The sequence below is a fragment of the Cobetia sp. QF-1 genome, assembly GCF_002213105.1.
In the GTDB taxonomy this organism is placed as follows: Bacteria; Pseudomonadota; Gammaproteobacteria; order Pseudomonadales; family Halomonadaceae; genus Cobetia; species Cobetia crustatorum.
This window is the reverse complement of record NZ_NBVS01000004.1, coordinates 1-57,671: the sequence shown is the minus strand read 5'-3', so window position 1 is coordinate 57,671 and position 57,671 is coordinate 1. Positions and strand designations below refer to the sequence as shown.

Genomic DNA, 57,671 nt, shown 5'->3' with positions numbered 1-57,671 from the left:
TTTGCAGTGCCTCCAAGGCTTGCTGGTGGTGGCCTTGAGCGCGATAGAGATCCGCCAGATTCTGATAGCTCACCACCAGTGCCACTACCGCTCCTTCAGGGTCTTTCCAGGGCTCAAGCAGAGTGTCAGCGCGTAGGCACGCGCTCAGATAGTGGTGCTCAGCGATGTGGTACTGGCCTTTATCAAATAGGGCATTTCCCGCTGTCGTCTCGAACTTCCACTGATCCATGGGTCACTCCTTGTAAGCGCTGTACAGATGCAGATCTACATGATTTTGATAATCATTATCATTTGATAATGGTCTATCCCATGAAATATTTCAAGGGGAAAGTGGGGTAAGACGGAAGAGGTTTACCAGGGGCTCTTTTGACACCGCCAGGTTTTGTACATGACGAGCGGGGCGACCTATCACATTGACATTTTGCCCCTTGTGCTGGTGACAGGCATCACACCACTGATGGCGTGGGTAATGGGCTGGGCACCGGTGTCGTGCTCACTCTTTTCTGGGATGTCTTCATGATGGACTCCATGCTGGCGTACACCATATAAAGCTCGCCCATGTTCTCTTCTGTCTGCAAGGTCGACTCATGAATGGGGAGTAATCCGAAGCGCTTGAAGATCTTCATGTTGGAGCGCTTGCACAAGGCGAGGATGCCATCCCCCTTGTTGGCTTTGACATGTCTGGCTGCTGCCGCCATCAGCAGGTTGCCGTGGGAAAATCGTTTCGCACTAGGGTCTGTTACAAGGCGACTGAACTCGTAGATAGCTCCTTCGGGGATGCTGACCTTGTCGTTCTGATCAAACAGGGTTCTTGATTCAAGACCCCCAGGCGTCACTCTGATACATCCCATCAATGCATCACGCTGTGTATCCACCAGGCAGATATGCTGACTATTGCTATCGATGACATCGTCATGACTCTTGTGCTTCATCACGTATGCCTTGGCGGCCCCATGATGCTCATCACGCATCTTCAGAACGTCTTTGTAGAGAGGGTGGCTTCGACCGAAAAATGACACGGTCTTTCTATCTGACTGATTCGGAAATGATGACGAGAATTGCGTGATTACCGCTATGTCTGAATCACTATCTTTCATTGCCTGCCTTCCTCTGTGCCTGCGCTTTCCGATGGTTATGATTTTCATTCTCGCTTGATGAGAATGCTAATACTTTATTAGTAAAGGTGCATGTTTGTTACAGGTATCTGACGATAGTTGATGTAAGAAATTGGCCAGAGATATGTAAGTGATTGACTATAATGATATTTATGCCAAGTCATTCGATGGGGTATGGCACGTCAATCTCAAAATATGACAGTACGTGCAAGTCTGGTGGGGGATATGAGGCTTTGAAAGTGGAGGATGCTGAGGAGCAATGTTAGAACGGGGCACGAGCCCATAGGCCATGCTGAACGCAAAAGGGGCTGCCATTGGCAGCCCCTTTTGCGTTTCCGGTGAGTTTCAAGCCAAGTCAGGCCATGAGGTGTTTTGCTGTCTGCTTACTCGAAGTAGCCACGCACCTTGTCCATGTCATCTGTCTCGGTCAGCACCAGTGAGAGCAGGATGCTGGCCTTCTGGGGATTCAGGGCGCCGCTGCCGATACCTTCTTCCTTGGCGCTGACGATGCCATTGCCGGTACGGGTGCTACGTACGACAGGGATACCATCTTGCATGGCCTGCTTGACCAGCGGCTCGAGCGTGTCCGGGATGGAGCCATTGCCACTGCCGGCAATCACGATACCCTTGGCACCGTTGTCGAGGGCGGCGGTAAATAACGCTGGGCCCTTGGATTAATAGTTTTGTACATTAGAGCATTTGATTTTTGTGACGATTACGATTAGTTATGGGACATTGCCAGAATACCGCCAAAGATAATCAGTAAGCAGCCAAATGTTCGATCCAACCAATGGTGAACTCGTAAAATTTGATCACGTACTAAGCTTGCTGAAAAACATACAGCGACTAATATAAACCAAGATATATGCGCTAGTGAGATAAATAGCCCGTAGCCAATTTGTATCACCAAATGTGTATCGGATTGCACTATTTGCAAGAAAAGACTGACTATGAATAAAGTGGTCTTTGGGTTGAGTGCGTTTGTTAAAAAGCCTGCGCGTAGCGCTGCCCAATTTGAGATAGGAGTAGATTTTTCGTTAGGTAATACATTTTTGTTTTTGCTCAATAGCATCTTGAGTCCTAAGTAGATTAGGTATAATGCACCTACTAGCTTGATAGCATTGTAAAGCCAGTTTGACTGCTGTATTAAGATGCTTACTCCTAAAAGTGTATAAGTTACGTGGATCATAACTCCCAAGCCGATACCTATAGCCGTCCATATGCCGCTACGGCGCGACAGCACGAGACTATTACGTGTGACCATGGCAAAGTCAGGGCCAGGACTGATTACGGCAAGCATGGTGATGGTGATGACAGCTATCAATTCCGTCATGAGTTATCCTTGAGTGGTTGATATAGTCTCTTGATTTTACCCATGACTTTTTCGGATGAATAACGATGATTCCTGTCAGGAATGGTGAGTTAGAATCACCATCAAACAGCAAACGACTACCTTCATTACTCGCTCTGCGCTGTTTTGAGGCAGCAGCGCGACATGAGAACTTTACTCGTGCAGCACATGAATTGAGCCTGACGCATGGCGCTGTCAGTCGTGCAGTACGATTACTCGAGGATGATCTGTGTATTGCACTGTTCGTTCGTCGGAGTCGCCGCGTTTTTCTCACTGAATCTGGCCATGTTCTGGCGCGTGCGGTAGCGGAGGGATTCGATTTGATGCAGCAAGCTGTAGGTCAACTGCGTGCCAATGCCCGGCACAGACAATGGGTGCTTTCATGCGAGCCGACTTTGCTGATGCGCTGGTTGATCCCGCGGTGGCCGCAATTCAAGGCAGATCATCCACATATCGACGTGTTATTGGTCGCAGGAGGTGGGGCATTTTCTTTTTCCAATGGCATTGACTTTGCCATTCGTCGCGATGACTTTCCTTGGCCACAGGACGCCCACTCCTCACTATTGTTCAATGAACGTATCGGGCCAGTTTGTCGCCCAGATAAAGAAACTGAGTGGTTTTCGAAATCTAGTGGTAATGCCCTGCTTGAGAATTCACCGCTAACGCATACACGTACCCGGATGGATGCTTGGCAAAAATGGGCGAGTATTGCAAATCCTATACAAAGCACAAGTATGTTGGTTGATAGTCAATATGAGCAGGTTTTCGAGCATTTCTACTTCAGTTTGCAAGCCGCTGTTGCAGGGCTTGGTGTCGCGATGGGTCCTTGGAACTTGGTGCGCGATGATCTTGATAATGGTCTACTAACAGCCCCGTTGGGTTTTGTAGAAGATGGTACTGGCTACTATCTTTTATCAGCTGAACCCTTCGAGTCTCAGGGGCCGCAGGCCAAGTTGTGCGCGTGGCTGAGTTCATTGAAATAAAGACTGGAAGTAAAAGGGGCTGCCTGGGCAGTCCCTTTTAGCATTGATAGTCAGTCACGTTTCGTCACGTCACGTCATTGACTGCCGGATCACTCGAAGTAGCCACGCACCTTGTCCATGTCATCTGTCTCGGTCAGCACCAGTGAGAGCAGGATGCGGGCCTTCTGGGGATTCAGGGCGCCGCTGCCGATACCTTCTTCCTTGGCGCTGACGATGCCATTGCCGGTACGGGTGCTACGTACGACGGGGATACCATCCTCCACTGCCTGCTTGACCAGCGGCTTGAGGGTATCGGGGATGGAGCCATTGCCACTGCCGGCAATCACGATGCCTTTGGCACCATTGTCGAGCGCTGCGGTAAACAGTGCCGGGTCCATGTCCTGATGGGCGTAGACGATATCGACCTTCGGCAGGCCATCCAGAGAGGTCACATCAAAGTGCGGCTTGTCGGTCGGTGTTGCCGGTGTGTAGTAGAAGTGCGGCTTGCCGCTGACGAAGGCACCCAGATAGCCCTGCTCGGTGGCCTTGAAGGTATCCATCATGATGGCGTTGGTCTTGGTGGTGTAATACGCCGAACCGATTCGGTCGTTGAGCACGATCATGGCACCACGACCTTCCGCCCCATCATCGGCCGCCAGAGTGACCGCTTCCAGCAGGTTGAACGGGCCATCGGCACTGATGGCGGTGGCCGGGCGCATGGCACCGACCATCACGACAGGCTTGTCACTATTGACAGTGAGGTCGAGGAAAAAGCCTGTCTCTTCCAGGGTATCGGTGCCGTGAGTGATGACCACGCCATGCGTCGCATCCGTGGCCAATGCTTCATTGATGGCCTTGGACAGCTTGAGCAGGATTTCCTGATTGATGTTGCTGCTGCCGGTATTGGCGATCTGCTCGCCTGTCACGTCAGCGACATCGGCCAGTTCTGGGACGGCATCCAGCAGCGTTTGCACGCCCAGACTGCCGGAGGTGTAGTTGGTGGTATCCGTGGAGGAGGCTGAGCTACCGGCAATCGTGCCGCCCGTGGCATAGATTTTCACGCCCGGGAGTTCCACGGCGCTTGCCTGTACGCCATAGGCCAAGGAGCAGGCGGCAATCGAGATGGCAGCAACGAGACGTCGGGGAGTCATGAAGTGTTCTTTCATCATTGTGGTGTGTCGCTCTTTATCGTTGTCATGGGAAATGAGTGCCAAGCAAACCAAGTGCGTGCATCGGGATATGCCTGGAGGACAATACACGCCACTATCTCATCAGGTGAATGCCGCACCACCATCACTGCGCGGGTCGTGTGCGGCTTCGACAGTGCCATCCGGATGACGCATCACGGCACCGGCATGACCCAGAGTATCGCTGTAGGCGTCTTCCAGAACCTCTACTTCATGTCCGAGCTCCCTTAGGGCATCTGCCATGTCACCGTCGAGACGTGACTCAAGTTTCAGGCTGGTGCTGATATCGCCCCAGGTGCGGCCGAGCAGCCAGCGTGGGGCGCTGATGGCAGTCTGGAGTGACATGCCGTGACGAGCGATACGCGTGAAGATAGCGGCCTGTGTCTGTGGCTGACCTTCACCGCCCATGGTGCCGAAGGCCATCACGCGGCCATCATCGAAGCACGCCAGTGACGGGTTGAGGGTATGGAAGGGCTTGCGACCCGGCGCGAGACTGCGTAGCTGATTCGATGCGAGGTCAAACGCCAGCCCGCGGTTCTGCCACATCACGCCACTGCTTGGCAGTACCATGCCACTGCCGAACTCCCAGTACACACTCTGGATGAAGCTGACGGTAGTGCCGTCGCTATCCGTGGCGCCCATCCAGATGGTGTCGCCTTCGGCGGGTTCGTAGGGCCAGGTCAGCGCCGACTGCATGTCGATCTTTTCAGCCTCTTCAGCCAAGGCTGATGTTTCAAGATGCGCTTGCTGGGTCGCCACGTATCCTTCCAGACCGCCTTCCATGGCATCCGGTGAGGTGATCAGGCTGTCACGCACCAGGAACGCGCGTTTGGTGGCCTCTATCAGCGCATGCAGATGACGCGGTGTATTGCCCTCCGCTTCGCTGATGCCATGTGTTGCGCTCAGTGCATCGTAGAGACCGATGATCATCAACGTCGCCAGTCCCTGAGTCGGTGCGGGCAGGTTGTAGATGTCACCATCATGCAGGCGTACTTTGAGAGGAGTGACGCGCTGAGCCTGATAGTGATTGAGGTCTGACAGACGCAGCGGACTGCCAGCGTCCTCCAACTCCGTTGCCATGTGTGTGGCCAGTTCGCCACGATAAAAGTCATCGAGACCGGCATCGGCGAGATGCGCCAATGTGGCCGCCAGTTCTGGCTGACGCAGACGCGCGCCTTCCTGCAATGCAATGGCATCGCCTGTCTCGCTCTGGCCAAGATAGCGCTCGGCGAAAACAGGCTGCTGAGAGAGGGTGGCGAGGTGTTTTTCACTCAAGGCTTGCTGACTCGCGCTCACGGCGATCCCGTCATTGCCGAGACGGATGGCGGTGGCCAGCAGTTGTGTCAGCGGTAGGGGTGTGTGCTCTGGAGCAGAAGTCTCTGTCGAGTACGCGAGAGCTTCCTGCCAGCCGCCAATGGTGCCCGCGACCGTCAATGCCGCCAGTGGTCCGCGCGTCGGGATACTGTTGCCTTTTGCCAAGGGCGCGGCAGGTACCTCCCCAAGAGAAGTGGCATAGCCATAGCCGAGATCGGCATAGAACTCACGGCTGGCATGTTCTGCGGCAGCGCCACAGGCATCGATCGCGATCGGCGCCTGGCCGGGGCGTTTGATCAGCCAGAAGCCATCGCCGCCAATGCCATTCATGTGCGGATAGACGACGGCGATGGTTGCTGCCATGGCGACCATGGCTTCTATCGCATTGCCGCCGTCACGCAAGATATCGCGTCCTGCTTCTGCCGCCAGATGATGTGGCGCGGCGCAGGCGCCACCAAATCCACGTCGGGTATGAATCATGGCGTCGTGCTCCTGTTGTTATTGTTCATTGCTGTGCTGGCACACGTACCGAGATAAGGGCTCGGCACGTGTGGTGATGTCTCAAGTGATCAATACGGCCGCAGATCAGCTACCGGTGAAGAGGTCATAGAACATGCGCAGCGCAGTGAAGAGCAGGAAGATGGCGAAGATCTTCTTGAGTTTCGAGGCATCCATCGAGTGGGCAAGCCTTGCGCCCACTGGTGCACAGAGCATGGTCGCGGGAACGATGGCCGCAAATCCAAGCAGATTGACGTAACCGATGGAACCCGGCAGAAGATTGGGCTCACCCAGCCCGCTGAGCAGGAAGCTCACGGTGCCCGGCAGACTGATGACCAAGCCGAGCGCCGCACCGGTACCGACCGCAAGATGCATCGGCGTGCCCAGGGTGCTCAAGGTCGGCACGCTCAAGGTGCCACCGCCAATTCCCATCAGCGTCGAGACACCGCCGATGAAGGTCCCCAGCACGCCGCTGCCCAGCGGTCCCGGCAAGCCTTTGCCCAGTACCTTGGATTGACGACGGAACATGTTAAGGGCGACCAGCAAGGCGATGGTGGCAAACAGCCCCATCAGGACGGCACCGCTGAAAAGACTGGACAGCAGGCCACCGATGATGACACCGAGGATGACGCCGGGCAGTAGCCGCTTGAGAATCGAGGGATCAAGACTGCCCTTGGCGTAGTGCGCCCTGGCCGACATGATCGAGGTGGGAATGATGGTGGCCAGCGAGGTGCCGACGGCCTGATGCATGCGCACGGCTTCATCGACACCCAACAGGCTGAACAGATGGAAGAGGACGGGGACGATGACGATACCGCCGCCGACCCCCAACAACCCTGCCATCACGCCGGCAATCATGCCGGTGACGATGAGTGCGACGATCAATCCGATGATCCAATGCAGCGGATAGGCTGAGAACAGTTCCATGGCGTTTCCTTGTGAGACGCATCACCGTACCGAGTGCCGGCATGGAGGATGATGCGCTTTGGCGACTCCTCGCAAGTGAGGAGAGTAGATGTCATCCGGTTGTGCATGATATTAGACAACCACGATGAGTGTCCCCCCTCTTCAGGTATCGCGGGGGACAGGCGATGGCTTTCCTACCAGCCGATAGCCTCGGGCAGCCAGGTGGCAAGTCCGGGGAAGCAGAACAGCAGTACCACTGCCATGGCTTGCAGACCTACGAAGGGCAGTACGCCCAGATACAGATGACGCGTGGTGACTTCGGGTGGCGCGACGCCTTTGAGGAAGAACAGCGCCCAACCAAAGGGCGGCGTCAGGAATGACATCTGCAGGTTCATTGCCACCAGTACGCCTAGCCATACCATGTCAGTGCCATAGCCGATGAAGATCGGCAGGAACATCGGCAACGCAATGTAGCTGATCTCGATCCACTCGAGGAAGAAACCAAGCACGAACAGCACCACCATCAAGAAGATGAGCGCGCCCAGTTCGCCACCCGGCAGCAGGTTGAACAGATCGTGCACCATGTTTTCGCCGCCGAGCCCTCGGAAGGCCAACGAGAAGGGCTGGGCGCACAGCAGAATGAAATACACCATCGCAGTGATGGTCAGGGTCGAATGCAGGCACGCCTTGAGCATCGTGATATCCAGACGCCGTGCCAGCAACGCGATCAACAGGCTACCCAGTGCACCCATCGAGGCGGCTTCCGTGGGGGCGGCAACGCCACCCAGGATTGAGCCAAGTACGGCGAACACCAGCATCAGCGGCGGAATCACGCTGCGCGCGAGATCGCGCAGCAATTCCTTCATGCCGCCGGCCGCCTCGCGTTCCGCCTTCGGGATGGCAGGCACGAGTTCCGGCTTCCACCAGCCAAGCACCAGCAGATAGACGATATAGATGATGGCAATCGCAAGGCCAGGGATGAAGGCCGCAGCGAACAGGGTACCGACGGATTCGCCGAGAATTTCTGACAGCAGAATCAGTACCAGGCTCGGTGGAATGATCTGCCCGAGGGTGCCGGACGCACAGATGGTGGCCGAGGCCACCCCCGGGTGATACCCGCGACGCAGCAGTGTCGGCAGTGTCAGCATGCCCACGGTGACGACGGTCGCACCGACGATACCGGTGGATGCACCCATCAGCACACCAACCAGAATGATCGCGATACCCATGCCGCCATTCACGCCGCCCATTGCGCGGCCGATGGTCTCCAACATGTCTTCCGCGACGCGCGATTTCTCCAGCATCACACCCATGAAGACAAACAAGGGTATCGCCAACAGGGTGTAATTGGTGACCACGCCATAAAGACGTGATGGCATCAGGCTGAAGAGCAAGGGGCCGAAGCCTGCAAGCCCTGCCACGAAACCTGCCACGGCCAGAGAAATCGCGACCGGAATCCCGATCAGCATCAAAACAAGGAAGCCCCCGATCATGCCCAGTGCGATCCATTCATTGGGGCTCATGAGCGCACCTCGTGGCCTTCAGAGGGTTTGGTAGGCGCCATCAGCCCCATCAAGGCACGTAGACAGTCCGCGACGCCTTGTATGGCGAGTGCCGCGAAGCCCAACGGAATGAACGCCTTGAGAAGATAGCGATAGGGCAGTCCGCCGGGATCCGGTGAACCTTCCATCAGCTGCCAGGATTGTTCGGTGTATGCCAGGCCCAGCCAGGCAATGGCAGCGCCAATGGCGATGGTCATCACTGCTCCCAACAGATCCACGAGGCAGCGGCCCTTGGCGGAAAAACGATCATAGAAGACATCGACGCGTACGTCGGCGCGATGCTTGAGGGCATAGGAAATGCCCAGCAACGCGATGGGGGAAATCAGGTGCCACTCCAATTCCTGGAGAGGAACGGGGCTGATGCTGAAGAAGTAACGCAACAGCACGTTACTTGCGACCAGCAGCACGAGCGCCAGCAGCGAGTAGCGGGCGACGATGCCCAGCCGCTCGATGATGGCTTCGAGGAAATTGATGATACGCAGCATGGCAATCCTCACAGGCGCCACGGCGGGACAGGCCGTGGCGCAGACAGGGCGAAGTGATGAACCGCAGGAACAGCAGTCAATACGGCGTTTTTAGAGCGCCAGGAAGGTCTTCTCGCTGATGGCAGCCCATGCCTTGTGTTGCTCACGGAATGCCATGAAGGATTCATGTACGCGGGCGGTATCCGGGTCAGCCGCTGCCATGTCGGTCAGTGTCTTCTCGGTCACTTCCTTGAGGCGGGCAACGACGTCATCAGGCAATGGCTGCGCGATGACACCTTCATTCTCGACGAGATCCGTCAGTGCCTCGGCGTTCACCGATTCACACCAGGCCTGACTTTCGACATTGCACGCGGCCGCAGCAGCCTTGACGATGGCTTGCAGGTCTTCCGGCAGGCTTTCCCAGGCGGACTTGTTGATCATCAGCTCGGTGACATTGGTCGGCTCGTGCCAGCCAGTGGTGTAGTAGTACTTGGCGGCTTTCTGAAGCCCCAGACGACGGTCTTGATAAGGGCCGACGAATTCGGCAGCGTCGATGACGCCACGCTCCAGCGCCGGGAATATCTCGCCGCCCGGCAGCAGACGTACGGCAACGCCAAGCTCGGCGTAGACCTTGCCGGCCAGACCCGGGATACGCATTTTCAGGCCTTTAAAGTCTTCGACCGTATTGATGGGCTTGCGGAACCAGCCGGTCATCTGCACGCCGGTATTGCCCATTGGGAAGGCGATCAGTCCTTTGGGGGCGTAAAGCTCGTGCCATAGCTCAAGGCCGCCACCGTGATATAGCCAGGCGTTCATGCCCTGAGTATTCATGCCGAAGGGCACGGTGGTGAAGTACTGCGCTGCAGGAATCTTGCCCGCCCAGAAATAGGCGTTGCCGGCATTCATTTCCACCACCCCGCTGGCGACAGCATTGAAACCTTCAAGCGCGGGGATCAATTCACCGGCGGCAAAGTGCTGGATCTTCATGCGTCCGCCAGACATTTCCTCGACCTTGCGGCAGAAGTCGGTCGGACTTCCGGGGCCTTCCACATAGAAAGGGGAGCCTGGTCCGTAAGCGTTGGTCATCTTCCAGTGATAGGTCTTCTTGGTATCGGCGCGCACGATGGCGGGTGCGGCCATGACCAGGCCAGCGGTAGAGGTGGCCAGTGCGGCACCGAGAAACTTGCGACGATCGAATGTCATGGGGAGATCTCCTGCGGACGGATGACCGGTAGTGCCCTTGGCGTCCCTCCACCGGCGGGGTGCGAGGTCACAAGGGAGTGCCTGAACGGCGCGCTGACATCATGGCCAGCGATCTTGTTGTAGAGGTATTGCCGGCAGCAGAGAGGCGAGTGGATATCATTTGTCATCTTGAGGGCTTTCATTCGTCACGCTGCTACGTCCTAGACATTGCAAAGCGTGTGCCATCTCAAGTAATTATGGTAAAATTGTTTATATTCAATCGGTTATAATAGTTTTATGTGGCGGAAAACTAATTTATTACGACCTCAATGCGTCATTGATTGCACTGAACGGCGCGCAGTGTTGCGTAATTGTCGTCTTTCATGACTGACAAACGGCGCATTTTTCGCGCATAGCGTGCATTTGTGCGTGATAGATGTGCCATTGATAGTCATCTGTCTTTCGGATGTGGGGCGGTGATGTACAAATGTCATGTGTGGCACGAGATGGTGCAGGTGCTTCCTGATAGTGCAATGTAATGAGGTAAAGAGAGGAGAAATAAGGTTGGTGAGATCAGCGCTGACGAGAACAGACACTGGTGCGACAGCCTTGAACGGTAATGGCATCATGCGCCTTTGCACTGACGGAGCCTGTCCATGTCCTCGCACGATCCTGACGCGTCATCCTTTCGCCCGTCTGCTCCTGCCACCTCGGCTGTGGCGCACGCCCAAGACAGCCAGTCGCAGACGAGCTTCACCACTAGGTCAGCCCCGCGAGCGCGCACACCGATGATCGCTCGCGGGCTGTTGGTCGTGGTGTTATTCGTCATGGCAGGGCTTGCCTGGTGGGAGACACCGCAGCGCTGGGCGCTTGAGTTTCTTGATGAAACACTGGGGCAGGCTTTCAGTGCCTTTGCGATCGCCAAGGGGTTGAACGCCACCATCTCAGTGCTGCAGTCATCGACGATTGATCTTCAGGTCTTCCAGGTGTCGCCCGGAGAAGCACTGGACCCCGCCAATGACATGATCGAACGCTTTTCGTGGGTGATGTTCGCTGCGACAGGATCACTTGCGCTTCAGAAATTGCTGCTGGGTATTTCCGGCTCACTGATTATCAAGGCAGTAGCAAGCATCACCTGTGGACTGGCGGGGTTGATGGTGCTGATGGGGCTCATGCGTGGCGCTGATGACGGCCGTGGCATGGGTAATGATGAAGGCCTCAGTCCGATGACGTCACTGTTGACGGCAGGCCTGTTGCGGTTGGCATTGCTGGGGATTGTGCTGCGATTTGCGGTGCTCAGCGTGGCATTGGCCAGTGGTGCGGCAGGCCAGGCGTTTCTCGACGACAGCCGTGATACCCAGATGGCGCAGCTCAGCATCACGCAGCAACAGCTGGCAGAGGCGGCGGACCAACAGGTTGGCGGTGACCACGAAGAGCGCAGTTGGTGGCAACAGTTCAAGGGCAGCATGGAAGGTTGGGCTGGTGGCCCGATCTCCACTGTGACGCAAGGTTTTGATGCGATGACTGACAAGGTGATTGATCTCACCATGTTGTTCATCACCCAGACGGTGCTGTTTCCGCTCGGATTCCTGTGGCTTGGACTGCGCGTGGTGCACGGTCTTGGTCGTCTGCAGGGCGTGCCTAGAGGCGTGCGCCGCCTCGGCGATGTTTGACGCGCGTCATCAGTGACTTGCAGTCGACCGAGAGAATTTCGTCGCGGTTGAAGATGCGTTCGCGCACGAAGGTATCAAAGGCATCGTAGCTGTCGGTGAGGGTATGGATGTGCAGACTCTTGAGGTCGCTCATGATGTAGAGGCTGACGACCTCAACGCAGCCGGATAGCTCCTCGGCAATGTGCTCGATGGCACTGGGTGCGACGGTCAGGTCCACGAAGGTCGAGATGCCCTTGCCCAGCTTGTCGGGATTGATGACGGCAGTGAACTGTTCGATCACGCCGCTTTCGACCAACGCCTGAACGCGGGTACGGGCATGGGCGCGTGAGATGCCGAGCTTGCGGGCGATGTCGGCATACGACATGCGGCCGTCCTTGATCAGCAGATTGAGCAGCTCACTGTCGGTGCGATTGAGGTGCATGGTGATATCTCGGTAGGGCATCGGGCACTGATGCTTTTATCGACACTGATGCCCGATGACCCGGTGATTAGAGGCTTGGATATGAGTGTTTAAGCATGTTCCTGATCGGCCTTGATGGTATCAGGCACCTCGCCGGAATATGACGTGGCAGGCAGCGTCTCGCTGTCATCGATCTGCGGCAGCAGCAGTTCGGCGATGATGGCAGTCAGGCCCCCCATGGTGATCGGCGAACGCAGTGCATCAGAGTAAGCGTGCGGCAGGGCAGACAGCACTTCTGGCACCATGCCGACACCCAAGCCCAGCCCGAGTGACAGTGCAATGATCATCATCTCGCGACGGCCAATGGTCTGTGCCATCAGGATACGAATGCCGGAGACGGCAATCAGCGCGAACATCAAGGTGGTGGTCGCGCCGAGCACTGGGCGTGGCATCTGTGTCAGCAGGGTGGCGATAAAGGGTGACAGGCCAAGCAGCAGCAGGAAGCCCGCCACATAGCGGCCGACATGACGACTGGCGATGCCAGTGAGCTGAATCACGCCGGTGTTCTGGCTGAAGGTAGTATTTGGGAAGGTACCGGCCAGCGCTGCTAGCGCTGAGTTGAGGCCATCGGCGAGCACGCCACCGCGTAGACGCTTCTGGTGCACATCATCATTGACTGGTAGTCCCGAGGCGCGCGCGCTACCGGTGAGGTCACCCACCGTCTCAATGGCCGTGATCATGAAGATGAACGCGACCGGCAAGAAGGCGGGCAACGAGAAGTCAAAGCCAGAGCTCAGCGTGGCCGGCATCGGTAGGGCGATCAGTGCTGCATCGGCCAACTGCGGGGCATCGTAGAGTCCAGCGATGGCAGCGATGGTGCAGCCTACTGCCATGCCGAGGAAAATCGAGGCGATTCTGAGCCACGGATAGCGCGAGACCTGACAGCTCAGTACCGTGATCAGCACACAGCCTGCCAGTGCAAGATTGACCGGTGCACCGAAGTCTTCTGCACCGAAGCCACCACCGATATCGGTCATGCCGACTTCGATCAGGCTCAGGCCGATCAGCATGACTACGACTCCCGTCACGACTGGTGTGATGACTCGCTTGAGCCACGGCAAGATAGTGCCGAGCACCATCTCGATCAGACTCCCAGCTAGGCAGGTACCAAATAATATCGCGAGCACCTGCTCATCCGTGGCGCCTTGGGCGCGGGCAATCAGGCCGGCGGTAATGAGGGCGGCGACAAAGCTGAAGCTAGTGCCCTGAATGCTCAACAGGCCCGAACCGAACGGGCCGACGCGCTGGGATTGAATCCAGGTCGCGATACCGGACATCACCAGAGCCATCGACAACAGGCTGGCAGTATAGGCGCCAAGGGACAGGGCGCTGGTAATGATCAGCGTGGGCGCAATGATGCCGGCCAGGCTGGCGAGTAGGTGCTGAGCACCCGCGAGTGCCGACAGTGGAGCGGACGGTTGCTCTTCCAAACCAATGAGTGGCGTGTCGAGTTGGCTGGGAGTGGCCATGGAAACGTTCCTTGTCCGCAGGTGCGGTATGACGAAGAGGGCGGAAGGCACTGAGCAGCCATCGTAGGGTCAGCAATTATAAGCAAGAAGCACACCATGTTCAGGTGATTTCTCTGTTTGATGGGTGTTTGGAGTGAGGGCCGATGGCGACAACAAAAAACGCCAGACCCGTTGGAGCGGATCTGGCGTTTTCAGCGCAAGCTGATGATGCATCTCTGGCCGTAAAAGCCTCAGTCGCGAATGTCCTGGTGCTGAATGTTCAGTCGAGTTTGTTGAGTCGCTGAATCTTCAAGCCAATCTCGCCTTCTGCAAAGGCACCCAGGAAGGCCTGGAAATGTTCAGATGCGACATGCACGTCGAGTGCTTCTTCATCCCACCATTCTTCCAGTACGACGAAGTCGCCTTCCGGTACGGGCTCACCTTCCGCGACATTCTTGTCGACCGCAAAGCACTCGTACTGCAGACAGCCCTGATCGGCCTGGCTCTTCTCGATCAGTTCGACAAGTACTTCTTGGGCCTTGTCTTGCTGGTCGGCGGGGAAGGTCAGGGTAGCGATAAGTTTGAGGGACATGACGGAAATCCTGTCGTGAGCGAGTGTGAGGGAAAAGGTGTCACGTTCGCGAAGAGGGTGCAATGCGCTGCTGACTTATCGGGTATCAAAGCAAAGAACTTGATCAGCAACGCGACGCCAGGTACGTCTTACAGGCGAGTGAACAACTCGTCTGCGGGTAAACGTGATTTCGGCAGGCCGGCATTGAAGTCGTCGTCGGTGCGATAGCCGAGACTGATGGCGACCAAGGCATTGAAGCCTTTGTCACGCAGGCCGAATTCGGCGTCCAGCCCGACCGGATCGATACCTTCAAGCGGCACTGCATCGATGCCCATACTGGAGGCAGCGTACAAGAGGCTACCGGCATTCAGATAAACCTGCTTGTCCATCCAGTGCTGCATGTCCTTGTACTCGTGACGATGCAGATCAATGAACAGGCGACGCGCGCCATCCATCATGTCGCTGAACTGGTCACCCAGAGTGAAGCGACCATCGGTGGCTTCGCTTTCCAATACATGATCCAGGTACTGGTCGTCGAGAGTGCTGCGGGTGCAGAACAGAACGACGTGAGAGCCATTGAGGATCTTGGGCGTGTTGAAGTCGTACTTCTCACGAGTGCCAGCACGAGCGAAACGCTCCTTGGCCTCTTCAGATTCCAGTACCAGGAAATGCCACGGCTGGGAGTTGACGCTGGACGCGCTGAAGCGCAATACCTGCTCAAGCTCATTCCAGTCTTCGGCGCTGATCTTGCGGGCCGGATCGAAGTTCTTGGTGGAGTAACGCTGCTGCATGATAGCGGTGGGAGTCATGATGACGCTCCTTGAATTCTCAGGGGCAGGTGCCTTGCGTAGTAATGCTGGACTGCCTGCGACCTTGGTAGAGGATGGCGCCATCATAATGGGTATACTTTGCGTTGAATATCCTCGCCTCGCGCACCTTTATGGTGAATTTTCGGCATCAATGGCGAGGTTTATCATCTTTTGTCAGTGAGTTGTCATTATCGTGATGCGCTTATGGCATTAATGCTGTGACAGGAGATTCAGATGAAGGAGGTGTCGACGTAACTCCTGTTGTCTCGTGCTCTGCCATCAATATGCCGCTGTATTTCCGACAACGCCCCGCCACATGCACCTCGCGAATGGCTCGGTCATCGCCCAGCATCATCAGCGCAAACAGTATCTCTTCCAGTGCGACCTGATCCGCTTGTCCCCAGCGTGTACGGCGTGCCAACAGCGGCGTAGCCGTAGGTTCGAGCACAATGACATCCGCCTCCATGCCCGGACGCAGATTGCCGATACTATCCTCGAGACGCATGGCGCGCGCATTGCCCAGCGTCAGCTGATAGAAGCCCTGCCATGGAGTCAGTGGCTGATTGGCACGCGCCGCCAGTCCGTCGGCATCATGTGCGACGGCACCGTGCAGCTGGCCGACCTGATAGGCTGCCTTGAGGCTCTCCAGCTGGCATAGGCTTGAGCCGCCGCCCACATCGGTGGCAATGCTGATGTTCATACCGAGCCTGCGTGCACTGTCACGATCAAACAGACCGCTGCCCAAAAATAGATTGGACGTCGGGCAGAAGGCGATGCTGGCACCACGTTCGGCAATCCGCGCACGCATGGCGTCATCAAGATGAATGCCGTGGGCAAAGGTGGTGCGCTCATGACTGAGCCCGACCTCTTCATACACCGCCAGATAGTCACGGCTATCGGGAAACAGCTCCGCGACCCATTTGAGCTCATCGAGATTCTCGGCCAGGTGCGTCTGCAGGTGAAGGTCCGGCTGGCTCTTGAGCAGCTCACCGGCGGCCTTCAATTGCGCTGGTGTTGAGGTGGGGGCAAAGCGCGGTGTCAGCACATAGCCGAGACGATCACGGCCATGCCAATCGGCGATCAGGCGTTCATCATCCTTGAGGGCCGCCGGGCCTTTATCGAGCAGTGAGGCGGGTGCATTGCGGTCCATCATCACGCGTCCGGCGTGCAGGCGCATGCCGCGTGTACGCGCTGCCGAGAACAGGGCATCAGCACTGCCAGCGTGCGATGTGGCAAATACCTGTGCGCTGGTGGAGCCGTGACGCAGCAACTCATCGAGGAACACGTCAGCAACCTCTGCGGCATATGCGGAGTCCACGAAGCGTTGCTCAGCGGGGAAAGTGTAAGTGTTCAGCCAGTCGATCAGGCAGTGACCGTAGCTTGCGATGATATCCAACTGCGGAAAGTGGACATGGGTGTCGATGAATCCCGGCATCATCAGGCCGCTGACCTTGCGCGGCGGACTCAGACACACCAGCTCGGCACAGGGGGTCGGTGTGACTGTCCTGTCAGAGGCTAACGCCTGATAGTTGCCGACGGCCACGACGTGTCCGGCATGCATCACCAGCAGTGCGTCCGGATAGTACTCGATGGCGGCGCGCTCGTTGGCCGACATGTCACTTTCCATGCACTCACCAGGGTCATTCACGAAGTGCAGCAAGGCACCCCGCAGTAGGCTGACATTCTCAGCACCTGTTGCGGCATCCCTTAGCGCCTGAGTCAGTCGGCCAGCGTCGAGATGATAGGCGGCTTGCTCGTGACGGGGGTGTTCATGGGAGGGGCGGTCATTCATGAGGCAGTCCTGTCGGTCGTCGAGTCTGATGTGACAGCGGATGAGGACTGCCGATAATCCGGTGCGGTAAAGTGCGTTCGCAGCTGGCGGGCCTCTTTACGTGATAGGCCGCACTGATCAAGTGTCGACGCTGCTGCGGGGTCAGCCCGTGAGCTTTCGCTGATGCTGGCGTGACGGAGGGCCTCCAGCTGCAATAGTTCGGCGACCACACCAATCGCAATTTCCTCGGGGCGCTTGCCAGGAATGCCGGGCACACCGATCGGGCAGCGAATGCGTGCCAGCTCATTGGCGGCAAGGTGTGCGCGCAGGCGCTGATGAAAGCGTGCCCACTTGCTGCTGGAACCGATCAGCCCCAGCGAAGCGAGGTCGCTACGTACCGCTAGCGCGGCCACCAGCGCTTGATCTTCAACGTGATCGTGCGTCAGCACCAGCACATGGCTGTCAGCTGCTACCGGTAGCGGATGCACGGCATCGTCACGCATTAGAATATTGAAGGTGGAACAGTGCAAATGAGGCTCGCAGCCACGGGGTCTGTGCGCTGAGGCTAGCTGCTGTTCACGCGAATCCAGCCAGTCAATTTGCCAGCCCAGCGGCGCGAGCAGGGCGACGATGGCTTGCCCCACATGGCCCGCACCAAAAAGTGCCAGCCGTGGTGCCACGGCTGGGAAGACTTCGATCAGCACCTGTACATGGCCGCCACAGCACTGTTGAGCATGTGCACCGAGCGCGACCTCTTCAAGGTGACAGCCGCTATGACCTGCGCTGAGCAGCGCGCGCGCACGTATCGCCACCAGCTGTTCGAGACGCCCGCCGCCGAGGCTATCGTGTAGTGCCGCTGGTGTAATCAACATTTTGGTGCCGGCGCCGCGCGGTGCTGAGCCTGCCACGGTGACGACCGTGGCCAATGCATGCGGTGCCAATGCGGCCTGCGCTTGCTCCAACGCCTGATACCAACGCAGAGCGGTTGATGGAGGGCTGTGCGTCATGGTGTCACCTGATGCGGTTGCACGTGTGGTGGCTGACTCTGTGAGGTCTGATCATGCAAGGATTGCTCACTCAGCCATTCATTCAGCCATTCACGCTGCACGCTGGCGGCCAGCATTACGCGTTCTGGTGTGGCAGGCGTATCGAGGCGTACTGCGTGGCGGTAATCGCTGATCGAAGCGAGTGCATCACGTAGTGCTGCCCAGACACTCATTGCTAGCATGAGAGGAGGCTCACCGACGGCCTTGGAGCGGTAGATGCTGGCCGATGAGTTGGGATGGCCTTCCAGTAACTGTACTCTGAGCGCCCCTGCTGGTACGTCACTGATCGCGGGGATCTTGTAAGTGGCAGGGCCATCAGTGAGCAGGCGGCCATCTTCGTTCCACTTGAGTTCCTCGCTGGTCAGCCAGCCCATGCCTTGCACGAAGCCACCTTCGATCTGACCGATATCGATGGCCGGGTTCAGCGAGTCACCGACATCATGCAGGATGTCAGCGCCTTCGAGACGGTATTCACCGCTCAGAGTGTCCACGACGACTTCGCAGAGTGCTGCACCGAAGGCGTAGTAGTAGAAAGGATGGCCAGTACCGCGCTCACGGTCGTAATGAATATCGGGCGTGGCGTAGAAGCCTTTCTCGGATAGCGAGATGCGCTCGATATAGGCTGCCTGTACCAGCTCACCCCATGTCATCAGTACGCTGCCGGCGCTCAGGAGTTCCCCCGCCTCTAGTGTCAGGCTTGTACGAGGTTGCGCAAGGTGCTCGGCGGCGAAGTCCAACAGTCGTGCCTTGAGACGCAGGCAGGCATCGCGCGTCGCCATGCCGTTGAGGTCCGCGCCGGAACTTGCTGCGGTGGGTGAGGTATTGGGGACCTTGTCGGTACGGGTCGCCGTGATGCGGACCTTGTCCACCGAGAGGCCCAGTTCGCGCGCCGCGACCTGGATCATCTTGGTGTGTAGTCCTTGGCCCATCTCGGTACCGCCGTGGTTCACCTGTACGCTGCCGTCAGTATAGATATGCACCAGCGCGCCGGCCTGGTTGAGATGCTTGGCGGTAAACGAGATGCCGAACTTGACCGGTGTCAGTGCGAGTCCTTTCTTGACCACTGGGCTTTTTGCATTGAAAGCGCGAATCTCGGCGCGTCGCTGCCAGTAATGCCCCTCTTCCTCGAGCTGCTCGATCAACGTTGCCAGCAGTGGATGCTGATTGACGTGCTGGCCATAGTGTGTGGTGTCACGGCCTTCGCAGTAGAGGTTTCGTTTGCGAATCTCGAGCGGGTCACGTCCTAGCTGGCGTGCGATATTCTCCATCGCTGCCTCTACTGCCAGCATCCCTTGTGGGCCACCAAAGCCACGAAAGGCAGTATTCGATGCCACGTTGGTACGGGCGCGAATACCACGCACATAGGCGTTGCCCAGGAAATAGGCATTGTCGGCATGGAACATGGCGCGATCGACAATGGCATCTGACAGGTCCGGCGAGTGCCCACAGTCACCAGTGAGCGTGATGATGGCCGTTTCGACGCGCCCACTGTCATCAACGCCGAATTGGTAGCGATGGTGGAAGGGGTGGCGCTTGCCGGTCAGATGCATGTCATCGCCACGCGGCAAGCGCAGCCGAGCGGCGCGGCCGGTATGGCGAGCAATCATCGCGGCCAGACACGCGACCGGCGCGGCCTGGGTTTCCTTGCCACCGAAGCCGCCGCCCATGCGACGTGTCTCGACCGTCACCGCATGGAAAGGGACGCCCAGCACTTCGGCAATCAGTTTTTGAACTTCACTAGGGTGCTGGCTTGAGCTGTGCACCAGTATTTCATCGTCTTCGCCAGGCAGTGCAAGTGCAGCCTGACTTTCCAGATAGAAATGCTCCTGCCCGCCACTCTCAAGCTCGCCTTCCACCTGCCAGGCGGATTTTCCGAGTGCTTTCGTTACGCTCTCCAGATCAGCCGGACGGCCATTGCTCAAGCGCGCCTGGGTATGGGTGGGACGTACCAGATCCCCTTGCTGGGCGGCAACGCGTGGATCCAGTGTGATGGGTAATGGCGTGACACTCATCTTGGCCAGACGGGCAGCCTGTCGCGCGGCGCGCTCACTGTCAGCGGCGACCACGAAGAGCGCCTGTCCGTAGTGACTGATGACATTGCTGACCAATAGCGGGTCGCCGGGGAAGACGGGGCCGACATCTTGATGGCCTGGAATATCGGTAGCGCTGAGCACACAGACCACGCCGGGCGCGGCCCGCACGGCATTCAGATCGAGCGTGTCGAGCGTGCCGTGAGCCACCTCACTCATGCCGATCGCCAGATGCAGCGCGCCTTTGGGCAGCGGCAGGTCATCGACGTAACGCGCTGTACCGCTGACATGACGCTCGGCACTTTCGTGTTTCTGAGCATGTCGCTGGCCCGTGGGGCTGTCCTTCGCCGTGCGCTCGAGAGCGTGGGCGTGATCGGAATCAAGACTGTGCAAGGTACGCATCGAGGCTCTCCGGCGGCTGAGATGAAGAGGTGTTGGCAGTATGATGGGTGGCCGAGTGTGCTGCTTGCTCATTGAGAATCCGCTGAGCCACGCGGGGAATCAAATGACTGGCGGCCTTGAGGCGATATTCACGTGAGCCGCGTACATCTGACAATGGTGAGAAATCGGCACCAGTAGCCTGCTCTATCATGCCTAGTGTCTGGCGGTTGAGTGTGGCCGGCGTGAGAGATTCGAGAGGTATCTCATCGAGCAGCGCTTCCAGGTGGAAAGCGCGCGCGGGAATACTAGCCATGCCGCCGAAGGCGATTCGCCAATGTTGTGCCCCTCCATCAGCATCACGGCGCCAGGCGAAGACCCCCAGCAAGGTAGAGATATCATCGTCGCGACGTTTGGATAGCTTATAGGCAGCCAGTCGTTGACTCTTGACTGGACGCGGCAGGAAAACCGAGTGGATGATCTCGTCGGGCATCAGCTGAGTGCGCTTGTAGTCGAGGAAGAAGTCTTCGAGCTTGAGAATGCGTTCACCGCGCTGATTCATCAGCTGAACATAGGCTTCAAGGGCGATCAGTAGCGGTGGCATGTCACCAATGGGTGAGGCATTGCCGATGTTGCCGCCGAGTGTGCCGCGATTACGGATTTGCTCACTGCCCAAGCGATTGAGGAGGTCCGCTGCCTCCGGATAGTGTTCACGCAATAATGGCATCAGTTGGCGATAGGTGACCGCCGCACCCAGCCACCAGCCGGATTGGCCAGCATGCTCACCCTCATCGATACGGCACAGCTCTGTTACCTGAGTCACGTCGAGGAGTGCGGGAAAGTCGCGCAGGCGCTGGGTGTGCTCCAGCATCAGGTCCGTCCCTCCGGCAATCAGTGGCATATCAGGCTGTGCGGTGCGTAATGCCAGTAGTGCGGCCAATGTACGGGGACGATGATAGTGGCTGTCGATGGTTGGTGTAACGATGGTCTCTGGCACTGACGCCAGCAGTAACGATGAGTGGGCAGATAGGTTGACAGTGCCAAACTCACCTGCCAGTAGTCGGTGGGCAGCCTCGCGAATGGGACGATAGCCGGTACAGCGGCAGAGATTTCCGCCGAGTGCGTGGTCTATCAACGTATCACGCTGGCGGTCATCAAAGACGTTGCCCTGGCTCACATGCTGCTGGTGACTGGCATGCAGTACGGCCAGACTGATGGCGATACCTGGCGTGCAAAACCCGCACTGGCTGGCATGCGTGGCGACCAGCGCCTGCTGTACGGGAGACAGTGCAGGTGTCTTGCTATCAGGCGATGCTAATCCCTCTACGGTGATCAGCTCGCAGCCCTCCAGTTGGTGCGCTGGCATCAAGCAGGCATTGGCGGTAGTGAGAGATTGGCCCGGTGTCTGCAACGCTATCGTGCAAGCACCGCAATCGCCAGAAGCGCAGCCCTCCTTGGTGCCATCATGCCCCAGTGAATCGCGCAGTACCTCCAGCACGGTGGTGCCTGGGGGGGGCGAGGGCAGACGACACGCGCGGCCATTCAAGGTGAAGTCGATCATGCGGGCATCCTGTCAGGTCGTATTGTCATTGTGGTGCCTTGTACTCAAGGACGCGCGCATGCGGCGACGATGGCCAGCATTGAGCATTTACGGCGTCTAATCATCAGTTTACCCCTGCCATTCTGTATTTCCAGCTACAATCTGACCAACTGGTCAGCCCTTGATGTGTTATTTTTGTCTCCGACAAGGCGTATGGGGGAACCCAGCTCGCCGTCACGCGAGTATTTTTCCAAGAGTGTCTCTCAATTCTGATTGCCGAGAGTGCTGTTGCGAGTGTGTTCGTAAGATTATTTCCGACCTGATGAGTGATGCCGATGCCCGCGGATCCCCCTTCTTCTCTGTATGCTGAAGTCCGACGTTCTCGTAGTGCGGAATTTAGCGCGGCTCCTGCCAGCTCTCCCCGTGAGCAGGCGGAGAGTCGTATTCTTGAAGCTGCCGAGTGTGTGTTCGCCTGCCATGGCTATCGTGGCAGCACCTTGAAGCAGATTGCGGATGTCGCAGAGCTGCCCAAGGCGAATTTGCTGTATTACTTTGGTTCCAAGGAAAAACTCTATGTGCATTTGCTTGAGCAGACGCTGACACGTTGGAATGCATCGCTTGAAGATATTTCGCCCGAGGATGAGCCGCGAGATGTGTTGGAGGCGCTGGTACGTACCAAGTTGAAATTGGCGCGTCAGGCCCCGCAGGCGTCACGGTTATTTGCGGCAGAGGTCATCAGTGGCGCGCCTTTTCTGCGCGAATATCTCAGCGGCGCGCTGCGTGACTGGGTGCAGGTGCGCTGTGACGTGATGAAGGCTTGGATGGTCGCGGGCAAGCTGCGCGAGGCTGAGCCGATGTGGGTGATCTATCTGATCTGGTCTACTACGCAGCACTACGCTGATTTTGCAGCACAGATCGATTATCTCGGCGGAGCCCCGCAGACCGATGAAGACTGGGAGCGATTGGCAGACTTCGTCTCCAGTACCTTGTGTGATGGGTTATGTCCGCGTCAGGCATGACTTTCTGAATGCTCCTGCGACTAACGACAATGCCCGCCCCGAAAATCGAGGCGGGCATTGTCGTTGCTGAACGTCGCTGCATGATGCAAATGTCAGCTGGCCAATTCCAGCGCCGCGAGAGGGGGCCCGCTCAGCTGAGCGCCGGCGAGTTGAAGGGGCTCGCAATGTTGATGCATCTGCCAGCAATCACGTGCCTCTGTCGCGAGATAAATCAGGGCGGTATCTGCCCTCAACCATAGACGGGTCAGGTCCCGTTGATGACGGGCGCGATTGGCAAGCGGCAGGGCATCCGCGGTGATTACCACCACTGGTGCCTTGAGTAGCCAACGTGGCGCATGACTTGGCCAGCTATGATGAACGGCATCTAGCCACGGGGCCTGAGGATGCGCGGGGGAGGCTTGCCAGCGCCAACCGCGACCGATCTCCATGATGCCGCGTGTTGTCCAGATCAGGCTGCGGCGAGGGAGTTGTCGCTCAAGGCTTGTCAGCAACACATTATCGCTATCGGTCAGCGGTTGGATCGCCCCATTTGCAAGACTCAGGTTCTCTCCAGTGTACTGCCCGCTGATCAGCTTGAGCTGTACGCGCACGTCTGGAGTACCCACTGTCAGGCTATTTTCCAGTGGGATGTGCATGCCGCATTCCATGCCAATGGTATAGATGCTCATGCCAGCATACCGCGGCGCGTGATTGCTTGATGGCGATGTAATGTTTCCCAGTCAGCCTGCACTCTATGATTGATTTCGGGATGGAATACTGCCTGTTGCTGGGCGACAAGAGATGCGCTGGTCTCACTGGAATTGCGTGTATCGTGCACTGGAAGTTCAGGCAATGTTCGCGTGCGATGCGGTGGAGCCTGGTAGCCCATGGCCATCATGTCGAGCAGTTGATGAGACGATGTCTGTGGCGCCTCGACTGTCATGTTCGCTTGCTGAGATAACCGCGTGAATTTCTGCGTGGTGACCTTGGCAGTCATGGCCCGGCAGGTATCGAAAAGAGTTGTCATCGGAGTGGTGGCCATGAGAAAGCTCCTTGCTCATCGCGAGCGCTTTATCGGGAATATTGCAGCCAGGATGTGAGTGACTGCCCGGGATAGGTAAAGCGCATAGCATGCCGAGAGAGATAGCCATGTAAGTAAAACAGCGGCTTGAGGGCGATGTTCCCTCCGGCAGGACACAAAATGACGGATATGTTGACGGTTGATGTGCGCGAACATCGGTCTTCGATGCACTGTCGGCGGACAGCCGGCCTAGCGATTGCACTGTCATGAGGCATGTCGGAGCCAAAGACATTGTCATCACACTTTTGTCATCAATAGAGGCAAGAGATACCTATTGCAGTACTGCCTGATTGAGGGGCGTAGCGAGATACGGCCTGTCGCCGATATCGTGGGTGTGCTGGATGCGTTAGGGGAGCGAGGAATAGGGTGTCATCATCATGATATGAAGCAGAATAATGGCATATCGACATGGGCGAAGGGTACGTCGTATATCATGACTAGCAATGTAATAATGGTGATATAAATAATTTAATATAATGTCATGGAAGAGACTGTGTAGAGATTAAATATATAGCGGGGAGTTTTAATAGTAGTGTTGATTAATATATAAATGTGATGAGAATTACTAAGCACAATCACTGTCAATATTGCATATGCCTCGTTTCAGTGTCGCTTGTTTCTATACAGATATAAAGATGGTGTGTGTCGAGGGCATGTCTCGTGGCGTACGTAGACCTGGGACAGCTGGCCCCAGGACGTTACTCTTCATGGCTCACCGAGGCTGGCTCGGGCGCTACTGGTACTGTAGAGCTGCTCCAGGTGCTCCAGTTTCTCCTCGGTCAGCCCGAGTTGTTGCACATATCGCCACAGAGGAAGTCCGCGCACCCTGGCGCGCTGTTCTAACGCTTCCTTGGTAGCCTGATCGATATTGGTTCGTGCCAGATGGTGACGTGACTTGTAGCGATGTGACCTTACATTGTCACGTGCACGTCGCCACTCATCATCGCTGGCCCATGTATCTGCCCATGCAATCAGGCTCTGGGCATCACGGATCTTGATCAGTTCGGCCCGGGGTTGAATCTTGCTCTCACAAGCAGCCTGCCCCAGAAAATACCGAACATATAACACGACCTCATCCTGAGGGGGCGCAGTCTTGTTCATAAGCGAGAGGGCCGGCGTTAGCGGCCGACCCATCCTCCCGAGGCATGATGATTACGCGCTGATGTAGTCCTGAGCAAACGAAGCCAGCGTTGTTTTCAGGTCGCGAGCTTCGACGGCGACACCGATGGAGCGGAATTTCCACTCGGCACCGTGACGATAGACACTGCCCAGAATCATGCTGACGCGGCCAGAGAAGGACGCGTCATTGGCCACGTCGAATGTTGCAAAGACTTCACCCTGACCGGCACGGCCGTTGTGGATGCGCGCACTAGCGAAAGGAATCTCGCCAAAGTTCTGCTGGCTAAAGGAATTCAAGACCAGTGCTAGTTGAGTGACGTTGCTGGGCACCTTGTTGAGATTGATCTGAATGACCTCGTTATCCTGCCCGTCATCGCCACCGGTATCACCGACACGGTCATCACCGCTGTGCTTGATGGAAGAACACTTGGACGTGAGCTGGCCAAAATAAATGATGTCGATGATCTTGCCGCTGTCATCGAACATGCCGATGGAAGCATCCAGATCGACGGCTTGATGTTTCACACCGCCAAACAGTTTCTTTTTCTCGATGGCGCCCCAGTTTACACCGATTTCGATGTAATCCAGCTTGGAACCATCATCCTTGGCGAGACTGATGCGCTGACCTTTGGACAGATTGATAGCCATTGTTATGTGCTTCCTTGTTGCGCGCCGGAGCCCCGGCAGAGAGTGGGAGTGGGCCATTGTTGGATGGCCCGAATACGTCAGCTGAACAGTTTGCCGAAGAGGCCTTTCTTGGTGGCCTGCTGCGGAACATTGGCAAAGTGGCGCTCAATGCGTTTCTTGGCGTTGTACTTGGCAGCGTAATTAGCCTGAGCGCCCTTGAACACGGCAGGGCCGGAGATATCGACGTCGATGGAGGTACCGTGCCATGCCAGCCAGGCGGTTTCTTCCTGGCCGGGACGTGATGTCTTGCCTGACGGCGCAAGGATGACTTCATCCTCAGTCACGATGGCATAGCCGATGATGTAGGTGTACACGCCATCGACATTGGCATCGGCGTTCTGGGTGAAGTCGTAATCGCAGACCACCTCCTGGCTGCCAAAACTCATTTTCATGCGCGGCTTCAGCGTGGCGACAGCGACCGCACCATTGGCGACAGCGGAGTAGACGCTGAAGCACAGTGCCACCGGACCGCCCATGCGCTTGGCGATGTCACGGGCAACCGTAATCTGCTCTTCACCAGGCATTTCGGTACTGGCACCTTGAACGTCACCGTGATGACGCGCGTACGGCACATCATCAAGACTGCAAGGGTAGGCACCATCGATCAGGTACATCTGCTCGTCTGGCATCAGAATCGAACAGCGTAGATCCAGATCGTCATTATCCTTGTCATCGCCGTTGTCGACCCACTGCGCGCGAACCAATAAATCACTGCTGCCTTTGGTCAGGTCGATAGTGGCGGTCTGGTCCGGCTTGTTGAGGTTGATCATGTGGTTCTCTCCTTGATTCACGAGGTCGCGTTGACGTTCAAGCTGGAGATGCGGCGTGCCCAGGTGGCATGACAGGTTTGTTCCATCATCTGTCCATCGTGCCGGAATACGGCAGTATCTGAGTGGAGCAAAGCGTCTGCCTGCGCCTTCTGGCGTGACAGCGCATGAGTGAAATGCGCTTCGACGACATCAATCTGGCTCGGATGAATACAGGTCTTGGCATAGAAGCCCCACGCGATGTCCTGTGTGATCTCACGAGATAGCGTGTCCGTTTCATCGATCAAGTCACAAACAGGTGCCGCTAGCTCATAGCCTGCAGGCCGGAAGGTGGTGATGATGCGTTCCAGCGTGCCGCGCAATGGCGTGTCATAGATGGTCTGCCCGGATTGACGTTTGAGACCGATAGCCCCCAGCAGATCATTTGCCCCGATACGCAAGGCAATCACGGGATTGGACAGTGCTTGAATGGCCTCCAGCAGCGCATCTGTGGTGGAGTCTCGAAACAGAGCGAGCGTCTCAAGCGTTGGCATGATGGCAAGCGTTGGTGCCATTTCAAGCACGACCTGCCACGCCGGTGCCGTCTCAGCATCGAATTTCGGTACGACCACGCCATCGATGCGTGCCATTGCCTCGGGCGATGCAATTATCTGTTGCAGCACAAGGGGAGAGCGCGGGCGCACGAAGCGCAGGAAGGGCACGTCCAGCGGTGCGGTCTTGAGTGCTTTGATCAGTCGCCGAACGGCCCACGTCACTTCACTGTCGATGACGGCATCTTCAGTGCAGATGATCAGTGACCGTGCCGTGTGGCAGCCTTCATTCAGGATGCTGTCCAGTGATTTATGCGTGGCTGGCACGTACAGCGAGGCGCCCAGATGCCCATAAAGTTCATTCATTGGGTGGCCTCGTCGCGTCGTCCATCACGCTCCAGTGCCTTGATCAGTGCACAGGCATGAAACGGCATGTCGCCGTTCACGATCACCGGAACCTCTTTCTCTTCAGCCAGCAGCAGCAGGTGCTCAACATCGGGATGTTCACGGTCGCGCACCATGAGCAGCGCAGGTACGCGGCGGAGCATGACGCGAGTCGCCTCGGCGATCCCCGGCTTGATGTGATTGATGTCCTCAACCGCATAGTCCTTGCGAATCTGACTCAGCATTTCGCGCATCAATGCCTGTTGACGCAGGCGGTCGTCATCCCGGGTGACGACATCACGGATAGCCACGCTATCGCCCAGGTGAGCCGCGACGCGCTCGATGAAAGCCTGCGACTGATCGTGCTCGGCCAGCTCGCCATAGATGACACAACCATGGAAGGCACCTTGTGGCACCTGATCATTCAAGACCGAGCGCGACACCAGTCCCGACACGGTAGCATTCAAGATGCCGGAAGGAATGGCGTAATCTTCATAGGTAGCGGCGTAATCTGCAGTGCCGCCGATATCGGAGATGACGGCCAGGCGCACGGGGACTTCGGATTGCTGGCGACTACGGCGCGCTGCGTTGTAGTGATTGAGGTCGCGCTTCAGTTCGCCGGTAATGACGCCTTTGGCGGTCCAGGCATCCACGAATACGATGCGGCTCGGTGAAACACCGACGTCATCGAGCAGATAGTCCAGTGCCGCACGGTCGATACCGCGATCCCGAATGATAGACACGCTGTAATGTGCAGCAGTCTGCTCTTCATGATCGACCAGTGCCCGGCGCAGGAGTGCGCCGACCGGTGTGCCGGCACGTACCAGGCTTATCAATACCAGTGGCGCTTCACTGCGACCGTATTCCAGCAGTAACTGGCGTGCCAGCTGGCGAACTTCTCTCGCCAGTCGCGGTGCGTAGCGCGTACATAGGGTATCGAAGAGCGTCAGATACTCAGCGCTTGGCGCGGGCTCACGGTGAATCATTTCGCTGTAGTGTGCTTCACCCGACTGAATACGGCGCTCCTTCTCCTCGATACTGAGAAACTGACCCTCAATCGGGGTCAACAGGAAGCGGCAATCGTCTGGCTGATAAGAGCCATGAAGCGGCGCCGTCGCGACCATCGTGGTCATTGGGCATGTCCCTTGAGTTGGTGCCAGATCTGGCTGCGTGTCGGGATGACGGTCATGTCACTGGCGGCCATGAATTTCAGGTCGGAGAGACTGTCACCCAGTGCGATCACGGTGTCCTCGGGCTGACGGTTGAGCACCTGTTCCAGCAGATAGTCACAGGTGGCAGCCTTGCAGGTATATGCCGGACGCAGTGCAGCATTGCGGCGATTCATATGAAGCGTGAGGTCATGTGCAGCCGCGACGTCATGTAACGCCTGATGGAGTCCGTGAGGCAGGGATTCCGGTGCCTTGATTGACAGATAGACGGGGACTTCGAGATCACTCAGCTCACGCAGTGACAGGACCACGCCCGGGAATTGATATTCGAGGATTTCTGTCAGTGCGCGGCGCGCTTGAGTAATGTTGGCCTGAGCGGCAGCTTGTTGCGGAGCCAAATGTTCCTGCCATGCCGGTAGCAACTGCCCATTGTGCAGGAGAAGTGCGCCGTGACTGACCACTGCATAGTCGGCCTTGAAAGTGAGATTCACGCGATCAAGGGCATAACTGGTACGGCCTGTCACTGGCACGATAATGTCAGCCTGCTCGCTGAATAACGACCATATACGCTGTTGCTGTGGCGTCTGGTACGACAGTGGCTGTCCATCGCCATCCACGGCCGCCATGTGCGCGCGCGTTGCGCCGTCCGGGAGAGAGCGCTCACTGGCGAACAGGGTGTCATCGAGATCGGTCAGCAGAATCAGTCGCCCTGTCATCACACCGTCTCCGTAGGGAGGTGGGCGGTATCAGCCTGCTGAGGCTGCGCGAGATGAGCATCTTCCAGTGCAACCGAATAGCGAGGCGCCTCGACGCCCTCGAACGCCATCGGATGGCGCGTCGCATCGGCATTGTAGAGAAAGTGGCGTTTCTCTGGCTGCCCCAGTGCAGGTATCTCAAGGTGGCTTGCGATGCCATCACCAATGGCAATGGGGGAGCGGGTCGAACTTTGGAAGCGCACGTCATGCCCAGCGTGGGACATGGCGAGTGCCAGACGAAAGGGCGCATCCAGGAATTCGCCCATGCCATAGATCACGACAGGGCCCGTGGTGGCGGGGTCGCCACATTGTTCCAGTCGTGTCTGCAGTGCCTCAGGGAGTGGGTCGGCGTCGTGATTCATGCGCTTGCCGAACAGGCCATCTTGCTCAAGCGGCATGGTCGAGGTTGATCGATGCTCGCGTATCAGCACATCACAGAAATCGGTATCGACATCGGCCGGCAGTACAGCGTGGTATCCGGGGTCTGGCGTGAAGGTGAAGGTACCTGCCATCAGTTGAACAAAGTGAACCTCGAGATGCCCCGGCAGTGCTTCCAACAGGCGCGCGCGTGCGTCGTCTGTCAGCCAGCTGACCAGCGAGACGATGTGCAGGCGAGTGATGTTTGCCAACACTTCCTGACCGACCAGCTCACTCGCCAACTGTGCCAGCGTGAGGCCGGTCGAGATTTCATCGTCGACCAACACCAGATCAGTCGCCTTTGCGACATTGGCTGCTGCTTCTTGGCTCAGGTGGGCCATGTGCATGGTGTCGGCATGCGAGTGGGCCTCGCGGATGCGCAACCATGGCTTGGGTACGAGAAAGCGGGTGGTGTGCTGGTAGATGCAGTCACAGTGGAGGCGACCAAGATGGCGTGCAACGCCAGCGCCGAGTCCTACGGCTGTTTCTGCCATGCCGACGACATAGGCGCTGTCACCGGCCAGCGTTATCTTCTGGGCTAACTCGGCATGGACTTGGTCCATCTTGCGCGGATCGACAGGAACATGTTTGCCAAGAACGCGCGAGACGAATAGATAGCCGCGGCGGGGATTGAGGCGAGAAGCAAAGGTGAGCAGCTCATCGAGCCGTTCAGTACCCTCGGTCAGTGTAAGATCCAGTCGACCGGCGGTAATGTGCTGTGTGAGGGTCTGAGCTGTCATGCGGCAGGCTTCCTGTTGAGGCGGAGACTCTGGAAAGACCGCTTGATCAACTGAGTCAGTACGTAGACGCACCAGCCAGAGAGGCTCAGTACAGCCACCAGACTGAGTTGATATTCAGGCGTTATCGGACCAAACAATCTTTCCAGAATCATCCAGAGGGGCATTGCCAGCAGTGAGGGGATAACGAGTACATGCCAGAGCATTTCTACGCGACTGAGGCGTACACGATATCGACTAAGTGCGAGAGCCCATGGGCGATAGAGAAAAGTCACTGCGATGGTGATAGATCCCAGCGTAATGGGGACCAGGCACCACAACGGCTGCTGCTGGAATCCAAGCCAAAAGCTGCTCCAGGTAATGACAAGCCAGAAAGCGCCTTCTACTGCACCGATGAAATCGGCACGCAGTTTTGAACGTGTAGACATTGAGACTCCGAGATAGGGGCGGGGGCCGTAGCCCCCGCCATCAGTACAGCCAGCGCTTAACTTGCGCTCAGACCATACTTGCCTGCCAGTCCGGCCAGGCCATTGGAGAAGCCTTGACCAATGGCTTTGAATTTCCATTCACCGTTGTGACGATACACTTCACAGAAGATCATCGAGTTCTCGACGGAGTAGTCTTCAGACAGATCGTAACGAACGACTTCCTGGCTGGACTCGAGATTGACGATGCGCGCGAACGCGTTTTCGATACCACCGAAGTTCTGGCCGCGTGACTCGGCTTCGTGGATGGTCACGGTCACTGCCAGTTTTTCGACATCGGCCGGCACTTTCTCCAGATCGACGATGATGACTTCGTCGTCGCCATCACCTTCGCCGGTGAGGTTGTCACCGGTATGCTCAACAGAACCATCGGTGGACTTCAGATTGCCGTAAAAGATGAAGTCCTTGTCCTGGCGGCACTTGCCTTCGCTGTTGAGCAGGAAAACACTGGCATCCAGGTCGAATTCGGCGCCGGTAGTGACGCGATTGTCCCAGCCCAGACCGATATGAATTTTGCGAATCCCCGGCGATTCCTTGCTCAGGGAGATATTGCTGCCTTTGGAAAGAGAAATAGCCATCGCTGTGAACGTCCTGTCGCTGGTGAATGTTCAGATTATATCGAGTAAGCAGACCCGAAAGCCGAGCCTGTCTTAAGCCTTGTCGCAGGGCTTACTGCAGGCCATAGCCTTTCAGGAAGGCAGCGAGGCCGCCGGCAAAGCCATCGCCCTTGGCGACGAAGCGCCAATCGCCGTCTTTCTTGTACAGCTCGCCAAAGATGACGGCGGTTTCAGCAGAATAGTCTTCCGTCAGATCGTAGCGTGCGACGGCTTCTTCCTTGCCATCCTGAAGGATACGGATGTAAGCGTTGTCGACCATACCGAAGTTCTGGCCACGAGACTCGGCTTCATGAATGGTGACCACGACCACGATCTTCGCGACGGATGCATCGATTTTGGTAGTGTCGACGATGATGCTTTCGTCATCGCCTTCGCCTTCGCCGGTCAGATTGTCACCGGTAGAGGAGACGCCGCCACACGGGGATTTCAGGTTTCCGTAGAAGACCAATGACTTGTCGGCGCCCACCGGCTTGCCAGCGTCATCCAGCATGAGGGCGGAGGCATCGAGGTCAAAGTCGGCGCCATCGGTGATGCGTGCATCCCAGCCCATACCCAGAGTGAACTTGGTCGCGCCCTGTGCTTCCTTGGCGAGATTGATACGACTGCCTTTGCTAAGGTCGATCATGAATAAACTCCTGTGATTGGGGTCAGTGCCGGTGGTGAGGCACTGGCAAACACCCCCTTGGGCGCTTGCCAGTACCCCCTCGCGGGGATACCGGGACGATCAGGATTGATTGTCGGTGTGCGGTGTCTCCTTGCCCGGGAAGACCAGGCTTGCCAGGACTCCACCGAGGATGAGTCCAAGGACGACGAATAGACTGACTTGGTGGTCGATATGGTAGATATCAAGCGCCGACGTTCCGAGTTTAATCGCAATGAAGACCAGTACCAGTGCGACGGCCTTTTCGAGATGTACCAAAAGCTTGGCTGCTGCCGCGAGCATGAAGTACAGGTTACGTAGGCCGAGGATGGCAAATATCACTGAGGCGTACACCAGGAAGGGCTCCTGAGTGATTGCCACGATGGCCGGAACGCTGTCGAAACTGAAGATAATGTCCGAGATCTCGATGCAGATCAGGCACAACAGCACAGGCGTGGCGTAGAAGCGTGCACGCTGAGGCAGCGTGAAGCCTTCACGTTCAGCGATGGCTTCAGCTTCCTTGCCACTCAAGACAAAGCGCTTTCCTGCCATGCGTGGGAATACCGGCATGAATTTCTGAGTCAGACGTACCGACCAATGCTCGGAATAGTCTTCAGAAGTCTCTTCATCACCGCTACCGCCAAACATCTTGATACCTGTCCATAGCACGATCGCCGCGAACAGCAGTTCGACCCACTGCGACATACCAAACAGGGCCGTTCCTGCAGCCACAAAGATGGCGCGGAAGATGAGTGCCCCTGCAATGCCGTAGTAAAGAATGCGGTGCTGCAGAATACCCTTGATGTTGAAGCTGGCAAAGATGGCGACAAACACCATCATGTTGTCGATTGACAACGCCTTCTCAAGAACATATCCCGACAGAAACAGACTGGCGGACTCTTCTGAGTAGCGAATATGCAGGTAGCCATAAAATGCCATCGCCAACGCAACCCAGAAAACTGACCAACCAAGCGCATTCTTGAACGTCACTTCTTCCGCGTTGCGATGCGCAAACAGGTCAAGCCATACAGAAGCAATGACCACCACCACTAGCACGGTGACTGCTTCTATCGGGAATCCAAAGTCCATGTAGTCCTGCTCCTTTATAGACCGAAGTCTGCAGGGTCGAGCCCCAGTTCACGGGCGATGACTGATGCTTTGGCTTTTTCTGCTTCGTCGAAATCACCATCAGCCCCACCAATGGCAATGGCAAGACGCACCACCATGCGTGCCTGGTCGTCGTTCTTCTTGACCTTGCCGATGTCGTTCAGTGCCGTGATCTCAGCGAGGTCGGCATCAGTATCCGGGTTCTGCGGATCGAGAGAGTCCAGATAACTCTTGAACTTGCGAGCGACCTCGGAAGGATCGAATACGCTGAGTGCCTCGTGGTTACGGACAAACGCGATGGTCTTTTGCTTTTCATCGCGAGAAATTTCCCCATCTGCTACAGCGATCATGGCACTGGCGGCCATCGCGGCATTCAGGAAGCTTTCGGATTTGTACTTTTTCGCTTCGGTCTTGAGTGAGTTAAAAGATTCTCTTGCTTTCGACACGATTGAGTTGAGCATGATATTTCCTCGCGGTTAGCGTGTGACTCACGGTGACAGCTACAGCGTACCTTAAAAAACAGGTGAGGCAATAAGAAAGGCACCTTCAGGACGGGTAAATCGATCTGTTATCGTGCAAACTTTTACCTGTATGGCGCATGAACTACTTTTAATAATGAATGCAACATTAACGAGTCTGTAAGATCCGACCGAATATGTTGGAAAGCGTATACTGATTTTCGAACATTTTTTTCGATACAAGTCGTTTTTATAAGGCTGTATGGTAAGGCACTAGTTGCTGAATATAATGGTTATGAGTAGTTATAAATCCATCATTAACGTATTTTTCATGGAGTGTTCATATGGGAACATTACTCGTCGCGGGCCAGAATACGCGTCTCAGTGGAACTCGCTACACACTTGACTTGCAGGTGCCGGAGGCAGAACACGTCACCCTGGATGCCAGTGCTTTGTTGCTGGGCAGCACGGGGCGAGTGCAGGGAGATGTGGATTTCGTCTTCTATAACCAGCCTAAGCACCCCAGTGGTGCGGTGAACCAAGTGTCTGGTGGGCGTTTTGACGTAGACCTCAGCCGCTTGCCTGATCACGTTGAGCGCGTGGCTTTTGTATTTACGGTAGAGCAGGGGTTATCGGCTCTCACCAGTGGCTACGGATTTACGTTGGGAGGTGAAGGTCAGGAAATAAACTTCTCAGGAAGTGGTACTGGGCGTGCTGAGAAGTCATTGATCTTGATGGATCTCTATCGTCGTAACGGCGAGTGGAAGGCGAAGGCGGTAGACCAGGGGTTTGTGGGTGGCATGGCCCCCTTGGCAGAGCACTTTGGCGTTGCCGTGGGCGGCAAGCCAGCGTCAACCACTCAGTCTGCCCCTACTCCGACACCGCCGACTGCTGTACCTGCCTCCAAGCCGGCGCCAGCCCCAACGCCTGAAACAAAGCCAATCAATTTGAGCAAGATCACGCTCGAGAAGAAAGGCCAGACCATTTCACTTGAGAAGAAGTCCAACTCCTTTGGCAAGATTCACGTCAATCTGAACTGGGAGCAGGGGACGGGGAAGAGCAAGAGCGGCGGCTTCCTGAGCGGGCTGATGGGAGGCGGCGGGGATGGCAAGATCGATCTTGATCTGGGTTGCATGTACGAATTGCGCGATGGCAAGGCGGGCGTGATTCAGGCGCTGGGCAAGCAGTTTGGTTCCATGGAGCAGGCGCCGTACATCTTCCTGGACGGAGATGACCGTTCCGGCGCCGCCAGCAATGGTGAGAACCTTTATCTCAATGGCCATCACTGGACTGATATCAAGCGTGTCATGATCTTTGCCTTCATCTATGAAGGTGCTGCCAACTGGGGACAGGCTAACGGTCGGATTCTGTTCAAGACGCCCGATCAACCTGAGGTTGAAGTTCGTCTGGATGCCACGGATAGCGGCAAGAAGTTCTGCGTGGTGGCGATGCTTGAGAATGACAATGGCGCGCTGAAGGTCTCCAAGGAAGTGAATTACTTTGCGGGTCATAAGCAAGCGGATACTCATTATGGGTTCGGCTTCAGCTGGGGCCGTGGGAGCAAGTAATTCCCGTTATTTTCTCGACGGGTTCCCATGGTCAGTTTTGCACCGACCCACGGACATTCTTTAGAGTGAATGGCCGTGGTGTTTTCATCGCTGAAACTCCTCCCTGCCAGACGGCTCACCGCGGGTGGCCGTCTCTGCCCATATAGAGGTTCATCATGCGTCGTCTTCCCGTCTATCTCGTGCTCGACAAGTCCTACTCCATGTCAGGGGAGCCCATTAGCGCTGTCAATCAAGGGCTGCAGGGCCTCGTTGACATGCTGCGTCAGGATCCTCATGCGCTGGAAACCGTCTATCTGTCGGTGATTGAGTTCAGCTCGGAGCCGATCCAGACCATTCCTTTGACCGATCTGATGACATTCCAGACACCTGCCATCAAGCCGGACGGCATGACGGGGCTGGGCGCGGCGCTGACGCTCACCGCCGAGCGTATCAAGGCTGAGGTCAAGCAGACGACAGCGGATACCAAGGGCGATTGGCGTCCGCTGGTCTTTGTCTTCACTGACGGTGCCGCGACCGACGACATGTCCAAGGGCATCGCTGCCATCAAGGGTGTCAGCGTGGCCAAGCTGATTGGTTGTGCCGCGGGTAAGGACGCGGACGTCGAAGACCTGAAGTCGTTTGCCACTGATGTGGTGCAACTGGATAGCAATAGCGCCGAGTCCATTCGTGCCTTCTTCGCCTGGGTCTCGGCGAGCGTGTCCATGACCAGTCAGAATATCGAAGGTGGCGGCGGTGATGCGGGTGGTGAATTACCGCCACCGCCGAAGGAAATCCAGGTCATCAACCTATCCAAAGACTGAGCGAGGGCTCCATGCAACGTCGTCTCCCTATCTATTTACTGATCGATTCCTCCGGCTCCATGCGTGGTGAACCGATACAGTCCGTGAACGTAGGCCTTTCAGCCATGCTGACAGCGCTGCGTCAGGATCCTTACGCACTGGAAACGGTACATCTGTCGATCATCACCTTTGATCACAAGATTACCGACCTTGTCCCACTGCAGCCGCTGGAGACGGCGCAGGTCGAGGACATCGAGCTACCGCGCTCGGGGGCCACTCATATGGGCGAGGCGCTCAATCACGTCTGCGACTGTGTGGAGCGTGACGTCATGACCTCAACGGCTGATCAGAAGGGCGACTTCCGCCCGATGCTGTTCGTGATGACGGATGGCTCCCCCTCGGACCTCATGGAATTCGAGAGTGCTGTGAAGCGCATCAAGGGCATGAAGTTCTCCGAGATCATCGCGTGTGCGGCGGGCCCCAAGGCCAAGACGGAGCATCTGCAGAAATTTGCATCCCAGACGGTAAGTCTTGAAACCATGGATAGCTCAAGTTTTGCCACTTACTTCCAATGGGTGTCCGCTTCGATTGCCGCGACCGCCAGTGGCCAGCAAGCAGGGGGCGCGCCGGAAGACATCACACTGCCGCCGCCGCCGGCTGAAGTGCAGGTTGTTCTGTAACCTGATTAGCAAGAAATGCAGGCCGTTCTGAAGGAGCCGTCATGAGACGCCTACCGATTTTCTTTGTACTCGATGTGTCTGAATCCATGGCTGGCGAGCCACTGATGCGGCTGCATAAGGCGATGGAAAGCATCGTCGAACAACTACGCCAAGACCCCAATGCGTTGGAAACCGTGTATATCTCGGTGATCGCCTTCGCCGGGCGGGCCGGGATGGTCGTGCCACTGGTAGAACTGATGTCTTTCTATCCGCCACGCTTGCCGCTGGGCGGAGGCACGGCGTTGGGTGAAGCGCTCGATGAATTGATGGTGCGTATTGAAGTCGACGTGAAGAAGACAACACCAAATCAGCGTGGTGATTGGGAGCCCATCGTCTACCTACTCACCGATGGCCGTCCGACTGATCGGACCGCGGATGCCATTCGGCGGTGGCGCAAGACATTTTCCAGCCGCGCGCATCTGATTGCCGTCACGTTGGGTAAGGGCGCGGACACACGGATTCTCAAGCAGCTCACCGATGATGTGCTGATGTTGGAAGAAGAAGGCGGTGAGGAGCTTGCACGCTTCGCTCAGTGGGTGACGGCGTCTGTTGCCGCTCAGAGTCAGGCGTTGGATGCTGGGCGAGCCGCGCCAGGTATTTCGCTCGCCAAGGCCGGCGACGCAGGCATCACGCTGGTCAAGCCGGGCGATGAATCGACACCCCAGGACGATCAGGTCGTGGTGCTGACGGGTCGCTGCTCGCGTAATCGCAAGCCTTACTTGCTCAAGTATCAGGCGCTCGCGATGCCGGATGTGCTCGGTAATTTCGGCGGCACCTCGCCGACAGGCATCTATGGCTTGGAGGGCTGCTACGGGTTGGAGGAGGATTACTTCGACTGGACGGCTCAGCGCACGGCGCCAGCGACCCCTGTCAGCACCGATCAGCTGGAAGGTGTTGCGCCATGCCCGCATTGCGGCGCAGCGACGACCTTTGCGCTGGGCGGCTGCGATCACCTCATGTGCTGCGATGGTCCGGGTGAGCAGACCTGCCCGTGGTGCGACGCGGCGGTGAACTTTGGCCCGGGCAGCAATGATGCCTTTGATGTCGGACGAGGACTCGGATGAAGCATACCCACGACTACTACGCGCAAATCTTCATGCTGTTGATGACGGGCAAGCGTGGCTATTACCGCCCTGAAGTGATGGATGCACTGATGGCCAACACCGAGGCTGTGGCACTGGTCGATGAGTTCACCGAGCGCTTCCAGTCGCATGTGGCCGAGTCCTCGTCTAGTGATACGGCGGAGGCGGCGAGAGAAGACGGCGTATCAGTTCCCGCGCAAATGCCGCTGCCGGCAACGACGATGCCTGAGATGCCAGCACCTGAGATGGTCACGCCAGAGCCCATTACGCCAGAGCCCATCACGCTAACGGCACTCGAGGAAGCGTCGTCGATCACTCCGCAAGCTGTCGCTCCTGAGAGAGATGCTGCTGAACCTGTCGAGAAGACGGTTGTGGTCCCTGAATTCTCTCAGCCCTCTGAACCTTCTCAGTCCTCCGAACGATATGAAGCATCTCTTGAGTCTTCAGTGTCATCGCATGAGATAAGCGAGCCTATCGACGCGCAGGAGACAACGCTGTCGCCTGGTGACGTTCCTGCCCCCTCGGTAGTCCCCAAGGAGCCGTCCGTGAGTGAAATGACCCGCAATATTCCCAATGGCAGGTCAGGCCAGTCTTATCAGCATGACCTTGGCGCGCTGCTCTTGGCAGCGTCATCCACGGTGACTGATATCACTCTGGTGGATGATGGTGGTACGGGATTGGTGATTGAAGACCATCAGCTGATCGGTGAGCTTGTGGCCGCCGGTAATTTCCAGCTGGTGGTAACGGGGTGCGCTGATGATGGTACTTGCCTCGCACGCTGGACGCTTCGGCTTGCTATCATCGCCAACCCGCGCGATCTCTGGAAGACGTTGCCCTCGGATGCACAAGCCCTGTATGCCAAGGCAGATTGCGACGTTGCGCGTGAGACCACCCCAGCTGGCTGGCAGATGTTCATGGCCTCTCAGCGAGGGCGGTCACATGCTCATCGTGGTGGTCAGCGTGATGACCACGGGGTGATCCAAACGACCAGTACCGGCTGGAATATTCTGGCAGTGGCGGACGGGGCAGGCTCCTGCGTGCTGTCTCGTCAAGGAAGCCTACTGGCCAGCACCCGTACTGTTGAAGGCTTGGCGGCCTATCTTGAAGCAGATGAAGGCACTCTTGAGGGCGTCGTTCTCGAGTATTTCGAGCAGCAGTCCACCCTCAAGACGCCGCCCAAGGCATGGATCGATGCGCTCTATCACAGCGTGTTCACCTCACTGCATCAGGGCTACAAGGCTATCTGTGAAGAGGCCCAAGCGTCGAATCAGCCGGTGAAAGCGTTTTCCACCACGTTGTTGCTGGCACTGCACAAACCCTCGCCACAGGGAGATCTGGTGATCACCTTCGGAATTGGCGATGGTGGCATTGCAGTATTGGAGACAGGCCGCGCTGCCACACTGATGAACCACGTCGATGCGGGAGCTCATGCCGGACAGACCCGTTTCCTGGATGGCGCCGTGTTCAGTAATGCCGAGCAGGATTTCTATCCGCGTATTCGTATCCAGCGCTTCACGGCACTGGAGGCGTTGGTATTGGCTACCGACGGTATTACCGATCCGATGTTTGAGTCGGACAATGATCTGCAGATGGGCGAGAGCTGGTGGCGCATGTTCGATGACCTTGCACCGTCACTGGATGGCCCGCACGCCACGGGCGCACTGGCAGAGGACTCGGCGGCCGATGCTGTCAGCGGGCCAGTAGATGACCCGTTGGTGCGCTACCTCGACTTCTTCACGCCTGGGCACCACGACGATCGTACGTTGGCGGTATTGCGCCGACCGCATGTCGCGCGAAACGATGCGGGAAGAGGAGGCCAATCATGAGTGAATCCATCATCACCTTGACGGCCTCCAATGGTGAGCAAGTCCAGTTTCGCGACAAGATCATCGCGCAAGGCGGAATGAAGGATGTTTACGCCTCGCCGGACAAGACCTACGTAGTGGCCTTCTACCGAGCTGAGCTGGATGATGCTTCGCGTCAGCGTCTGCAGATGATCACTGGCCCGTATCGTGAGCGTATCTTCGGTGAGGCTAGCGGCGATTATTGGCACCAGATGTTTTGCTGGCCAACGGCGACGGTCGAGCATGAGGGCCGTGTCGGTGTGGTGGCGCCATTTTATCAAGACCATTTTTTCTTCGAACACGGGTCGTTCAACAACGACATGCTCAAGATTCGTGGCAAGGACAAGGAAGGTAAATGGTTTGCCGCCCCGAACAATCAATTCAAGTTTCTGGATGAGCGTGAGCGAGGCAATTGGCTGTCCTATCTCCAGCTATGTCTGAGACTGTCGCGTGCAGTGCGCAGACTGCACGCGGCCGGTCTGGCGCATAGTGATCTCAGTTACAAGAATGTGCTGCTCTCACCGACGACCGGTCAGGTGTGCATCATCGATGTGGATGGGCTGGTGGTGCCTGAACGCTTTCCGCCCGAGGTGGTCGGTACGCCAGATTTCATTGCACCGGAAGTGGTCGCTACCAGTCATCTCGAGAAGGCTGATGCGAATCGTGCGCTGCCGAGTATTACGACTGATCGACACGCACTGGCGGTGATGATCTACACGCTATTGTTGCTACGTCATCCGCTTCGGGGCAGGAAGGTGCATGCCGAAGACCCCGGAGAAGACGAGCGGTTGACCATGGGACGCGAGGCGCTTTTCATTGAGCATCCTGCTGATGCCAGCAATCGCCTCAGTCCTGCTGAAGCCAAGCCCACTGAGTTGCCGTGGAAAGATCCTGATGCATTGCCCTACACGATTACCGGCCCCTATCTGAAGGAGCTGTTTGATCGTGCCTTCATGGAAGGGCTGCAAGCGCCACGCAAGCGCCCTAGTGCCGATGAATGGGAGGCGGCACTGATCAAGACCGTCGATCTCATCCAGCCGTGTCAGAACAATGACTGTGCTCAAGGCTGGTATGTGTTCGCCAATACCACCGCGCCACAGTGCCCCTTCTGCGCGACGCCCTATACGGGTGAGCTACCGATTCTCAATCTGTATTCTCAGCGCGGAGACAGCTTTCGGCCGGACAACCATCGCTTGATGGTGTACTCCAATCAGAGCCTGTTCGCGTGGCATGTTGACCGCACGATCACCCCCAATGAGCGTCTGGCGGCCGATCAGCGCTCGCGCGTTGGCTACTTCGTTCAGCATCAAGGGCGCTGGTTTTTGGTCAACGAGCGTATGCCGGCACTGCGTAATGCCCAGACTGGCGAAGACCTGCCGATTGGCAGTCAGATAGAGCTTAAGGAAGGCCTGCAGCTCATCACGGGTAAAGATCCGGGTAGTCGACTGTTTCACGTTCAGATGGTCAATGGCTGATATTGCACTCGTCTCTATCGCATCTATCTACCGCACCTCTCTACCGCACAGCGTCGTGACAGACGGCATTGCCTCGTAATGGCGCACCCGTGGACTTGTCTGCACCAGTAATGCCTTGTTGGCGATCTCGCCTGCTCATGGATGTGTCGCCGTGCTCACCCTCCTGTCCAATATGCGAGGGTGATACTGCAACTCGTGTGCTTGGCACATGGGTTGCAGTGAATGATAAGGGAGAGGCATGTCGTTGACCAATATCATGCAGAGCATCTCTCCCTCTCATTCTGCCAAGGGAGTTGGACGCCGTGGACAAGCGCATCTATGTAGCACCGGCCCGTTACTCAGGCCCTCGCGGTGAAGGTGTACTCAGTGGCAAGCGCTTGGTGGTCAAGGATCTGTTCGCGATCAAGGGCGAGCGCACCGGGCAGGGCAATCCTGACCTTCTGGCGCAGGCTCCGATAGAAGCGACAACGGCGACTGTGGTGCTCGCTCTGCAACAGGCAGGGGCGGACTATCGTGCTCGTACCACCACCGATGAGCTGGCTTACAGTCTCAATGGCACCAACGGTCATTACGGCACCCCCGAAAATCCACGGGCGCCGCTGAGATTGCCCGGTGGGTCGAGCGTCGGCTCTGCCGTTGCGGTGGCACGTGGTGAGGCCGAGATTGGCCTGGGGACCGATACCGGTGGATCAATCCGGGTGCCGGCCAGCTACTGCGGACTTTACGGACTGCGACCGACGCATGGACGTGTGGCAATGACAGGCCTCAAGCCGCTCGCCCCTCGCTTTGACACCGTGGGCTGGCTGACACGTGATCTCGCTACGCTCACTCAGGTAAGCCAGGTACTGCTGACGGACAGCACCGCTACCCGCATGCCGGCACGCGTGATCATGTTGATTCCTGAAGGTTTGATGGCAGGCCCATATCAGCATCTGCTGGGCCTGCTGTCACGGCGCCTTGAGACACTGGGATTTGTATGTGAGCGACGCATGCTGACTCAGGCTTTCATGGCGCGTGCCAGCGAAGCGTTTCGTATTCTGCAGGGCTGTGAGATTCGGCGTACACATCAGTCATGGTTGAGTACCCCAGAGCATGCCCCCGAGTCACAGTGGCCTGCCTTGAATCCCGATATTGCAGCGCGCCTTGGATGGTGCATGACACTGACTGATGCCGATGAGCAGGCGGCAGAAGCCAGTGCGAATAGCGTACGCCGCTGGTATTGCCAGCAGCTGGCAGGCAAGGAGGGCGAAGGTAAAGAGAGCGAAGCGATGTTCTTGCTGCCGACGACGCCAGGGGCATCTCCGTTATGCAAAGAAAGCCATCAGGTAATGGAAGTCTATCGGCATCACCTGATGGGACTGACAGCGTTGGCGGGGCTGAATGGTGCTCCACAGATCAGCTTGCCATGGCTGCATGATTCTGCAGCGCGTGTATCAGGTGAACTGATGCCTCCTCCATGGGGAGTGTCATTGCTCGGCCTGCCGGGGCGTGATGAAAGTCTGCTGGCCTTGGCGCGTTTGCTGGAGGCTTGATCGCACGAGTCTTGATTCTTGTACGCTGGCGGGTCGGCAAGTCAACCTGACGTGGAGAGGGTGTAAGGATGCTCGCGGTGCCAATGTTCGGCGATGTCGATGCGCCGGGTGATCCATACCTTGTCATGCGATTGCACGTAATCGAGAAAGCGCTTCAGTGCAGCGAAGCGTCCCGGGCGTCCGGCGATACGGCAGTGCAATCCGATGGATAGCATCTTGGGCGCGGACTCACCTTCGGCGTAGAGCACGTCAAAGGCATCGCGTAGATAAGTGAAGAAGTCCTCGCCAGTATTGAAACCCTGGGCACTGACAAAGCGCATGTCATTGGTGTCCAGCGTATAGGGCACCACGAGGTGTGGAACCTGCTCGCCATCAGTGGTGGTGACTATCTTCCACAGCGGTAGATCGTCGCTGTAGTCGTCGCTGTCATAGCGAAAGCCACCGTGCTCGACGACCAGGCGCCGCGTATTCGGGCTGTCACGACCGGTATACCAGCCTTGCGGGGCATGGCCGACCAATTCGCGATAGCTTTCCACCGCGCGTTCCAGGTGGGCGCGCTCATGCGCCTCATCCATATGCTGATAATGCACCCAGCGCCAACTATGACTGGCGATCTCATGACCGTCTTCCAGAAAGCGTTGCACCAATGCCGGGTGGCGTTCCATCGCCATACCCACGCCAAACACCGTCAGTGGTAGATCACGGCGTTTGAATTCATCGAGAATGCGCCATACGCCACTGCGTGAGCCATATTCGTACATCGATTCCATGCTCATGTGACGTGTTGGGAAGGCTTCGGCACCGATGATTTCGGAGAGGAATTTCTCACTCTCGTTGTCGCCGTGCAGCAGACAGTTCTCACTGCCTTCTTCGTAATTCAGGACGAATTGCACGGCGATTTGCGCACCGCCAGGCCAGTTGGCGTGTGGCGGAGTCCCCCCGTAGCCGATCAGATCGCGCGGATAGTCCTCACCCCACAGGGCAGTGTCCTTGTCTGGCATGGTATGACCTCCTGGCAATGCGGTATCGATGTTGTCATCAGGCATTGGCGTGCAGGCATTGTGCCATGGCAGCGCATATCACTTGATAGACGCCTCAGTGTGGCGTCATCCATTAGCGTGGCAGCTCGTCAGCGTGGGGAGCGCGCCACGTGAGCAGTGCCACATGGCGCAGAATGGCTCGTTACTATGAGGTTATAGACAGTATGTCGGCATTCAATCGGCTGCAATGCCTTGTAAAGCGTGCTTCAGGTCACCATCTGCTGGTCTGCAAGTGATAAAATAGCAGTCATGTGCCGGTGTACTGATATATGTCTGGCCGTTGATTCCTCCCGATGGAGGCATTTCCGCGATGGTTCAGGACGGGCCATCGATCATCATTCAAGCAGGGCAGGAAGGCAGTCCATGTTTCTTGATCAGTTTCACCGGGTCGAAGACGGCCGTGTGCGGATTACCGCAGAACAGGCAAGTCGATTCGCCAAGCAGATGGCAGGGGACTACAACCCCATTCATGATCCGGATGCACGACGTTTCTGTGTTCCCGGCGACTTGTTGTTTGCCCTGTTATTGTCGAAATTCGGTTTGTCACAGTGCATGACCATCCGCTTTTGCGGCATGGTGGGAAATGATGTTCCGCTGATGTTCGAGGCGCTCGATGTGCCCGATGAGAATGGCGTGTCGTTGCGCGTGCGTGATGAGGCAGGCAAGGTCTATCTGACGGTCGAACGCAGCGGTGAAACGACACATGACGAGGCCGTCGTGGCCAACTTCACTCGTCAGTACATCGCCTTCTCCGGGCGTAACTTCCCGCATTTTCTGCAGCCGCTGATGCTGGAGAAGGGGGTGATGTTCAATCCTGCTCGCCCGCTGGTGATCTACGACAGTATGGGCTTTTGTTTTGAGCGTCTGGATATCGCCGACTTGCACCTCGATTTCGTCGCCTCTTCGCTTGAGGTAAACGGCAAGCGTGGTGATACCTTGCTGGAATTCGGGATTCACGATGGCACCGAGTGTATCGGCAGTGGCTCCAAGAAGTTGGTTGTCAGTGGGCTGCGTGATTATTGTGCCGAGACCATGGATGCTTTCGTCGAGTCATTCGAGGCGCTCAAGCGCAATGCTGAGGCTTGAAGGCTGCTGAGTGAACTTCAGCCCATGGTGCATGCTTGAAAGTGGAACGTGACTGATAAAAACGCCTCACCGAGAGAAGTACTCTCAGGTGGGGCGTTTTGCGTTTCTGGTGATTTGGGCGCGGCGCTTGATCCGTCCGTGAATTAGCGTGTCACACTAATCGGCGCGAGTGCATCACCTTGCTCCCGTACGCGGCCAATGATGGCGCTGGCGCTGTACCCCGCTGCCTTGAGCGCAGCCAGACAGGGCTCAGCATGAGCCAACGGTACGCTGGCCAGCAGGCCACCCGCCGTCTGCGGGTCAAACAGCAATGGGTAGCGCGGGTGATCCAACAGCGTTTGCGGGTCTTTCAGGGCGCGCTTCAGCCGCAGGTTAGCGGGTTGCAATGAGCTGACCACGCCACGTGCCACACAGTCCTCGGCACCGTCCAGAATCGGGAGCGCAGTGATATCGAGTTCGGCATCGACACCGCTGGCGCGTGTCATCTCGACCAGATGCCCTAACAGGCCGAAACCGGTGACATCGGTGGAGGCACTTGCATGGTGTGCACGCAAGATATCGGCCGCCTGCTGACTGGACTGCTGCATGCTGTCGAGTGCGCCATCAATCCAGCGGCCGCGTGCCTCCAATCGCGCATGAGCTGCCAACAGCGTACCGGTACCCAGCGCCTTGGTCAGTAACAGCACCTCACCGGGTTGCATGCCGCCCTTGCAGGTGACATCCGTCATGCTCTCATCGACCAGTCCGTTCAGCGCAAAGCCTAGTGCCAGTTCCTGGCCCTCACCGGTATGCCCACCGACTAGACTGCATCCCGCTGCATTGAGAACGTCAGTGGCACCCTGCATCAGCTCACGTACCAGCGGTTCTATCTTGCGCTCGACACCTTGTGGCACGGTGGCAATGGCGGTGGCGGTATGAGGACGAGCCCCCATGGCATAGAGGTCGCCGAGTGCATGGTTAGCCGCAATGCGCCCGAAGAGATAGGGGTCGTCGATGAATGCCCGGAAGAAATCAACGCTATGCACCAACGCCTGGCCGTCCGGTACTCGCACGATGGCTGCGTCATCCGGGGCATGTAGGCCTACCAGTACATCAGCATTCTCCAAGGGGCTCAGGCTTGCCAACGCGCGTGACAGTACATTGGCACCAACCTTGGCTCCACAGCCGCCACACCGCATGGCCAATGCAGATAGCGCTTGGCGCGCTTCCTGCTCATCAAGCTCAGCGGTCAGATGAGGGTGCAGTCGCCCGCTGGCACCGGCCAGCGCCTGCCAGGCATTCCTGCAACGCTCGGCCAGTGCGAGCAGGCCGCCGCGATTGGCGGAAGCGTTCTGCATGCTGGGCAGGTCATTGAAGCGTGTCATGAACTTGTGATCAATATGGTCTTTCCAGCGCCATAGCCATGGGCGCAATTGCGGTGAAATCACGCCGAGTCTGCCGCGTGAGGCAATCGCGGCTCGATCTCCCGTGCTGATCAAGGCCAGCCAACGGGTTTGTGGCACGTAGTCCTTGAGTGGCTCACCCCGTATTGCCCGGCGTAGATTATCGGCCAGCGGGCGTGACTGACGTACGGCGAACACACCGGCTTTCTCGCGTGGATGATTGACCTGATGCGCGATGTCGCCGGCCGCGAAGATGGCAGCGTCATCCAGTGTCTGTAGCGTATCGCGTACCTTGAGAAAGCCATCATCATCCAGACTCAATCCGGTCTGCTCCAGCCAGCGTGCTCCGCCGGCTCGCGTCACCCAGATGGCCTCGTCCGCGGGATAGTGCTTGCCGGAGGTACTGATCAACAGGCGCTGTGATCTGGCGCTGGGTGTCGTAGAGCTGGGTGTCGTAGAGCTGGGTGTCGTGGAGCCAAGCGTTGAGACTGCCAAGGCCTCCGTCGCGGACTCGACCGCATTGATCTCTTCACCGAAGTGCACCGTGATACCGCGCTCACGCAGTGTGGCAGCCAGCATGTCACCAACCTCGGTGGCGTGCGTCGGTAGCAGGCGCTTGCCACGTGTGATCAGCGTCAGGCGAGGCAATAGTCCGGCTGGCATCTCATGCGCCAGGCGTTGCTGGATGGCCAGCAGTAGCTCGACCCCACCGGCACCACCGCCGACCAGCACAATCTCCAGCGGATGTTGTGCTGCTCGCGCTCGTTCAAGCAGATTCAGCCAGCGCTGCTGAAAGGTACTGATCGGCTTGACTGCGACGACGGGGGCATCAAGGGCTTCGGGATCACCGATTCCTTGGATATGATCAAGACGTGGGGTAGAACCGATGTTGATTGATAGCAGGTCGTAGCCGACCGCTGGGCGAGCGTGACAGATGACGCGCTGTTCCTCGCGATCAATGGCCGTGACATGCGTGCGGTAGAAACGCGCGCCTGCGAACTGGCACAGCCGTCGTAGGTCAATATGCACATCATCAAACGAATAATGCCCCGCGACATAGCCCGGCAGCATGCCAGAATAGGGCGTGTCAGTATCACGGCAGATGACGGTAAGGCGGACGCCAGGTTCTGGCTGCATGGCGAAGCGCATCAGCACACCGACGTGGCTATGACCACCGCCGATCAGGACAATATCTCGCACAACGGGTGCTTGAGCAGGCATGGACGCAGACGGCATCATAAGTCTCGATAGCAGGGGAAAGGCATGGCAATCGGTATCAGAGGCAGGAGTCTAGCAACTTGAACTTTCTTGGTCATGCTCGCTTGAGTCTGACGGGCAGCGATAACTTCCTGTTTGGCAACCTGATTGCCGATGGCGTGCGTGGTAGTGATCTCAGTGACTGGCCAGCCGAGATAGAAGCGGGCATTCGATTTCATCGACGCTGTGATGCGGTCATTGATGCGCATCCCGAGACGCGTTGGCTGCTGACGCAGGTGCCCTCTGCGTCGCGCCGTGTGGCAGGTATCGCGCTGGACATGATGTGGGACCACCTACTGGCAGGTGACATGCAGGACGCTGAGATTGCACGACTCTATCGATTGCTGGCCCGCGAGGATGTGCCATCACGCCTGGCGCAGTTGATTGAGTGGATTGAGGTGCGTGATGCGCTCAGGCGTTATGGCGAGCTGGAGTTTACGCTAGCGACCATCGCCACCATGGGGAAACGATTATCGCGCAATCCTCGAAAACGCGGTGATGACAGGGTAGAGATTGGTGGTTTTGCGGAACGTTTCGACAATCCGTTGGAGGCTCTGACGCCATGGCTGGCAGACAACCGCGTATTGCTGGAGGACAGCTTCGCGCGGTTGTGGCCGGACATGCTGGCATTGCGCCAGCCGTCCCTTCCATGATGTCTCACAATGGTTTGCGGCGCGCCGTGATCAACGTAGTTCAAGACGCGTGAACGGACGCAGCAGGTAGGAAAGTACACTGCGTTCACCTGTCTCGATATCTACCGTGGCGATCATGCCGGGCTTGATCGGCAGTGTTTCACCATTGTGCTCAAGCGTGCTGGTATTGCTGCTGACCAGTACGCGGTAGTAGCTCTCCTCGCCGCGTGGCGTCTCTTCTTCCAGCGTATCCGAGCTGATGCGCTCCACCTTGCCTTTCAATGTCCCGTAGACGGCATAGTCATAGGCGCTGATGCGAATGGTGGCCGGCATGTCAGGCGCGATGAAGGCAACATCCTGCGGACGAATGCGCGTCTCGAAGACCAGGGTGTCTTCCAGCGGCGTGATCTGCATGATCTCTTCACCCGGTGGGATGACACCGCCACGGGTGGTGATCGAGATGTTGTTGACGATACCGCGCACCGGCGACAGCAGACGTGTACGGTCCAGCTGGTCGCGTCGCTGCACGGTGGTTTCCTCCAGCGCTGCCAACTCTGACTTCTTGTCGGCAAGCTCAGCGTAGGCGTCCTGCAGGTAGGTATTGCGGATCTCGGCCTGGCGTCCCTTGAGCTCGGCGATCTCACGATCCAGCTTGAGCATTTCCATCTCGCCGACGGCGCGACGTTTCACGAGGGGACGAATCACGGCGAGCTGACGCTGGGCAGCATTGATTTCCTTGCTGACAGCATCCAGAGCGCTATCGCGACGTTTGCGGCGGGCGGTGAACAGTTCACGCTCAGTAGTTGTTAGTGCAGTATTTTCTCTGACCTGCTCAGAAAACTCGATATTCGATTTGTCCAGCACCTCGGCTTCCAGTCGGCCGATGGTCGCTCGCAGGGCCTGTGCCTGGCTGAGTGATTCCATATAAGCCGAGCGGAAGCGCGTCTCATCGATGAGTGCCAGCATCTGGCCTGCCTCGACGATTTCGCCTTCATTGACGCGTATCTCATCGAGAATGCCGCCTTCGAGGCTCTGGATGGTCTGCTGGCGGGAGGAGGGGATGACCTTGGCCTCACCGCGTGCAACCTCGTTGACCTCGGCCCAGCTGGCCCAGCCGACAAAGAGTGCGATGACCAGTAAGCTGGCCCATAGCAGTGGGCGTGACCAGTGACTCTCGAGACGCTGATCAGGTGTGCCCAGTTCACGTTTGAGTTGTTCAGGATCGAAGCGCTGGCTCATGAGGCCTCCTGACGAGAAGCGGAGGGCTTGGCGTCAGCAGATTGCTGCTTGGCCATGATTTGATCCAGCGGGCCATCCATGATGCGTTTACCGTGACGTAATACGACGGCGCGGCCGACCCAACTCAGCAATGCCTTGCGATGTGTGGCAAGCACCAGCGTGCGTCCTTCAAGCCACGGTGCGAGAGTCTTGATGACGTGCAGTTCAGTGGCTTGATCAAGCGAGGCGGTGGGTTCGTCCATCAGCACCACGCTCGGGTCTTGCAGCACCAGCCGTGCGAGGCCAAGGCTCTGACGCTGGCCGCCGGAGAGGCTGTAGCGATCGTGCAGCATCATGTCGAGGCCCAACGGATGGCGGCGGACGTGGTCGCCCAGGCCGGTCATCTCGATGACTTCAAGCAGGCGACTATCACTGATATCTCGACCATCGATGCACAGATTGTCGCGCAGGGTGCCACTGAACAGGCTGATGTCCTGTGGGAGATAACCGATGGCGCGCTGGCGGTCGACCGGATCAATCTGCGTCAGAGACAGATTGTCCAGCGTCAGCTCACCAGCGGTCGGGGTGAAGTAACCCGCCAGTAACCTCAGCAAGGTACTCTTGCCAGCACCGTTGCCGCCCAGCAGCGCGATGTGTTCGCCGGCCGCGATGTTCAGACGATCCAGCGCCAATGCTTCAGGCGCTTCCTCGTCATAACGCCAATGCACGTTCTCGGCCTGATAACGGCCATGGGCATTGGCCAGACGCGCAAAACGTCGGTCAGCCGGACGCTCGATATCCGTGTCTATCAAGTTGTCGAGTCCCTCCTTGGCTACCTTGACGTGCTGCCAGCGACTCAGGAGTGCGCTGATCTGAAGAGTCGGGCCGATAGCACGGGACGAAAGGATGGAGCAGGCGATCAAGGCACCGACACTCAACTCGCCGGCCATGATCAGATAGACACCGCCAATGATCACACCCACGTAAGCTAGCTGCTGCATGCCGGTGCCCCAACTGGTCAGCCAGGCCACGGCATGGCGGAAGGTGACGCCGCGATGTGTCTGCTCTGAAGTGAGGCGTTGCCACTGACGGGTGGCATGACCCTCTGCTCGGCAAGCCTTCAGATTCTCGAGATTGTCCAACGTCTCCAGCAGCACGCCATTCTTGACCGCCGATTCACGCATGCCTTCCCGCGACAGGCGCGCTAGCCACGGCTGGGCCAGCAAGACCGGGATCAGCATCAGTACAATGGCGACGATCGGCACCCAAACCACCGGCCCGCCCAGCAGGGCGATCAGCCCAAGAAACAGCAGGGCAAAGGGGAGGTCACCACAGGCCCCGAGAGTCGAGGCGGTGAAGAATTCACGAATCGCATCGAAGTCGCGAATCTGGCTGGTCATTGCACCGGTAGAGCGTGGCTTGGAGGCCAGCCGCATCTGCACGGTATGACGGAAGATATGATCGTTGAGCTCGAGATCGATCTGTTTGCCGGAGTTCTCGATCAATTGGGCGCGTAGCGCACGCAGCAACGCCTCCAGTCCAATGGCCAGCATGACGCCGATGGCCAGTGCCCACAGGGTATCGACAGCGCCTGTTGGTACGACACGATCATAGACCTGCATGGCGAACAGGGCGGTCGCGACGGCGAGTAGCGCGGCGAGCGACGATGACAGCGCCACCTCGACAAATACGCGCCAGTGCCTTTTGAGGCGTGAGGTCAGCCAGTGGCCCTGAGTTGCTTGGCTATAGCCTTCGGCACGATCCAACGAGATCTCGCCATGGGCAAAGAGTGCCATGCCAGCGTAATGTGAGGTCAGCTTGCTCAAGGGCTCCCAATACTCGCCTCCCGAGAATGGGTCCAATAGCTTGAGGGCAGGGCCAGTGCTCGATGCAGGCGTTGGAGTCTCGCCGTCGTCTACTCGAGGCGAATGTGTATCATCGGGATCCTGTGGCGTTTCGGGCTTGTCGAATTGATGCTTTTCGTCGTGGGCGAGCAGTACGCGACTGCTGCCGTCTTCCATCAAGATGACACACGGCAGCAGGCTGCCGGGAATCTCTTCGAGTGGCGCGGTGCTCAGGCGGGCAGCAATTCCCTGACGTGAGAGCGCTTGTTCGAGGTTCTGTGGCGCTAGCCGTCCACCAGTGAGCGGCATGCCGTGGCAGAGCCGTTCGATATCGATGCCGTGACCCTGCATGCGCAGCAGCTGCCTGACGCTTTCGAGAAGAGAGTCTGGCGCATCGGTGACCCGTGCTGTTGATGATGTCTGCGCAGTGACTGTCATGGACTGACTCCTGCATTGATCTTCACGTTGGCGTCGTGTCGTGCAGTTGAACCATTGACCAACGGCAATGCACCGAGTTGGCTGGCAAGGTCGTATTGATCAATCAGCAGCTGTGTATTGAGCTCAATCATCTGGCGGCGTGCGGTGAAGATTTCCTTCTCGATGGTCAGCAAGTCCTCGATATTGCGCGTGCCGGTGATGAACTGATCGCGATAGCTACTGCGTAGCTGACCACCGCTGCGGGCCTGTTGATCAAGCGCCTTGATGCGGGCCTCTACGGCAGGTTGGCTGGCAGATAGGCGCTTGATCTGGCGGCGAAGCTCTCGGCCAGTGGCAGCAGTTTCAAACTCTGCAGCCAGCAGGCGTGCACGGGCGGCATCAGGCTGACGCAGGGGGGTGAGGCCTTGGAAAATCGGAGCCTCGATGCGTAGCCCGATACTGTTATCCGTCACGATCTCATCGTCGACTTCACGGCGGGCCGTTGAGGCTTCTAGCCGCAACTCGGGCCAACGTTCGGCTTCAGACAGCGACAAGGCATGTCTTGCTGCTGTCTGCTGACTGGCGTTGCTGCGATAGGCCGGTGCATTGGTGATGGCAGTATCCGTAATGGTGGGATCGCGTTCCAAGTCAGCCACGATAGGTAGTGCATCAGGGGCTTTAAGCGGCACGTCATCGAAGGAGCGACCACTGAGTATCTCGAGCTCTTGCTTGGCGGTATCAGCGTCTCCTCTGATACGCGCTAGCCATTCGCGAGCGCTAGCGAGATCAACAGCGGCACGATCAAGCTCAACCCGATCACCGTAGCCAGAGAAAGTACGGTCATTGGCTAATCGCTCCAAATCTTCCAGTGAGGTGATGTAATCACGTACGCGACGAATCATGGCGCGACTGGCACCGAGGTTGATATAGGCGGCGATGGCTTCTTGCGCGACTTCCATACGCGTTTGATCCAGCCGTTCATGTTCGAGGTCTCGCTCGGCTTCGCGCTGATTGACTTCAGCCTCCACCTGTCCCCAGTCATAGAGCATCTGACTGAGAGTGATTTGATAACCACTACCACTGAAGTTGTCTTCGGTACCGGCATTGGCCTCGAGACGCGGGAGATATCCATCTTCAGCAATATCAATTTCAGTATTCGCAGCGCGGATGTTAGCGCGTGCCGAGGCCAGACGAGGGTCTTGCTCGATAACGTTCTCAAGTACTTGTGCCAAAGAACGTGAGGCTTGTTCGTTAGCTGATAGAGGTGTTGTAAAACCTGCCACCATGACAGTAACGGAGATGGAGAGCGTGAGTGCAGAAAGCCGCGGATAGCGAGGAGGCCCCGACCTCGCTGAAGGTCGATGACTGAAAAGGGTGGGCATCATGTAGCTCCTTGGCCCCAGGGATCAAGCCCTGAAGATGCGTCGTCCTGACGCTTCATTATGTGGTTCGTGTTTCATATGACCCGACCAATAGAATGCGCCTCCGAAGAGGCGCATTACAGGGCTTAACCGTTACTGGTGTTAACGGTAATGTCTTGGTCGATATACAAGGTGGCGCTTCCTAGTTCATAAGTATCATAGGTCGTGCCGTTGACGACTTCCGCCCCTGTTGATGTCGCACCGTCAGCCGCTACGGTATCGTCATCATCACCTTCGATACGCAGGATATCGTCAACATCGGTGAGGTTGAGCACCGTTGCTTCATCGATAGTCAAGGTGGTACCGGTATCACTGCTAGCACTGATATCCAGTACTTCGATGTTGGTCATCAGGTTGGCATCGACACCGGCGACCAGCAGTGTCGTCAGGTCGATACTCTCACCGGTATTATCGAAGCGCACGGCGTCTGTACCTACTCCTCCATCAATTTCAAACTCGAGAGTGGAGGTCACGATGACATCGTCTCCCTCGCCACCGGTGAAGATATTGCGACCATCGCCACCGAACAGCAGGTCATTACCTTGATTGCCGATCAAGGTATCGTCACCGTCCCCACCTCGGAGAAGGTCATTGCCGCTCCCACCTGTGAGAGTGTCATCGCCGGCATAGCCGTAGAGCTGCACATCAATCAAGGCAGAGCTTTGATCGATGGTATTGCCGGTCGTATCGCCATCAAAGACTGAGTCATCATTACCGTCCAGCACTCCAATGTCAGCCAGAGATGCCAGGCTTTGTGTTGTGCTGGCGCCATCGGAATCAGTGGCAGTGATGGTGATGGAGTTGAGCACCTCCACATTAGCGATGCCATCGTTTAGCGCTATTGTCGATAGCAGTTCATTGATGGCGAGATTGTCGATATCGCCACCGTCCACGGCTGTGATGGTGATGCTGGCTTCGGGAGCCACCAGCCCCAGTAGTCCCGCACGACTCGTGGTTGTGAACTGCAGTCCCAATTCTGCAGCGAGTTCGCTGTTAGCCGTAAATTCTGGGCCGGTAAGTAATGTGCTCCCCACCTCGACACTCAACAATGGCTCGAAGGTGATCGTGACAGATGCCAGATTTCCGTCAGCATCCGTGACGAATACATCGTTCTGTGAGAAATCGATGAGCCCAAGCGCTTCGAGCCCAACAAGTCCAAGTAACTTGCTGCTACTGGCGGTGACTTCAGGTGCAGAGTTTGTCGTTGTGTCCGGCTCTGTACCACCTTGGCCATTGAAGGTGACCTTGCTGCTAGCGGTATCACCGTCGCCATCAGTGACCGTGAAGTTTACATCGGAGCTGATATCACCAAAGACCGTAGAGGAGTTGGCCTCATCAACGATTAGCTTGCCTTGCTCAAGCAAACCAGCAATGATTTCTTCATCAGTGGTGCTGTCGGCAACAAGGTCCACTCCTGCCAAGTCAATGTAATGATTGACTTGGCTTGCATCGTACCCAGAAGAGAATCCACCGCCGGTACTGATGGCGATAATGGTCTTATCCAGGCCAGCATCGTAAGTGATGTGCAAGAAGCTGGTGAGGTTATTGGCAGCATTGCCGAGACGCCACTCTCCTTGCAACATGCCGGAAAGGTCGATGATATCGCCGCCGGCTCCACTCAGGGGCAGGCTGGTATCAAAATCGGTGATGGTGTCGGTCTCGATGCTGCCATCGCTGGTGATTTCATCGCCTGCTTCCCAGCGGAAGACGTCAACCCCAGCGCCGCCGGTAAGTGTATCGTCACCTGTTCCACCGATGATCAGATCACTACCACCACCGCCATTGAGTATGTCATTTCCTTCTCCACCGCGGAGAATATCTGCCTGTGCGCTGCCGGTGATCTCATCGTCGCCAGCGAAGCCATAGAGACGGGCACTGCCGGTTTCTGAGGCTGCAGTCAGTTCTCCTGTACTCTCAGTATCTTCAATGACAGTAGCAGTGGTGCTGTTGCTACCGCCTAAAACACTCAAGCCAAGCAAACCACTGACATCGGCAGTGTCACTGAGCCCACCACTATCCTTGACTGTGAGAGTTGTTTCGCCAAGTGCATCAACGTCTATGGTACCATCTGACGTTATGACAACAGTAGCCAAGAATTCATTGAGCACCTGCTGATCAATTATCCCGCCACCCACTTTATTTATCGTTAGGGTAGAGGCTCCAATTAAAGTAATAGAACCGATCCCAAGATCAAGTTCGATACCTGTGGTATCAAGCGTGACCATGAGTCCAAGTTCGTCGGCAAGCTCCTGTGAATAGCCGAGTGTCACATTGGGTGACAATACGTTGAGTCCAAGAAGTGCGGATTTCTCGATCACGACTTCAGTGATGTTATTGTTGGCGTCACTGACACTCAAGTCTTGAGTGCCTGCCAGGTCAATAAGCCCTAGCGCTTCAATATCGACGATGCCCAGCAAGCCGCCTTGGCCACTTATCGTAGCTTCTGGTGCGCTATTCGGACTATCGGCAATAGTGGAGCTACCACTATTGTTATAGGTGTAGGCACCTGTCTCGACGTTGATCGTGAGAGTCTCACCAAGCACCGTTTCTATCGTCAGAATACCATCGGTGATAGCAATCGTATTACTGACATCGATATCTATGAGCTCAGAGCTACCACTCACAGTGGCGCTTGATAGGTCATCGGATACAGTGAAGGTGACACCATGAATAGTGGTCTGCTGAACATAACCACCATCCGCACCGAATCCACCATCATCACCGAGGGCTGAGCCGTCATAGTCAGTACTGAGAGCAGATACGACAACGAACTGGTTCGCTTTAACCGTTGGGATATCATCCACAACCTTGATGTTGATATTGCTGGAGAGACTAGTGGCCCCATCGTCCAGTTGGACGCCAACGTCAAAGGTAAGGCTATCAGCACCTTCGAGTTGATGATCAATTCCTTGCTGGATAGTCGTTGTGTAGTTGCCGTTATCATCGATAGTGATTGTGATGAAAGCAGATTCAATACCGGTATCTTCATCGGTATAAATCGCCTGCAGAGTCTTGCTATCCGCAGACAGGCTCCAGATAAGTAGCTGGCTTTTTGCCTCAATATCAACTGTTGTAGGCTTCACTAGTGTGAAAGTAGCACCGGTCGATACATTGCCGAAAGACAATACACCACTATCAGTAGCAGAAGTAATATCTGAATCGCTATCAGATGCAGGTGCGATAGCAAAGCTTCTGAACATCCTTCCTGCAGCAGGGGCTGCTCCAATACCATCTTCTGTTACCGCTGAACTCCCAGACTCCACGAAGGGTATTGTACTCACTGTAATTGAGAACGTATTTGAGGAATTGCTGACGTTACCAGCCATATCGGTTGTAACAGCGCTGAAGGTATAGTCACCATCGGCGAGTGCCTCATCTGGCATGAATGTCCAGTTACCACGGTCATCGACACTTATAATATCCACCACATCTGACCCATTGTAGAGAGTCAGAGTGCTGTTGGCTTCCGCTGTACCCCCAATGAGAGGAATTGTGTCATTGGTGCTATCACCATCGGTAAGAGGGCCAGTCGATGTCTCGACATCATCAATAATGCTGACGATGACTGGCGCGGCCGGTGCGGTCATATCCACTGTCACCGGCCCGAGGCTGATTTCATTGCTGACGTTGCCGGCGACATCGGTCTGACGAATCTGGACATCACCTTCGGCGTAGATGCCCTCATCAAGAGAGAAGGTGGTGCCGGTGCCGTCGAGCCAGATCTCGCCATCGACGGTGTATTCCCACGTAGCATCGGTTTCGATGCCACCGACGGCCACTTCACCATTGCTGGTGATGCCGTCGTCGTTGATCGCGGTATCCGTGGTGAGTTCCAGGGTCGGGTTCGCAATGGTTACATCGACCGTCACGGCACCGAGGCTGACCTCATCGCTGACGTTGCCGGCGACATCGGTCTGACGAATCTGCACATCACCTTCGGCGTAGATGCCCTCATCAAGAGAGAAGGTGGTGCCGGTGCCGTCGAGCCAAGTCTCGCCATCGACGGTGTATTCCCATGTCGCGCCATCTTCGAGGCCCGATACGGTGACCTCACCATTGCTGGTGATGCCGTCGTCGTTGATCGCGGTATCCGTGGTGAGTTCCAGGGTCGGGTTCGCAATGGTTACATCGACCGTCACGGCACCGAGGCTGACCTC

General features: G+C 57.0%; 49 protein-coding genes and 1 pseudogene (1 of these 50 running past the window's edge). 12 read left to right on the top strand and 38 right to left on the bottom strand.

The features are described from left to right. The 4 genes and pseudogenes from CFN46_RS08770 to CFN46_RS08755 all read right to left on the bottom strand — a co-directional run. Positions 1-229: the 5' portion of a hypothetical protein gene (locus CFN46_RS08770; protein WP_024953326.1), read on the bottom strand. Its footprint begins 176 nt before the window's first position; the window shows 229 of its 405 coding nt (coding positions 1-229); the start codon lies at positions 227-229; the stop codon falls past the left edge of the window. Between the two features lie 217 nt (positions 230-446). Further along, positions 447-1,097: a hypothetical protein gene (locus tag CFN46_RS08765; protein ID WP_088743284.1), complete on the bottom strand. Its 651-nt coding sequence runs from the start codon at positions 1,095-1,097 to the stop codon at positions 447-449. Positions 1,098-1,498: 401 nt separating this feature from the next. Then, positions 1,499-1,768, bottom strand: a pseudogene (locus CFN46_RS08760) (L-asparaginase); the annotation flags it as partial. 68 nt (positions 1,769-1,836) lie between these two features. Beyond that, a complete protein-coding gene (locus CFN46_RS08755) occupies positions 1,837-2,448 on the bottom strand; it encodes a LysE family translocator (protein ID WP_088743282.1) in 612 nt (203 codons plus the stop codon). A gap of 65 nt (positions 2,449-2,513) precedes the next feature. On the opposite strand from CFN46_RS08755, the gene CFN46_RS08750 reads away from it, so the two are divergent. Further along, positions 2,514-3,449 (top strand): LysR family transcriptional regulator, encoded by a 936-nt coding sequence (locus tag CFN46_RS08750; protein ID WP_088743281.1) that lies wholly within the window; start codon positions 2,514-2,516, stop codon positions 3,447-3,449. 89 nt (positions 3,450-3,538) lie between these two features. On the opposite strand, the gene CFN46_RS08745 is transcribed toward CFN46_RS08750, so the two are convergent. The 6 genes from CFN46_RS08745 to CFN46_RS08720 all read right to left on the bottom strand — a co-directional run bounded on the left by CFN46_RS08745 (position 3,539) and on the right by CFN46_RS08720 (position 10,562). Continuing rightward, positions 3,539-4,579 (bottom strand): type II asparaginase, encoded by a 1,041-nt coding sequence (locus tag CFN46_RS08745; RefSeq protein ID WP_088743488.1) that lies wholly within the window; start codon positions 4,577-4,579, stop codon positions 3,539-3,541. 120 nt (positions 4,580-4,699) lie between these two features. Further along, the gene (locus tag CFN46_RS08740) at positions 4,700-6,409 is read right to left on the bottom strand and encodes a gamma-glutamyltransferase family protein (protein ID WP_088743280.1); all 1,710 of its coding nucleotides are present in this window, start codon (positions 6,407-6,409) and stop codon (positions 4,700-4,702) included. A 105-nt stretch (positions 6,410-6,514) separates the two neighbouring features. Beyond that, positions 6,515-7,354, bottom strand: a complete 840-nt coding sequence (locus CFN46_RS08735) for a sulfite exporter TauE/SafE family protein (RefSeq protein ID WP_024952669.1) — start codon at positions 7,352-7,354, stop codon at positions 6,515-6,517. Between the two features lie 173 nt (positions 7,355-7,527). Beyond that, positions 7,528-8,856, bottom strand: coding sequence for a TRAP transporter large permease subunit (locus CFN46_RS08730; RefSeq protein WP_088743279.1), 1,329 nt, complete (start codon positions 8,854-8,856; stop codon positions 7,528-7,530). Continuing rightward, positions 8,853-9,380: a TRAP transporter small permease subunit gene (locus tag CFN46_RS08725; RefSeq protein WP_024952671.1), complete on the bottom strand. Its 528-nt coding sequence runs from the start codon at positions 9,378-9,380 to the stop codon at positions 8,853-8,855. Before CFN46_RS08725 ends, CFN46_RS08730 begins: the two co-directional genes overlap by 4 nt. 90 nt (positions 9,381-9,470) lie before the next feature. After that, positions 9,471-10,562 carry a TRAP transporter substrate-binding protein gene (locus tag CFN46_RS08720; protein ID WP_088743278.1) on the bottom strand — a complete coding sequence of 364 codons (1,092 nt, stop codon included), beginning with the start codon at positions 10,560-10,562 and terminating at the stop codon, positions 9,471-9,473. Between the two features lie 635 nt (positions 10,563-11,197). On the opposite strand from CFN46_RS08720, the gene CFN46_RS08715 reads away from it, so the two are divergent. Continuing rightward, positions 11,198-12,214 carry a hypothetical protein gene (locus tag CFN46_RS08715; RefSeq protein WP_088743277.1) on the top strand — a complete coding sequence of 339 codons (1,017 nt, stop codon included), beginning with the start codon at positions 11,198-11,200 and terminating at the stop codon, positions 12,212-12,214. Here CFN46_RS08715 and CFN46_RS08710 read toward each other — a convergent pair. From CFN46_RS08710 to CFN46_RS08670, 8 genes are all read right to left on the bottom strand, one after another. After that, complete coding sequence (locus CFN46_RS08710) at positions 12,183-12,635, bottom strand: Lrp/AsnC family transcriptional regulator (RefSeq protein WP_024952674.1); 453 nt, start codon at positions 12,633-12,635, stop codon at positions 12,183-12,185. The genes CFN46_RS08715 and CFN46_RS08710 overlap by 32 nt on opposite strands. Before the next feature lie 89 nt (positions 12,636-12,724). Continuing rightward, entirely contained in the window at positions 12,725-14,143 is a 1,419-nt protein-coding gene (locus tag CFN46_RS08705) for a uracil-xanthine permease family protein (protein WP_024952675.1), read from the bottom strand. A 259-nt stretch (positions 14,144-14,402) separates the two neighbouring features. Next, positions 14,403-14,714 carry a putative quinol monooxygenase gene (locus CFN46_RS08700; RefSeq protein WP_024952676.1) on the bottom strand — a complete coding sequence of 104 codons (312 nt, stop codon included), beginning with the start codon at positions 14,712-14,714 and terminating at the stop codon, positions 14,403-14,405. 128 nt (positions 14,715-14,842) lie between these two features. Beyond that, entirely contained in the window at positions 14,843-15,502 is a 660-nt protein-coding gene (gene nfsB / locus CFN46_RS08695) for an oxygen-insensitive NAD(P)H nitroreductase (protein ID WP_024952677.1), read from the bottom strand. 202 nt (positions 15,503-15,704) lie between these two features. After that, complete coding sequence (gene guaD, locus CFN46_RS08685; RefSeq protein WP_024952678.1) at positions 15,705-17,294, bottom strand: guanine deaminase; 1,590 nt, start codon at positions 17,292-17,294, stop codon at positions 15,705-15,707. After that, entirely contained in the window at positions 17,291-18,280 is a 990-nt protein-coding gene (gene xdhC / locus CFN46_RS08680; RefSeq protein WP_088743275.1) for a xanthine dehydrogenase accessory protein XdhC, read from the bottom strand. The genes guaD and xdhC overlap by 4 nt, the downstream gene beginning before the upstream one ends. Then, the gene (gene xdhB, locus CFN46_RS08675; RefSeq protein WP_088743274.1) at positions 18,277-20,751 is read right to left on the bottom strand and encodes a xanthine dehydrogenase molybdopterin binding subunit; all 2,475 of its coding nucleotides are present in this window, start codon (positions 20,749-20,751) and stop codon (positions 18,277-18,279) included. The genes xdhC and xdhB overlap by 4 nt, the downstream gene beginning before the upstream one ends. Next, positions 20,729-22,288 (bottom strand): xanthine dehydrogenase small subunit, encoded by a 1,560-nt coding sequence (locus CFN46_RS08670; protein ID WP_088743273.1) that lies wholly within the window; start codon positions 22,286-22,288, stop codon positions 20,729-20,731. The genes xdhB and CFN46_RS08670 overlap by 23 nt, the downstream gene beginning before the upstream one ends. 314 nt (positions 22,289-22,602) lie before the next feature. Here CFN46_RS08670 and CFN46_RS08665 point away from each other — a divergent pair, with 314 nt between their 5' ends. After that, entirely contained in the window at positions 22,603-23,286 is a 684-nt protein-coding gene (locus tag CFN46_RS08665; protein WP_024952682.1) for a TetR family transcriptional regulator C-terminal domain-containing protein, read from the top strand. Positions 23,287-23,378: 92 nt separating this feature from the next. Here CFN46_RS08665 and CFN46_RS08660 read toward each other — a convergent pair whose 3' ends face one another. The 14 genes from CFN46_RS08660 to CFN46_RS08590 all read right to left on the bottom strand — a co-directional run bounded on the left by CFN46_RS08660 (position 23,379) and on the right by CFN46_RS08590 (position 34,221). Continuing rightward, positions 23,379-23,954, bottom strand: a complete 576-nt coding sequence (locus CFN46_RS08660) for a hypothetical protein (RefSeq protein ID WP_024952683.1) — start codon at positions 23,952-23,954, stop codon at positions 23,379-23,381. Beyond that, on the bottom strand, positions 23,951-24,307 hold the full coding sequence (locus CFN46_RS08655; protein WP_024952684.1) for a hypothetical protein: 357 nt from the start codon (positions 24,305-24,307) through the stop codon (positions 23,951-23,953). The genes CFN46_RS08660 and CFN46_RS08655 overlap by 4 nt, the downstream gene beginning before the upstream one ends. 744 nt (positions 24,308-25,051) lie before the next feature. Further along, positions 25,052-25,414, bottom strand: coding sequence for a hypothetical protein (locus CFN46_RS08645; protein ID WP_141103648.1), 363 nt, complete (start codon positions 25,412-25,414; stop codon positions 25,052-25,054). An 84-nt stretch (positions 25,415-25,498) separates the two neighbouring features. After that, positions 25,499-26,113, bottom strand: coding sequence for a TerD family protein (locus CFN46_RS08640; RefSeq protein ID WP_024952687.1), 615 nt, complete (start codon positions 26,111-26,113; stop codon positions 25,499-25,501). A 77-nt stretch (positions 26,114-26,190) separates the two neighbouring features. Continuing rightward, positions 26,191-26,922 carry a hypothetical protein gene (locus CFN46_RS08635; protein ID WP_024952688.1) on the bottom strand — a complete coding sequence of 244 codons (732 nt, stop codon included), beginning with the start codon at positions 26,920-26,922 and terminating at the stop codon, positions 26,191-26,193. A 17-nt stretch (positions 26,923-26,939) separates the two neighbouring features. Further along, positions 26,940-27,815, bottom strand: a complete 876-nt coding sequence (locus tag CFN46_RS08630; protein WP_088743270.1) for an aldolase/citrate lyase family protein — start codon at positions 27,813-27,815, stop codon at positions 26,940-26,942. Continuing rightward, positions 27,812-28,966, bottom strand: a complete 1,155-nt coding sequence (locus CFN46_RS08625; RefSeq protein ID WP_088743269.1) for a cysteine protease StiP family protein — start codon at positions 28,964-28,966, stop codon at positions 27,812-27,814. The genes CFN46_RS08630 and CFN46_RS08625 overlap by 4 nt, the downstream gene beginning before the upstream one ends. Then, positions 28,963-29,718 carry a hypothetical protein gene (locus tag CFN46_RS08620; RefSeq protein WP_088743268.1) on the bottom strand — a complete coding sequence of 252 codons (756 nt, stop codon included), beginning with the start codon at positions 29,716-29,718 and terminating at the stop codon, positions 28,963-28,965. Before CFN46_RS08620 ends, CFN46_RS08625 begins: the two co-directional genes overlap by 4 nt. Beyond that, entirely contained in the window at positions 29,718-30,914 is a 1,197-nt protein-coding gene (locus CFN46_RS08615) for a phosphoribosyltransferase domain-containing protein (protein ID WP_088743267.1), read from the bottom strand. Before CFN46_RS08615 ends, CFN46_RS08620 begins: the two co-directional genes overlap by 1 nt. Further along, positions 30,911-31,339 carry a hypothetical protein gene (locus tag CFN46_RS08610; RefSeq protein ID WP_024952693.1) on the bottom strand — a complete coding sequence of 143 codons (429 nt, stop codon included), beginning with the start codon at positions 31,337-31,339 and terminating at the stop codon, positions 30,911-30,913. The genes CFN46_RS08615 and CFN46_RS08610 overlap by 4 nt, the downstream gene beginning before the upstream one ends. 56 nt (positions 31,340-31,395) lie before the next feature. Continuing rightward, positions 31,396-31,974 (bottom strand): TerD family protein, encoded by a 579-nt coding sequence (locus CFN46_RS08605; RefSeq protein WP_024952694.1) that lies wholly within the window; start codon positions 31,972-31,974, stop codon positions 31,396-31,398. Positions 31,975-32,065: 91 nt separating this feature from the next. Continuing rightward, positions 32,066-32,638 carry a TerD family protein gene (locus tag CFN46_RS08600; protein ID WP_035160145.1) on the bottom strand — a complete coding sequence of 191 codons (573 nt, stop codon included), beginning with the start codon at positions 32,636-32,638 and terminating at the stop codon, positions 32,066-32,068. Between the two features lie 99 nt (positions 32,639-32,737). Continuing rightward, positions 32,738-33,742 carry a TerC/Alx family metal homeostasis membrane protein gene (locus CFN46_RS08595; RefSeq protein WP_024952696.1) on the bottom strand — a complete coding sequence of 335 codons (1,005 nt, stop codon included), beginning with the start codon at positions 33,740-33,742 and terminating at the stop codon, positions 32,738-32,740. A 14-nt stretch (positions 33,743-33,756) separates the two neighbouring features. Further along, a complete protein-coding gene (locus CFN46_RS08590; RefSeq protein ID WP_024952697.1) occupies positions 33,757-34,221 on the bottom strand; it encodes a tellurite resistance TerB family protein in 465 nt (154 codons plus the stop codon). A 341-nt stretch (positions 34,222-34,562) separates the two neighbouring features. Between CFN46_RS08590 and CFN46_RS08585 the strand changes: the two genes are divergently transcribed. The 7 genes from CFN46_RS08585 to CFN46_RS08555 all read left to right on the top strand — a co-directional run bounded on the left by CFN46_RS08585 (position 34,563) and on the right by CFN46_RS08555 (position 43,217). Further along, complete coding sequence (locus tag CFN46_RS08585) at positions 34,563-35,786, top strand: TerD family protein (protein WP_024952698.1); 1,224 nt, start codon at positions 34,563-34,565, stop codon at positions 35,784-35,786. 155 nt (positions 35,787-35,941) lie between these two features. Further along, on the top strand, positions 35,942-36,586 hold the full coding sequence (locus CFN46_RS08580; RefSeq protein ID WP_088743266.1) for a VWA domain-containing protein: 645 nt from the start codon (positions 35,942-35,944) through the stop codon (positions 36,584-36,586). 11 nt (positions 36,587-36,597) lie between these two features. After that, positions 36,598-37,245: a VWA domain-containing protein gene (locus CFN46_RS08575; protein ID WP_024952700.1), complete on the top strand. Its 648-nt coding sequence runs from the start codon at positions 36,598-36,600 to the stop codon at positions 37,243-37,245. Positions 37,246-37,286: 41 nt separating this feature from the next. Further along, entirely contained in the window at positions 37,287-38,348 is a 1,062-nt protein-coding gene (locus tag CFN46_RS08570; RefSeq protein WP_024952701.1) for a TerY-C metal binding domain-containing protein, read from the top strand. After that, entirely contained in the window at positions 38,345-40,192 is a 1,848-nt protein-coding gene (locus CFN46_RS08565; RefSeq protein WP_088743265.1) for a PP2C family serine/threonine-protein phosphatase, read from the top strand. Before CFN46_RS08570 ends, CFN46_RS08565 begins: the two co-directional genes overlap by 4 nt. Beyond that, positions 40,189-41,685: a helix-hairpin-helix domain-containing protein gene (locus tag CFN46_RS08560; protein WP_088743264.1), complete on the top strand. Its 1,497-nt coding sequence runs from the start codon at positions 40,189-40,191 to the stop codon at positions 41,683-41,685. The genes CFN46_RS08565 and CFN46_RS08560 overlap by 4 nt, the downstream gene beginning before the upstream one ends. A gap of 302 nt (positions 41,686-41,987) precedes the next feature. Further along, positions 41,988-43,217, top strand: a complete 1,230-nt coding sequence (locus CFN46_RS08555; RefSeq protein WP_176426442.1) for an amidase family protein — start codon at positions 41,988-41,990, stop codon at positions 43,215-43,217. Positions 43,218-43,258: 41 nt separating this feature from the next. On the opposite strand, the gene puuE is transcribed toward CFN46_RS08555, so the two are convergent. Next, positions 43,259-44,218: an allantoinase PuuE gene (puuE, locus tag CFN46_RS08550; RefSeq protein ID WP_176426441.1), complete on the bottom strand. Its 960-nt coding sequence runs from the start codon at positions 44,216-44,218 to the stop codon at positions 43,259-43,261. Positions 44,219-44,620: 402 nt separating this feature from the next. Between puuE and CFN46_RS08545 the strand changes: the two genes are divergently transcribed. Then, positions 44,621-45,343 carry a DUF3581 family protein gene (locus CFN46_RS08545; protein ID WP_024952705.1) on the top strand — a complete coding sequence of 241 codons (723 nt, stop codon included), beginning with the start codon at positions 44,621-44,623 and terminating at the stop codon, positions 45,341-45,343. 143 nt (positions 45,344-45,486) lie between these two features. On the opposite strand, the gene selD is transcribed toward CFN46_RS08545, so the two are convergent. Continuing rightward, positions 45,487-47,961, bottom strand: coding sequence for a selenide, water dikinase SelD (selD, locus tag CFN46_RS08540; protein ID WP_217897799.1), 2,475 nt, complete (start codon positions 47,959-47,961; stop codon positions 45,487-45,489). A gap of 62 nt (positions 47,962-48,023) precedes the next feature. Here selD and CFN46_RS08535 point away from each other — a divergent pair, with 62 nt between their 5' ends. Then, the gene (locus tag CFN46_RS08535) at positions 48,024-48,635 is read left to right on the top strand and encodes an ACP phosphodiesterase (RefSeq protein WP_024952706.1); all 612 of its coding nucleotides are present in this window, start codon (positions 48,024-48,026) and stop codon (positions 48,633-48,635) included. A 30-nt stretch (positions 48,636-48,665) separates the two neighbouring features. Here the strand turns inward: CFN46_RS08535 and CFN46_RS08530 are convergent, their stop codons facing one another. The 4 genes from CFN46_RS08530 to CFN46_RS08515 all read right to left on the bottom strand — a co-directional run. Then, positions 48,666-49,853, bottom strand: coding sequence for an HlyD family efflux transporter periplasmic adaptor subunit (locus CFN46_RS08530; protein WP_024952707.1), 1,188 nt, complete (start codon positions 49,851-49,853; stop codon positions 48,666-48,668). Continuing rightward, positions 49,850-52,114 carry a type I secretion system permease/ATPase gene (locus CFN46_RS08525; protein WP_088743262.1) on the bottom strand — a complete coding sequence of 755 codons (2,265 nt, stop codon included), beginning with the start codon at positions 52,112-52,114 and terminating at the stop codon, positions 49,850-49,852. The genes CFN46_RS08530 and CFN46_RS08525 overlap by 4 nt, the downstream gene beginning before the upstream one ends. Then, complete coding sequence (locus CFN46_RS08520; RefSeq protein WP_088743261.1) at positions 52,111-53,478, bottom strand: TolC family protein; 1,368 nt, start codon at positions 53,476-53,478, stop codon at positions 52,111-52,113. Before CFN46_RS08520 ends, CFN46_RS08525 begins: the two co-directional genes overlap by 4 nt. 122 nt (positions 53,479-53,600) lie before the next feature. Next, the coding region (locus tag CFN46_RS08515; RefSeq protein WP_141103647.1) for a calcium-binding protein at positions 53,601-57,671 on the bottom strand (4,071 nt) is incomplete at its 5' end.

Excerpts from the sequence above, each read along its gene's own strand:
- CFN46_RS08720 (WP_088743278.1), bottom strand. The coding sequence starts at position 10,562 with ATGACATTCGATCGTCGCAAGTTTCTCGGTGCCGCACTGGCCACCTCT.
- CFN46_RS08530 (WP_024952707.1), bottom strand. The coding sequence starts at position 49,853 with ATGAGCCAGCGCTTCGATCCTGAACAACTCAAACGTGAACTGGGCACA.
- CFN46_RS08525 (WP_088743262.1), bottom strand. The coding sequence starts at position 52,114 with ATGACAGTCACTGCGCAGACATCATCAACAGCACGGGTCACCGATGCG.
- CFN46_RS08730 (WP_088743279.1), bottom strand. The coding sequence starts at position 8,856 with ATGAGCCCCAATGAATGGATCGCACTGGGCATGATCGGGGGCTTCCTT.
- CFN46_RS08595 (WP_024952696.1), bottom strand. The coding sequence starts at position 33,742 with ATGGACTTTGGATTCCCGATAGAAGCAGTCACCGTGCTAGTGGTGGTG.
- CFN46_RS08660 (WP_024952683.1), bottom strand. The coding sequence starts at position 23,954 with ATGAGCATCTATACCATTGGCATGGAATGCGGCATGCACATCCCACTG.
- CFN46_RS08640 (WP_024952687.1), bottom strand. The coding sequence starts at position 26,113 with ATGGCTATCAATCTGTCCAAAGGTCAGCGCATCAGTCTCGCCAAGGAT.
- CFN46_RS08600 (WP_035160145.1), bottom strand. The coding sequence starts at position 32,638 with ATGATCGACCTTAGCAAAGGCAGTCGTATCAATCTCGCCAAGGAAGCA.
- CFN46_RS08725 (WP_024952671.1), bottom strand. The coding sequence starts at position 9,380 with ATGCTGCGTATCATCAATTTCCTCGAAGCCATCATCGAGCGGCTGGGC.
- CFN46_RS08545 (WP_024952705.1), top strand. The coding sequence starts at position 44,621 with ATGTTTCTTGATCAGTTTCACCGGGTCGAAGACGGCCGTGTGCGGATT.
- CFN46_RS08765 (WP_088743284.1), bottom strand. The coding sequence starts at position 1,097 with ATGAAAGATAGTGATTCAGACATAGCGGTAATCACGCAATTCTCGTCA.
- CFN46_RS08585 (WP_024952698.1), top strand. The coding sequence starts at position 34,563 with ATGGGAACATTACTCGTCGCGGGCCAGAATACGCGTCTCAGTGGAACT.
- CFN46_RS08740 (WP_088743280.1), bottom strand. The coding sequence starts at position 6,409 with ATGATTCATACCCGACGTGGATTTGGTGGCGCCTGCGCCGCGCCACAT.
- CFN46_RS08615 (WP_088743267.1), bottom strand. The coding sequence starts at position 30,914 with ATGACAGCTCAGACCCTCACACAGCACATTACCGCCGGTCGACTGGAT.
- xdhB (WP_088743274.1), bottom strand. The coding sequence starts at position 20,751 with ATGCGTACCTTGCACAGTCTTGATTCCGATCACGCCCACGCTCTCGAG.
- CFN46_RS08670 (WP_088743273.1), bottom strand. The coding sequence starts at position 22,288 with ATGATCGACTTCACCTTGAATGGCCGCGCGTGTCGTCTGCCCTCGCCC.
- CFN46_RS08565 (WP_088743265.1), top strand. The coding sequence starts at position 38,345 with ATGAAGCATACCCACGACTACTACGCGCAAATCTTCATGCTGTTGATG.
- CFN46_RS08655 (WP_024952684.1), bottom strand. The coding sequence starts at position 24,307 with ATGGCCACCACTCCGATGACAACTCTTTTCGATACCTGCCGGGCCATG.
- CFN46_RS08580 (WP_088743266.1), top strand. The coding sequence starts at position 35,942 with ATGCGTCGTCTTCCCGTCTATCTCGTGCTCGACAAGTCCTACTCCATG.
- CFN46_RS08745 (WP_088743488.1), bottom strand. The coding sequence starts at position 4,579 with ATGACTCCCCGACGTCTCGTTGCTGCCATCTCGATTGCCGCCTGCTCC.
- CFN46_RS08700 (WP_024952676.1), bottom strand. The coding sequence starts at position 14,714 with ATGTCCCTCAAACTTATCGCTACCCTGACCTTCCCCGCCGACCAGCAA.
- CFN46_RS08665 (WP_024952682.1), top strand. The coding sequence starts at position 22,603 with ATGCCCGCGGATCCCCCTTCTTCTCTGTATGCTGAAGTCCGACGTTCT.
- CFN46_RS08635 (WP_024952688.1), bottom strand. The coding sequence starts at position 26,922 with ATGATCAACCTCAACAAGCCGGACCAGACCGCCACTATCGACCTGACC.
- CFN46_RS08625 (WP_088743269.1), bottom strand. The coding sequence starts at position 28,966 with ATGACCACGATGGTCGCGACGGCGCCGCTTCATGGCTCTTATCAGCCA.
- CFN46_RS08605 (WP_024952694.1), bottom strand. The coding sequence starts at position 31,974 with ATGGCTATTTCTCTTTCCAAAGGCAGCAATATCTCCCTGAGCAAGGAA.
- CFN46_RS08590 (WP_024952697.1), bottom strand. The coding sequence starts at position 34,221 with ATGCTCAACTCAATCGTGTCGAAAGCAAGAGAATCTTTTAACTCACTC.
- CFN46_RS08705 (WP_024952675.1), bottom strand. The coding sequence starts at position 14,143 with ATGGCCACTCCCAGCCAACTCGACACGCCACTCATTGGTTTGGAAGAG.
- CFN46_RS08710 (WP_024952674.1), bottom strand. The coding sequence starts at position 12,635 with ATGCACCTCAATCGCACCGACAGTGAGCTGCTCAATCTGCTGATCAAG.
- selD (WP_217897799.1), bottom strand. The coding sequence starts at position 47,961 with ATGCCGTCTGCGTCCATGCCTGCTCAAGCACCCGTTGTGCGAGATATT.
- CFN46_RS08575 (WP_024952700.1), top strand. The coding sequence starts at position 36,598 with ATGCAACGTCGTCTCCCTATCTATTTACTGATCGATTCCTCCGGCTCC.
- CFN46_RS08610 (WP_024952693.1), bottom strand. The coding sequence starts at position 31,339 with ATGTCTACACGTTCAAAACTGCGTGCCGATTTCATCGGTGCAGTAGAA.
- CFN46_RS08630 (WP_088743270.1), bottom strand. The coding sequence starts at position 27,815 with ATGAATGAACTTTATGGGCATCTGGGCGCCTCGCTGTACGTGCCAGCC.
- puuE (WP_176426441.1), bottom strand. The coding sequence starts at position 44,218 with ATGCCAGACAAGGACACTGCCCTGTGGGGTGAGGACTATCCGCGCGAT.
- nfsB (WP_024952677.1), bottom strand. The coding sequence starts at position 15,502 with ATGACTCCCACCGCTATCATGCAGCAGCGTTACTCCACCAAGAACTTC.
- CFN46_RS08715 (WP_088743277.1), top strand. The coding sequence starts at position 11,198 with ATGTCCTCGCACGATCCTGACGCGTCATCCTTTCGCCCGTCTGCTCCT.
- CFN46_RS08620 (WP_088743268.1), bottom strand. The coding sequence starts at position 29,718 with ATGACAGGGCGACTGATTCTGCTGACCGATCTCGATGACACCCTGTTC.
- xdhC (WP_088743275.1), bottom strand. The coding sequence starts at position 18,280 with ATGACGCACAGCCCTCCATCAACCGCTCTGCGTTGGTATCAGGCGTTG.
- CFN46_RS08560 (WP_088743264.1), top strand. The coding sequence starts at position 40,189 with ATGAGTGAATCCATCATCACCTTGACGGCCTCCAATGGTGAGCAAGTC.
- CFN46_RS08570 (WP_024952701.1), top strand. The coding sequence starts at position 37,287 with ATGAGACGCCTACCGATTTTCTTTGTACTCGATGTGTCTGAATCCATG.
- CFN46_RS08750 (WP_088743281.1), top strand. The coding sequence starts at position 2,514 with ATGATTCCTGTCAGGAATGGTGAGTTAGAATCACCATCAAACAGCAAA.
- CFN46_RS08520 (WP_088743261.1), bottom strand. The coding sequence starts at position 53,478 with ATGATGCCCACCCTTTTCAGTCATCGACCTTCAGCGAGGTCGGGGCCT.
- CFN46_RS08735 (WP_024952669.1), bottom strand. The coding sequence starts at position 7,354 with ATGGAACTGTTCTCAGCCTATCCGCTGCATTGGATCATCGGATTGATC.
- CFN46_RS08755 (WP_088743282.1), bottom strand. The coding sequence starts at position 2,448 with ATGACGGAATTGATAGCTGTCATCACCATCACCATGCTTGCCGTAATC.
- guaD (WP_024952678.1), bottom strand. The coding sequence starts at position 17,294 with ATGAATGACCGCCCCTCCCATGAACACCCCCGTCACGAGCAAGCCGCC.